At 40.1% G+C, this 57,671-nt stretch carries 52 protein-coding genes, 2 tRNA genes and 3 rRNA genes (1 of these 57 running past the window's edge); 33 read left to right on the forward strand and 24 right to left on the reverse strand.

Features of this window, described 5'->3' with window-relative positions; translation table 11 throughout:
- Entirely contained in the window at positions 1 to 1,431 is a 1,431-nt protein-coding gene (gene dnaA / locus H9N25_RS00005) for a chromosomal replication initiator protein DnaA (protein WP_121287815.1), read from the forward strand.
- A 130-nt stretch (positions 1,432 to 1,561) separates the two neighbouring features.
- On the opposite strand, the gene H9N25_RS00010 is transcribed toward dnaA, so the two are convergent.
- The 5 genes from H9N25_RS00010 to H9N25_RS00030 form a co-directional block, all read right to left on the reverse strand.
- The gene (locus H9N25_RS00010; RefSeq protein ID WP_190327510.1) at positions 1,562 to 2,110 is read right to left on the reverse strand and encodes an NUDIX hydrolase; all 549 of its coding nucleotides are present in this window, start codon (positions 2,108 to 2,110) and stop codon (positions 1,562 to 1,564) included.
- Positions 2,111 to 2,159: 49 nt separating this feature from the next.
- Entirely contained in the window at positions 2,160 to 2,549 is a 390-nt protein-coding gene (locus H9N25_RS00015; RefSeq protein ID WP_190327511.1) for a hypothetical protein, read from the reverse strand.
- 76 nt (positions 2,550 to 2,625) lie between these two features.
- Positions 2,626 to 3,399 (reverse strand): TPM domain-containing protein, encoded by a 774-nt coding sequence (locus tag H9N25_RS00020; RefSeq protein ID WP_167296591.1) that lies wholly within the window; start codon positions 3,397 to 3,399, stop codon positions 2,626 to 2,628.
- Positions 3,400 to 3,402: 3 nt separating this feature from the next.
- Positions 3,403 to 3,846: a TPM domain-containing protein gene (locus H9N25_RS00025; protein ID WP_184471215.1), complete on the reverse strand. Its 444-nt coding sequence runs from the start codon at positions 3,844 to 3,846 to the stop codon at positions 3,403 to 3,405.
- Positions 3,847 to 3,929: 83 nt separating this feature from the next.
- Complete coding sequence (locus tag H9N25_RS00030) at positions 3,930 to 4,511, reverse strand: LemA family protein (protein ID WP_029275651.1); 582 nt, start codon at positions 4,509 to 4,511, stop codon at positions 3,930 to 3,932.
- A gap of 546 nt (positions 4,512 to 5,057) precedes the next feature.
- Here H9N25_RS00030 and H9N25_RS00035 point away from each other — a divergent pair.
- From H9N25_RS00035 to H9N25_RS00045, 3 genes are read left to right on the forward strand one after another with little or no spacing between them, the layout of a single operon-like run.
- Positions 5,058 to 6,599, forward strand: a complete 1,542-nt coding sequence (locus H9N25_RS00035) for an NAD(P)/FAD-dependent oxidoreductase (protein ID WP_190327512.1) — start codon at positions 5,058 to 5,060, stop codon at positions 6,597 to 6,599.
- A gap of 33 nt (positions 6,600 to 6,632) precedes the next feature.
- Entirely contained in the window at positions 6,633 to 7,100 is a 468-nt protein-coding gene (locus tag H9N25_RS00040; protein WP_167296594.1) for a DinB family protein, read from the forward strand.
- 26 nt (positions 7,101 to 7,126) lie between these two features.
- Positions 7,127 to 7,486, forward strand: a complete 360-nt coding sequence (locus tag H9N25_RS00045) for a CoA-binding protein (protein ID WP_190327513.1) — start codon at positions 7,127 to 7,129, stop codon at positions 7,484 to 7,486.
- Here H9N25_RS00045 and H9N25_RS00050 read toward each other — a convergent pair.
- Together H9N25_RS00050 and H9N25_RS00055 are read right to left on the reverse strand one after the other, a co-directional pair.
- A complete protein-coding gene (locus tag H9N25_RS00050; protein ID WP_190327514.1) occupies positions 7,483 to 8,592 on the reverse strand; it encodes an acyloxyacyl hydrolase in 1,110 nt (369 codons plus the stop codon). The two genes, H9N25_RS00045 and H9N25_RS00050, sit on opposite strands and share 4 nt — an antisense overlap.
- The gene (locus tag H9N25_RS00055) at positions 8,592 to 9,548 is read right to left on the reverse strand and encodes a lipid A deacylase LpxR family protein (RefSeq protein WP_190327515.1); all 957 of its coding nucleotides are present in this window, start codon (positions 9,546 to 9,548) and stop codon (positions 8,592 to 8,594) included. Before H9N25_RS00055 ends, H9N25_RS00050 begins: the two co-directional genes overlap by 1 nt.
- 1,059 nt (positions 9,549 to 10,607) lie before the next feature.
- On the opposite strand from H9N25_RS00055, the gene H9N25_RS00060 reads away from it, so the two are divergent.
- The 6 genes from H9N25_RS00060 (at position 10,608) to H9N25_RS00085 (ending at position 18,214) form a co-directional block, all read left to right on the forward strand.
- Positions 10,608 to 12,128 (forward strand): 16S ribosomal RNA (locus tag H9N25_RS00060).
- 188 nt (positions 12,129 to 12,316) lie between these two features.
- Positions 12,317 to 12,390: transfer RNA gene (locus H9N25_RS00065), tRNA-Ile, on the forward strand.
- A gap of 82 nt (positions 12,391 to 12,472) precedes the next feature.
- Positions 12,473 to 12,546 (forward strand) — tRNA-Ala (locus H9N25_RS00070).
- Between the two features lie 403 nt (positions 12,547 to 12,949).
- Positions 12,950 to 15,821: ribosomal RNA gene (locus H9N25_RS00075) — 23S ribosomal RNA — on the forward strand.
- Between the two features lie 145 nt (positions 15,822 to 15,966).
- Positions 15,967 to 16,078, forward strand: a 5S ribosomal RNA gene (rrf, locus tag H9N25_RS00080).
- The 16S, 23S and 5S rRNA genes sit together here with 2 tRNA genes alongside, the layout of an rRNA operon.
- 366 nt (positions 16,079 to 16,444) lie before the next feature.
- The gene (locus tag H9N25_RS00085) at positions 16,445 to 18,214 is read left to right on the forward strand and encodes a S8 family peptidase (protein WP_190329053.1); all 1,770 of its coding nucleotides are present in this window, start codon (positions 16,445 to 16,447) and stop codon (positions 18,212 to 18,214) included.
- Between the two features lie 24 nt (positions 18,215 to 18,238).
- Here the strand turns inward: H9N25_RS00085 and H9N25_RS00090 are convergent, their stop codons facing one another.
- The 4 genes from H9N25_RS00090 to H9N25_RS00105 all read right to left on the reverse strand — a co-directional run bounded on the left by H9N25_RS00090 (position 18,239) and on the right by H9N25_RS00105 (position 22,464).
- Complete coding sequence (locus tag H9N25_RS00090; RefSeq protein WP_190327516.1) at positions 18,239 to 19,021, reverse strand: polysaccharide deacetylase family protein; 783 nt, start codon at positions 19,019 to 19,021, stop codon at positions 18,239 to 18,241.
- Position 19,022: 1 nt separating this feature from the next.
- Positions 19,023 to 19,955 (reverse strand): glycosyltransferase family 2 protein, encoded by a 933-nt coding sequence (locus H9N25_RS00095; RefSeq protein ID WP_190327517.1) that lies wholly within the window; start codon positions 19,953 to 19,955, stop codon positions 19,023 to 19,025.
- Positions 19,948 to 21,135, reverse strand: a complete 1,188-nt coding sequence (locus tag H9N25_RS00100; protein ID WP_190327518.1) for a glycosyltransferase family 87 protein — start codon at positions 21,133 to 21,135, stop codon at positions 19,948 to 19,950. The genes H9N25_RS00095 and H9N25_RS00100 overlap by 8 nt, the downstream gene beginning before the upstream one ends.
- A gap of 693 nt (positions 21,136 to 21,828) precedes the next feature.
- Positions 21,829 to 22,464 carry a Crp/Fnr family transcriptional regulator gene (locus H9N25_RS00105; RefSeq protein ID WP_190327519.1) on the reverse strand — a complete coding sequence of 212 codons (636 nt, stop codon included), beginning with the start codon at positions 22,462 to 22,464 and terminating at the stop codon, positions 21,829 to 21,831.
- Between the two features lie 558 nt (positions 22,465 to 23,022).
- Here H9N25_RS00105 and H9N25_RS00110 point away from each other — a divergent pair.
- The 14 genes from H9N25_RS00110 to H9N25_RS00175 all read left to right on the forward strand — a co-directional run bounded on the left by H9N25_RS00110 (position 23,023) and on the right by H9N25_RS00175 (position 38,277).
- Positions 23,023 to 23,100 carry a potassium-transporting ATPase subunit F gene (locus H9N25_RS00110; RefSeq protein WP_082035969.1) on the forward strand — a complete coding sequence of 26 codons (78 nt, stop codon included), beginning with the start codon at positions 23,023 to 23,025 and terminating at the stop codon, positions 23,098 to 23,100.
- Positions 23,101 to 23,138: 38 nt separating this feature from the next.
- On the forward strand, positions 23,139 to 24,857 hold the full coding sequence (gene kdpA, locus H9N25_RS00115; protein ID WP_190327520.1) for a potassium-transporting ATPase subunit KdpA: 1,719 nt from the start codon (positions 23,139 to 23,141) through the stop codon (positions 24,855 to 24,857).
- A gap of 91 nt (positions 24,858 to 24,948) precedes the next feature.
- Entirely contained in the window at positions 24,949 to 26,976 is a 2,028-nt protein-coding gene (gene kdpB, locus H9N25_RS00120; RefSeq protein ID WP_169501872.1) for a potassium-transporting ATPase subunit KdpB, read from the forward strand.
- Between the two features lie 102 nt (positions 26,977 to 27,078).
- Positions 27,079 to 27,642, forward strand: coding sequence for a K(+)-transporting ATPase subunit C (locus tag H9N25_RS00125; RefSeq protein WP_167292733.1), 564 nt, complete (start codon positions 27,079 to 27,081; stop codon positions 27,640 to 27,642).
- A 305-nt stretch (positions 27,643 to 27,947) separates the two neighbouring features.
- Complete coding sequence (locus H9N25_RS00130) at positions 27,948 to 29,018, forward strand: porin (protein WP_190327521.1); 1,071 nt, start codon at positions 27,948 to 27,950, stop codon at positions 29,016 to 29,018.
- A 168-nt stretch (positions 29,019 to 29,186) separates the two neighbouring features.
- Positions 29,187 to 29,435, forward strand: a complete 249-nt coding sequence (locus tag H9N25_RS00135) for a hypothetical protein (RefSeq protein ID WP_169501874.1) — start codon at positions 29,187 to 29,189, stop codon at positions 29,433 to 29,435.
- 5 nt (positions 29,436 to 29,440) lie between these two features.
- A complete protein-coding gene (locus tag H9N25_RS00140; RefSeq protein ID WP_167292739.1) occupies positions 29,441 to 30,571 on the forward strand; it encodes a sensor protein KdpD in 1,131 nt (376 codons plus the stop codon).
- 139 nt (positions 30,572 to 30,710) lie between these two features.
- The gene (locus H9N25_RS00145) at positions 30,711 to 31,505 is read left to right on the forward strand and encodes an SDR family NAD(P)-dependent oxidoreductase (RefSeq protein WP_190327522.1); all 795 of its coding nucleotides are present in this window, start codon (positions 30,711 to 30,713) and stop codon (positions 31,503 to 31,505) included.
- A 162-nt stretch (positions 31,506 to 31,667) separates the two neighbouring features.
- Positions 31,668 to 32,762: a hypothetical protein gene (locus tag H9N25_RS00150; RefSeq protein WP_223833515.1), complete on the forward strand. Its 1,095-nt coding sequence runs from the start codon at positions 31,668 to 31,670 to the stop codon at positions 32,760 to 32,762.
- Positions 32,763 to 32,906: 144 nt separating this feature from the next.
- Positions 32,907 to 33,491, forward strand: a complete 585-nt coding sequence (locus H9N25_RS00155) for an RNA polymerase sigma-70 factor (RefSeq protein ID WP_167295428.1) — start codon at positions 32,907 to 32,909, stop codon at positions 33,489 to 33,491.
- 10 nt (positions 33,492 to 33,501) lie between these two features.
- A complete protein-coding gene (locus H9N25_RS00160) occupies positions 33,502 to 34,461 on the forward strand; it encodes a FecR family protein (protein WP_190327523.1) in 960 nt (319 codons plus the stop codon).
- Positions 34,461 to 36,197, forward strand: a complete 1,737-nt coding sequence (locus H9N25_RS00165; protein ID WP_190327524.1) for an STN and carboxypeptidase regulatory-like domain-containing protein — start codon at positions 34,461 to 34,463, stop codon at positions 36,195 to 36,197. Before H9N25_RS00160 ends, H9N25_RS00165 begins: the two co-directional genes overlap by 1 nt.
- Positions 36,198 to 36,658: 461 nt before the next feature.
- Positions 36,659 to 37,264 carry a YdeI/OmpD-associated family protein gene (locus tag H9N25_RS00170; RefSeq protein WP_190327525.1) on the forward strand — a complete coding sequence of 202 codons (606 nt, stop codon included), beginning with the start codon at positions 36,659 to 36,661 and terminating at the stop codon, positions 37,262 to 37,264.
- A 50-nt stretch (positions 37,265 to 37,314) separates the two neighbouring features.
- Positions 37,315 to 38,277: a helix-turn-helix transcriptional regulator gene (locus H9N25_RS00175; RefSeq protein WP_190327526.1), complete on the forward strand. Its 963-nt coding sequence runs from the start codon at positions 37,315 to 37,317 to the stop codon at positions 38,275 to 38,277.
- A 16-nt stretch (positions 38,278 to 38,293) separates the two neighbouring features.
- Here H9N25_RS00175 and H9N25_RS00180 read toward each other — a convergent pair whose 3' ends face one another.
- Positions 38,294 to 38,752 (reverse strand): DinB family protein, encoded by a 459-nt coding sequence (locus H9N25_RS00180; RefSeq protein ID WP_223833516.1) that lies wholly within the window; start codon positions 38,750 to 38,752, stop codon positions 38,294 to 38,296.
- A gap of 189 nt (positions 38,753 to 38,941) precedes the next feature.
- Positions 38,942 to 39,334 (reverse strand): winged helix-turn-helix transcriptional regulator, encoded by a 393-nt coding sequence (locus H9N25_RS00185; RefSeq protein WP_190327528.1) that lies wholly within the window; start codon positions 39,332 to 39,334, stop codon positions 38,942 to 38,944.
- Positions 39,335 to 39,426: 92 nt separating this feature from the next.
- Between H9N25_RS00185 and H9N25_RS00190 the strand changes: the two genes are divergently transcribed.
- A complete protein-coding gene (locus H9N25_RS00190) occupies positions 39,427 to 40,167 on the forward strand; it encodes an SDR family NAD(P)-dependent oxidoreductase (protein ID WP_190327529.1) in 741 nt (246 codons plus the stop codon).
- A 74-nt stretch (positions 40,168 to 40,241) separates the two neighbouring features.
- On the opposite strand, the gene H9N25_RS00195 is transcribed toward H9N25_RS00190, so the two are convergent.
- Entirely contained in the window at positions 40,242 to 41,000 is a 759-nt protein-coding gene (locus tag H9N25_RS00195; RefSeq protein ID WP_190327530.1) for a response regulator transcription factor, read from the reverse strand.
- 87 nt (positions 41,001 to 41,087) lie between these two features.
- On the opposite strand from H9N25_RS00195, the gene H9N25_RS00200 reads away from it, so the two are divergent.
- Both H9N25_RS00200 and H9N25_RS00205 read left to right on the forward strand, forming a co-directional pair.
- On the forward strand, positions 41,088 to 41,333 hold the full coding sequence (locus H9N25_RS00200; RefSeq protein WP_190327531.1) for a hypothetical protein: 246 nt from the start codon (positions 41,088 to 41,090) through the stop codon (positions 41,331 to 41,333).
- Positions 41,334 to 41,338: 5 nt separating this feature from the next.
- On the forward strand, positions 41,339 to 42,070 hold the full coding sequence (locus H9N25_RS00205) for a DUF3667 domain-containing protein (RefSeq protein ID WP_190327532.1): 732 nt from the start codon (positions 41,339 to 41,341) through the stop codon (positions 42,068 to 42,070).
- Between the two features lie 240 nt (positions 42,071 to 42,310).
- Here H9N25_RS00205 and H9N25_RS00210 read toward each other — a convergent pair whose 3' ends face one another.
- The 6 genes from H9N25_RS00210 to H9N25_RS00235 all read right to left on the reverse strand — a co-directional run bounded on the left by H9N25_RS00210 (position 42,311) and on the right by H9N25_RS00235 (position 47,982).
- On the reverse strand, positions 42,311 to 43,855 hold the full coding sequence (locus H9N25_RS00210) for an FAD-dependent monooxygenase (RefSeq protein ID WP_190327533.1): 1,545 nt from the start codon (positions 43,853 to 43,855) through the stop codon (positions 42,311 to 42,313).
- A gap of 76 nt (positions 43,856 to 43,931) precedes the next feature.
- Positions 43,932 to 44,747 (reverse strand): helix-turn-helix domain-containing protein, encoded by an 816-nt coding sequence (locus H9N25_RS00215; protein WP_190327534.1) that lies wholly within the window; start codon positions 44,745 to 44,747, stop codon positions 43,932 to 43,934.
- Positions 44,748 to 44,822: 75 nt separating this feature from the next.
- On the reverse strand, positions 44,823 to 46,160 hold the full coding sequence (locus tag H9N25_RS00220; RefSeq protein ID WP_190327535.1) for a sensor histidine kinase: 1,338 nt from the start codon (positions 46,158 to 46,160) through the stop codon (positions 44,823 to 44,825).
- A gap of 1 nt (position 46,161) precedes the next feature.
- Complete coding sequence (locus H9N25_RS00225; protein ID WP_190327536.1) at positions 46,162 to 46,836, reverse strand: response regulator transcription factor; 675 nt, start codon at positions 46,834 to 46,836, stop codon at positions 46,162 to 46,164.
- Positions 46,837 to 46,841: 5 nt separating this feature from the next.
- Positions 46,842 to 47,693, reverse strand: a complete 852-nt coding sequence (locus H9N25_RS00230) for a hypothetical protein (protein WP_190327537.1) — start codon at positions 47,691 to 47,693, stop codon at positions 46,842 to 46,844.
- Between the two features lie 4 nt (positions 47,694 to 47,697).
- Positions 47,698 to 47,982 (reverse strand): hypothetical protein, encoded by a 285-nt coding sequence (locus H9N25_RS00235; RefSeq protein WP_190327538.1) that lies wholly within the window; start codon positions 47,980 to 47,982, stop codon positions 47,698 to 47,700.
- 194 nt (positions 47,983 to 48,176) lie between these two features.
- Here H9N25_RS00235 and H9N25_RS00240 point away from each other — a divergent pair, with 194 nt between their 5' ends.
- Positions 48,177 to 48,974 (forward strand): DUF4382 domain-containing protein, encoded by a 798-nt coding sequence (locus H9N25_RS00240; protein WP_190327539.1) that lies wholly within the window; start codon positions 48,177 to 48,179, stop codon positions 48,972 to 48,974.
- Positions 48,975 to 49,005: 31 nt separating this feature from the next.
- Positions 49,006 to 49,503: a hypothetical protein gene (locus tag H9N25_RS00245; RefSeq protein WP_190327540.1), complete on the forward strand. Its 498-nt coding sequence runs from the start codon at positions 49,006 to 49,008 to the stop codon at positions 49,501 to 49,503.
- Positions 49,504 to 49,554: 51 nt separating this feature from the next.
- On the opposite strand, the gene H9N25_RS00250 is transcribed toward H9N25_RS00245, so the two are convergent.
- Positions 49,555 to 49,725, reverse strand: coding sequence for a hypothetical protein (locus H9N25_RS00250; RefSeq protein WP_167292783.1), 171 nt, complete (start codon positions 49,723 to 49,725; stop codon positions 49,555 to 49,557).
- A 239-nt stretch (positions 49,726 to 49,964) separates the two neighbouring features.
- Between H9N25_RS00250 and H9N25_RS00255 the strand changes: the two genes are divergently transcribed.
- From H9N25_RS00255 to H9N25_RS00265, 3 genes are read left to right on the forward strand one after another with little or no spacing between them, the layout of a single operon-like run.
- Positions 49,965 to 51,707, forward strand: coding sequence for a sensor histidine kinase (locus H9N25_RS00255; protein WP_190327541.1), 1,743 nt, complete (start codon positions 49,965 to 49,967; stop codon positions 51,705 to 51,707).
- Complete coding sequence (locus tag H9N25_RS00260; RefSeq protein WP_190327542.1) at positions 51,704 to 52,462, forward strand: LytR/AlgR family response regulator transcription factor; 759 nt, start codon at positions 51,704 to 51,706, stop codon at positions 52,460 to 52,462. Before H9N25_RS00255 ends, H9N25_RS00260 begins: the two co-directional genes overlap by 4 nt.
- A gap of 12 nt (positions 52,463 to 52,474) precedes the next feature.
- Positions 52,475 to 53,995 (forward strand): TlpA family protein disulfide reductase, encoded by a 1,521-nt coding sequence (locus tag H9N25_RS00265; protein ID WP_190327543.1) that lies wholly within the window; start codon positions 52,475 to 52,477, stop codon positions 53,993 to 53,995.
- Positions 53,996 to 54,104: 109 nt separating this feature from the next.
- Here H9N25_RS00265 and H9N25_RS00270 read toward each other — a convergent pair whose 3' ends face one another.
- Entirely contained in the window at positions 54,105 to 54,404 is a 300-nt protein-coding gene (locus tag H9N25_RS00270) for a cupin domain-containing protein (RefSeq protein ID WP_223833517.1), read from the reverse strand.
- 146 nt (positions 54,405 to 54,550) lie between these two features.
- On the opposite strand from H9N25_RS00270, the gene H9N25_RS00275 reads away from it, so the two are divergent.
- Entirely contained in the window at positions 54,551 to 55,360 is an 810-nt protein-coding gene (locus H9N25_RS00275; RefSeq protein ID WP_190327544.1) for an FkbM family methyltransferase, read from the forward strand.
- Here the strand turns inward: H9N25_RS00275 and H9N25_RS00280 are convergent.
- Positions 55,357 to 56,760 (reverse strand): undecaprenyl-phosphate glucose phosphotransferase, encoded by a 1,404-nt coding sequence (locus H9N25_RS00280; protein WP_190327545.1) that lies wholly within the window; start codon positions 56,758 to 56,760, stop codon positions 55,357 to 55,359. The two genes, H9N25_RS00275 and H9N25_RS00280, sit on opposite strands and share 4 nt — an antisense overlap.
- A gap of 46 nt (positions 56,761 to 56,806) precedes the next feature.
- A protein-coding gene (locus tag H9N25_RS00285) for a glycosyltransferase family 4 protein (protein WP_190327546.1) crosses the window boundary here: on the reverse strand, positions 56,807 to 57,671 show its 3' portion. 332 nt of this gene lie beyond the right edge of the window; only the last 865 of its 1,197 coding nucleotides appear in the window; its start codon lies off the right edge, out of view — the gene reads right to left on this strand; it ends in the stop codon at positions 56,807 to 56,809.

Below are 57,671 nucleotides of genomic sequence, written 5' to 3' on the forward strand. Positions count from 1 at the left end.
ATGGAAAAAACTTGTACAGAAGTATGGAAGAACTGTCTTCAAATTATTAAGGATAACATTCCGAGCCAAAGTTTCAAAACTTGGTTCGAGCCAATAACAGCCCTTAAATTGGAAGGTAAGGTTTTAACTATACAGGTGCCAAGTTTGTTCTTTTACGAATGGCTTGAAGAACATTATGTAGGCTTGCTACGCAAGACTGTAAAAAAACAACTTGGAGAGGATGGCAGGTTGGAATATAACATCGTTGTAGATAAATCATCAAACAGCGGTAATCCTTATACTACCAATATGCCCTCAAATGGAAATGGAGCGGAGGCAAAGGTACAATCGATGCCGATTCCGGTTTCCATTAATAAGGATATTAAAAACCCTTTTATTATCCCTGGATTAAAAAAATTAAATGTTGATCCACAGTTAAACGCTAATTATACTTTCGAAAATTATATTGAGGGAGACTGCAACCGCTTGGCACGTTCTGCAGGTTACGCTGTAGCTGCTAAACCAGGAGGTACATCTTTTAATCCTTTAATGATTTACGGTGGAGTAGGTTTGGGTAAAACACACCTGGCGCAAGCAATCGGTAACGAGATTAAACGCAGCATGCCAGATAAGTTGGTGATCTATGTAAGCTGTGAGAAATTCTGCCAGCAGTTTGTAGATTCACTAAAAAACAACACCATTAACGATTTCGTTAACTTTTATCAGGCAATGGATGTGATCATTATGGATGATGTACACAACTTTGCAGGTAAGGAAAAAACACAGGATATTTTCTTCCATATCTTTAACCACCTACACCAATCGGGCAAACAGGTAATCTTAACATCTGATAAAGCACCGAAAGATTTAGCTGGTTTGGAAGAACGTTTGTTAAGCCGTTTTAAATGGGGTTTATCTGCAGATTTACAGATTCCTGATCTTGAAACGCGTATTGCCATCTTAAGAAAGAAAATGTATGCTGATGGTATTGAGTTACCAGGCGAGGTGGTAGAATATGTTGCACACAATATTGATAACAATGTGCGTGAACTGGAAGGTGCTATGGTTTCGTTGCTGGCACAAGCTACTTTGAATAAAAAAGAAATCGATTTAGCACTTGCTAAGCAAATGTTGAAGAACTTTATCAAAAATACTTCTAAAGAAATTTCAATGGAATATATCCAGAAATTGGTTTGTGAGTATTTCGAAGTTCCTGTAGATATGGTTAAATCGCAAACACGTAAACGCGAAATTGTTCAGGCACGTCAGATTTCGATGTACCTTTCTAAAAGCCATACTAAATCATCGCTAAAAACGATTGGCGCTTTCTTCGGTGGCCGCGATCACAGTACCGTAATTTATGCTTGCCAAACAGTAGAAGATTTAATTGATACCGATAAAAAGTTTAAAGCTTACGTACACGATATCCAAAAGAAATTAAAAATGAGCTGAACTTAAGTGCAAGGGCAGAAAGATAGAAGGGTTTAAATTAAAATCTTTCGTTCATGTTCAAAAGTTTATTCAATCACAATAAAGGCCCGATATTTTATCGGGCCTTTATTGTGATGTGTTTTTTAAATATTTAAAGCTTTTCCAGTTCGGCTAAGCCGTAATGTAAGGCCGCAACATGTAGCGCCTGAGCTATTTTATTGTCATTGATTAACTGTTTAACTTCATCAACGGTGTATTCCTCAACATTTAAAATTTCGTGTTCATCTAAATGCTGTTCATGAGTTTTAATGCCACCTGTTAAGAAATAAGTAAAGGTTCTATTGTTTGATGTTGCAGGATTAGGATAAAGCTCGGCAATAAGTTTGCAGGTTTTAAAACTGTAACCGGTTTCTTCTAAAAGTTCGCGTTTAACCGCAAACTCTGGCGCTTCATCTCCATCAATCACACCGCCCGGCACTTCAAGAGAAACAATATCGGCTGCATGGCGGTACTGGCGCACCATGATGATTTTCCCTTCTTCTGTTAATGCAATTGCATTAACCCAGTTTGGATACTCTAAAACATAGTAGTCGTCTTTTATAATGCCATCAGGAAGTTTAACCTCGTCTACCCTTAAGGTAGCCCACTTTTCTCTTACTAAATATTTAGAGGCAATTTTTTGCCACTTTTCTATAATCATTATTTTATTTATGTTAATTGAATTACTCCAAATTGAAAACCGCTAACTCTTAGCTGAGGTACTGTTGTATCGTTTTCTGACGGTGCAAGTTTACCAAATGCACAATCTTGTGCCGATCTGACAGAAATTGATAGACTAAATTCAGTTTTGGGGCAATCATTCGGTTTCTATCAGGGGTTGTCCCTAACTCGTAATATAAGAATTCGCTCAGTGAGTCGAGTTTTTCGGGAGGGATATTACCTTCAGTTAGCCAGTTTTCAAAAACTGCCAGATCTTCATTTTCCAGAATTTCTTTTGGTAATTGAAAGCCGCCTTCCATAGTTTCGTCAAAAAGCTGATTGGCCTCGGCTAACTTGCCCTCTAACTTTAAACCCATAATACGGGCCAAAACCTGTGCAAGTTTTTGTATTTCTGCCGTGATTAAATCTCTTCTGTACATATTGTTGTAATGGTTTAATCTGTTGGAAAGTTGTAACGTTCAAAAAGGAACAGATTCTAACTTATGGACTATGGACCTACCAGCTTCCGCTGCTACCACCTCCTCCGAAGCTTCCGCCGCCAAAACCACCAAATCCGCCTCCTCCACCAGAAGAACCACCTCCCCAGCCACCGCTGCTTCGGCCGCCGCCGCCGCTTCCAAAAAGCATAGCCCAAAACAGCGCATTAGATGCTCCACGTCCGCCAATTACTTCGCTCCCGCCTCCGCCACCTTTTCGCATAATGATAATAATCACGATTACGATAATGATAATAATCACAATGCTACCACCGCCTCCACCTTTCTTTGAAGAAGTTTTAGGACTATCGTTTTTATATTCGCCTCTTGTATACTTTATAATCGACGTCGTACCTTCATCCAAGCCAGCATAATAATTTCCTGCTCTAAAATTGGGTTTAATATCGTTGTCAATAATACGCTTGGCATAAATATCGGGTAATGCGCCTTCTAAGCCATAACCTGTTTGAATAGAGATTTTTCGATCGCCAACTGCCACAACGATCATAATACCATTGTTTTTGCCACTTTGGCCAACACCCCATTTTCTACCCAGTTCTACCGCATATTCATTAATATCGTAATCGCCGACTGATTTTAGTATTGCTATTGCAATCTGTGTAGAAGAAGAATCGTTAAAGGTTACCAGTTTATTTTCAAGCGCCTGTTTTTGCTCTGCAGACAATACATTGGCATAATCGTTAACTAAGGTGTTTGGCTTTTCAGGAAAATCCTGCGCAAAAGCGAAAGCAAATAATAAACTGAACAGTGATAATAAGAATATTTTCTTCATCTCTTATTTGTTCTCTAGGTTATCCATAAAAACAATATCGTTTGGCAACTCATTAATATCGCCTTTTTGCGGCGGGAAGAACAAGGCTAGCTTTTCTCCGGCCAACGCTACACCTGCAATAATACCATCGGCCAAATTGCCTTTTGCAAAATGTGCTGTCATCGCAATTTTAGTAGTTTCCCAAAAGTTTTCAGGTACTACCTGGTGAATCCCAACATCGCCAATAATGGCAAATTTATGATCGGCATGTGCCAAATAAATGAGCACGCCATTTCTTTTTGCTGTTTTATCCATATCCAGTTTAGCAAAATATTCGGTAGCTTTTTCATATGGATCGCCTGCGCAATGTTTGTCAATAGCAATTCTAATTTCTCCAGAAGTTGCTCTTTCTGCATCGGAGATCGCGTTTGCTATTTTTTCTTGTTCAATATCTGAAAATAACGACATGTGCTTATTTTGTATGAAGTAAAAAGGGTAATAAATGCTTAGTTAATAAACATTCACTACCCTTATATATTGTGTTGAGAATATTAAAATTCTACTTTAGGTGCGTCTTTTGCAGTGGCATCGGCCTCAAAATATCCTTTAGCTTTAAAGCCAAACATACCAGCTGTTAAATTCGTAGGGAAGGATCTGATTTTACCATTATATTCCTGTACCGCATCGTTAAAATCTTTACGGGCAACAGTAATCCTGTTTTCGGTACTTTCTAGCTGTGCTGATAAATCACTGAATTGCTGTGTAGCTCTTAGTTCAGGGTAATTTTCAGTAATCGATAATAATTTACCCAAAGCCTGGCTCAATTGTCCCTGTGCAGCCTGGTATTTCTGGATGTTTTCTGGTGTCAGTTCATCCGCTTTAACCGTCATCTGTGTTGCTTTTGCACGTGCTTCGGTTACGGCAGTTAACGTACCCTGCTCAAATTTAGCTGCCCCTTTTACTGTAGCTACCAGGTTCGGAATTAAATCTGCTCTTCTTTGATATTGGGTTTGTACGGTTCCCCATTTCGATTTAACGTTCTCATCCAGTTTAACCATGCTGTTATATCCGCATGAACTTAAAGTGCTCACTGCAATAACTGCAGCTAAAATTCCAAATATTAATCTTTTCATTTTTATGGTTTTTGTCTTTTTAATAGAATTGATTTATGGTCAATTTACGAATTAGATATCAAATTGCATGCCTTTGTTACAATTTCGGTATTTATGTGACAGGTTGACAAGCTTCACGCGGATTTCAATAAGATAGAAGCTGTGTATTTTGATTGGGTAATTGAGTAATAAACCGTTTAAACCATGTAAGGTTTTTTGTTTTGAAGCGCAGGGTTCTTCGTTTTTTTTAATGTTCGTCCCGCTCTCCGCTTTACTTCGTGTTCGCTCCGATCGGGGCTAGATACTCAGGCCTGTGGCACGGAAAACCGACATAGTAGCAGAAAACTAACAAAACTAAACCCGATCGAACGGATGCCCCCGATTTTTCTATCGGGGCAGGAGGTAGAGCGGGAAGGAAGCCTCCTATGGAATACTGCAATTGTTTTCCAAATCAATAAAACGCTTTATGAATACGTGGATGAATATCTTTCAACAGAATTAAATAGTATCAATTATTCTTTATTGTTACCTATCTTTGTACCATTCGGGATAAAAACCTGACATGATATGCAAAAAGACATCGAAATTACGCTGCTCCCGCACGAGGTAGAGCAAACAGAGGTGATTAACCAGAAACTGGCTGAAGCCCTAAAATTACCTGGATCGAGAATTAAAGGCTACGAAATCCTGAAAAGATCAATAGATGCCCGCTCGAGAAAAGTGATATTCAGACTTCAGGTGAAAGTTTTTGTAGATGAGGAAGCCGTTCCCGAAGTATACACCATTAATTATAAAAATGTAAGTGATGCAAAGCCGGTGATTATTATCGGGGCTGGCCCAGCAGGCTTGTTTGCAGCTTTGCAGTGTATAGAGAATGGATTAAAGCCCATTATTATAGAACGTGGTAAAGATGTAAAACAACGCCGGAGAGACTTGGCTGCCATAAACAAGCAGGGTTTAGTGAATACTGAATCTAATTATTGTTATGGTGAAGGTGGCGCAGGAACCTATTCGGATGGTAAATTGTATACCCGATCTAATAAAAGGGGCGATATTAACAAGGTGCTACAGGTATTTGTAAACCATGGGGCAGAAGCTGATATTGCCATTGATGCCCGTCCACATATAGGTACCAATAAACTTCCCCATATTATTACTTCCATAAAAGATACGATCCTGAATGCTGGGGGTGAAGTGAGGTTCGATAGTAGGATGACTGATCTTTTGATTGAATTCGGAAAAGTAAAAGGAATTGAAATAAATTTTGAAGAAAAGTTGTTTGCTGATGATATTATCTTGGCAACTGGCCATTCTGCAAGAGATGTGTACGAATTGTTGAACAGTAAAAATATCCTGATTGAGGCAAAACCATTTGCGTTAGGCGTACGGATTGAGCATCCTCAGGAAATTATTGATTCGGCTCAATACCACTGCGATATTAGATCAGAGTTTTTACCTCCAGCGTACTACAGCTTGGTTGAGCAGGTTGGTGCCCGTGGGGTATTTTCTTTTTGTATGTGCCCGGGCGGTATTATTGCGCCCTGTTCAACAGGAGAAAATGAAATCGTGGTAAATGGCTGGTCGCCATCTAAACGGAATAATCCTTATGCCAATTCGGGAACAGTAGTTCAGGTTACCTTAAATGATGTTGTGGGTTACGATCCGCTTAGGATGTTGCATTTCCAATCGGAGATTGAAAAAATGGCTTTTGAGGCGGGAGGTGGAAACCTGGTAGCTCCTGCACAACGTATGGTCGATTTTGTGAACAATAAATTATCGATCGATTTACCAAAGAACTCGTATCTGCCTGGTACCAAAAGTTCGATGCTGGATAATATTTTACCCGATTTTGTATCGGATAGTTTACGTGCGGCATTACCCTTATTTGGGAAAAAAATTAAAGGTTATTATACAAATGAAGCCATTTTGGTAGGGGTAGAAAGCAGAACTTCCTCTCCGGTTAGGATTCCGAGAGATAAAGAGACTTATCAGCACCCTCAGATAAAAGGTTTATATCCTTGTGCTGAAGGTGCAGGTTATGCCGGCGGAATTGTATCGGCAGCAATAGATGGCATTAACTGTGCAAATGCAATATTAAATATATCTTAACAAACTTTATATTTCGCTAATTGTTGTTTAGGTATGTTTAATATCACAAACGAAATAAAAAAGGCATTTAATGGCGATGCCTGGCATGGTAACCATGTAATGCAGACCTTAAATAACGTTAACCCTGAAAGTGCGTTTAGCCATTTTGTACCGGGCGCACACTCTATTGCCGAAATTGCCCTGCATTTAACGGCATGGACAGAAGAAGTTACCTCAAGACTGAGCGGGAAACCTGCTGCAGGACCTGCAATGGGCGATTGGCCAGTACCTGAAAGTAGAACGCCAAAGGCTTGGGAGCGTATTATTTTTAATTTTAAAATTGCAAATGAAGAGCTCATCCGCCTGTGCGAAGGCATAAAAAACAACCAATGGGATGATGAAGTAAAGGGTGAGCGGAATCCAGCTTTGGGAACAGGTGTAACCAATGCCGAGCTTTTAAGTGGTTTAGCGCAGCACCATGCTTACCATTCTGGCCAAATTGCTTTGCTTTCTAAGTTTTAGTAATTCATCTGCGTAATCAAATTATAATGAAGAAGACACTTATTATTGGTGCATCACCAAACCCATCAAGATATGCCTATAAAGCAGCTCATATGCTCACGCGCTTTAATCACGAAATTATTAACGTGGGCATAAAGAAAGGAGAGGTTGCAGGAGTAGAAATTGAAGAACCAGATCAGATACACTCTGATATAGACACCATAACTTTATATATTGGCCCAGCCTTACAGGCGCAATACCACGATTACATCCTTGCAACAAAGCCCAAGCGGGTAATTTTCAACCCAGGAACTGAAAATTATGAGCTGGAAAAATTATTGGATAAACACCATATCGAACCAGTTGAAGCCTGTACCTTGGTATTGCTAAGCACAGGGCAATATTAAAATTTATATACCACGCCCCAGTTTACAAAATCTGCCTGGGCAAAGTGCATATAGGTTTTGGCCTGTAAGCCAATGTGCGGCGTAATATTAAAAGTAGGCCCGAATGTCCAGTACCACGTCGCTTTATCCATCAATCTGTTGTAGTGGATGTATTTCCCAATCTGTGCCGCAACGGTTACACGCCATAAGTTGATATCGGCACCGATGCTTAAGCCGGTACGCCATCTGTCATAAGATGTTCCGTAATTCTGATAGGTTTCTCCATTACGATTTGGGTCATATACACTAAAATAATAAACCGCATCTGCTCCTGCCTTAAGCGACATCACATCATTCAGGTAAAAATTGTAACCTGCATATAAGCCGCTTTTGTATAAGCTTTTGTTCCTGTTCGCAAATACGCCCCTTGCGCCTAAACCCGCACTAAGCTCGATCGAATTACGTTGCAAAGTGGTGTAAGTGCTTTTCCGCTCAGCAGTTAATGTTTTCGGATTGTTTAGTTTAAGCCCGATGTAAATGTTTCCGGTATTCAAACCCCCATTGGGTACAGTTGCGCCTCCGTTTGATACATGTAAAAAACCAAAACCGACCAATAGATCGGTGTATTGGCTCATGGGCAGCTCCATTCCTAAGTCCGCCTTGATAGTTTCGTTGATCGGGCTTCCCAGAAATCTGTTTTTGGTATTATTAAAGTAATACTTGTTCGTATAACCCAAGCCAACTCCTGGCGTAAAATTAAACTTTGCTTTTCCTACTCTGAATAATTGAAAGTCCATTTGCGCCACCAGACCATATATCTGACCAAAAGCATTGGCCGAAGTATCTTTTGTACCTTTCAGTTTGCTCAGGTTTCTGAAAATAAAACCGATCCCGTAAGATTTAGCACCACTAAAACCAATCCATTTATCGCTGTTCTGGCTAATGTCTTTAAAATAAGCCGCGTCAAATCCTGTAATCTGATCCTGAAACAAGTGTCCCTGATCATTATTTATATGTGTGCCAAATATGGGCTTGAGAATAATGGAACGGTTTTCTGGTGCAATTTGAGCTTCAGCAAATGCCAGGCCCGTAATAACAAAAATAAAAGAGAGTAGTTGTTTTTTCATTAGCTTTTACTAAAACGGTAAGCAAGACTATAAAAGGCATAACGGTAGCCAGTGGCGCTGTTTTTAACTTCGTTCGAAGTAAAGGTGGCGGTATAATTGGCTGTCCAGCGTGCAATAGCAAAAGTTAAACCTACCTGCGTAGTAAAAACAATCGGTTTGGGCTTAAAGGTAATTGGCCCTTTATCGTTCAAAAATAATCCTCCCTGCAAACTCGAATCGAAAGCAACAGCATGTAACTGCGGGCTAACTGAAAGGAAAAGCTCGTATTTACGTTGCGCTTTATTTGTATGGTTATTGCTCACCAAGCTATTAAAGGCTGAGGAGCCGTCCATATCATTAAATCTGCCCAGGCGGAACATTGTGCCAAGATTTGCTTTTGTAATTACGTTGCCAACCGCTGCTGAAGTTATTCCCGTAATGTCGAATATCTTATTATTTGTGCTCAATAAAAGCCTGTTGTACTCTATGCCTAAGTTTAATGTTGGTTCGCTGTTTAAGCCGTACTCCCATCCTTCAATCTGGTTTTGGCCAACCAGTTTATGAAATGCTTTTTGAAACTCTTCGCCCAAAGCATCCTTTCCGGTAAGTCCAATCTGCGCAGAAACTTTAAGCATCTGTTTATTTGTGTAAAACCGACTATAATTTGCCTCACCATAAAGGTATGCCGTAAAAGGGCGGTCGTGCAGGGCGGGGTTTGGTGCAAAGCTGTAATAAGGGTTGTATATTTTTTGACCAAGCTCGAAACCGATAATTTCTTTGCTTCTTCCTGCTTTTAAGTGCGCTCCATTAAGGGCATGCCTATATTTAATAAAAGCACCGTTTGTATAATAACGATCGCTGGTAATATCAATGTAGGCATCATTCTCAGAGATAATAACAAGCTCGTTTTTATAATTTTGCGCATAACCAATCTCTGTCATGCCGATAAATAGCAGAGAAAAGTATAGTTTGAGCATCAACTTCATTTATTTGGATGATTTAATAAAGCCATAAAAGTATTAATTATTGTTTAAAAATCGATACGATAGGTGATGCTACATTATATAGCAGAGAGTATTGCTTATATACTATTACTATAGTGTTGTTTGTTTTTCAGGAAAATCAGGTTCAGTGCTACTATAGATAGGTTTGTTCCCGCTTTCCATTTCAAGTCCTCGCTGCGCTGCGGGCTTTCCATTGCAATCGGGTTTATGTTGCAGGGGCAGTGCAGGGCACACCGTCATGGTGCCCAAAAAAGATAAAAGCAGCCTTCAACTCTTAGTGTCCTTAACGGCTTAATAGTAAAAAACGCTAGGTTTACCCCTAAAAACCACGTTTAGATAACTGGGCTGCCTTATTGTTTTACATTGTTCCTAATTATTTCGGGTTGTAAACCAAAGACTTACGCTAATCCCTGTGCTATTCGGTAAAAAATCTTTGTAAGGAAGGATATTTTTTCTACTTTTGCATCCCGCTTCGGAGGAGAGGGCAGCAGACTGAAAAGCGTGCAATAGGGATAGGTAGAGCAGTATTTATTTCAAAATAAATATTGCGGGAGCGGAAAATATTGCTACCTTTGCAGCCCGGTCCGGAAAGACGGGGAGCTGAATAACATCAGCGTATTGAAATAGAGGGAAAGGAAAAAAAAGAAGGCTTAAAAAATAAAATTTATTTTATTTGGAAGTTTAAAAAAGATCCTTACCTTTGCACTCCCAACCGAAAGAGATGGGGAGAAGATCGGAACGGCGGATGCCGGAAAGATAGAAAAAAAGATTGAGATAAACAGAAACACGGTAGAGACGAAGAAGACTTTTCCGAACTGAAGTTTAACGATATATAAGCGATCGGCCGTGAGGTTTACAGATCGATAAGTTCTTAAAAGAGATGTCAATGTAGCGTAGCGAGGTAATGGAGTACCGATCAAAGTACATGATTACGTAGCTTTATTTTAAAGGTGGTGTCTAACAGACAACATAAAAAAAAGAAGACTATTTTTAACAATAGTTAAAACTGGTCAGCATCTTACAACACATTTTACAATGGAGAGTTTGATCCTGGCTCAGGATGAACGCTAGCGGCAGGCCTAATACATGCAAGTCGAACGAGATTGTCCAGCTTGCTGGGCATGAAAGTGGCGCACGGGTGCGTAACGCGTATGCAACCTACCTTTATCAGGGGATAGCCCGGAGAAATCCGGATTAATACCGCATAAAATCACAGCACTGCATAGTGCAATGATCAAACATTTATGGGATAAAGATGGGCATGCGTGTCATTAGCTAGTTGGCGGGGTAACGGCCCACCAAGGCGACGATGACTAGGGGATCTGAGAGGATGGCCCCCCACACTGGTACTGAGACACGGACCAGACTCCTACGGGAGGCAGCAGTAAGGAATATTGGTCAATGGAGGCAACTCTGAACCAGCCATGCCGCGTGCAGGAAGACTGCCCTATGGGTTGTAAACTGCTTTTATCCGGGAATAAACCTTTCTACGTGTAGGAAGCTGAATGTACCGGAAGAATAAGGATCGGCTAACTCCGTGCCAGCAGCCGCGGTAATACGGAGGATCCAAGCGTTATCCGGATTTATTGGGTTTAAAGGGTGCGTAGGCGGCCTGTTAAGTCAGGGGTGAAAGACGGTAGCTCAACTATCGCAGTGCCCTTGATACTGATGGGCTTGAATGGACTAGAGGTAGGCGGAATGAGACAAGTAGCGGTGAAATGCATAGATATGTCTCAGAACACCGATTGCGAAGGCAGCTTACTATGGTCTTATTGACGCTGAGGCACGAAAGCGTGGGGATCAAACAGGATTAGATACCCTGGTAGTCCACGCCCTAAACGATGAACACTCGCTGTTGGCGATACACAGTCAGCGGCTAAGCGAAAGCGTTAAGTGTTCCACCTGGGGAGTACGCCCGCAAGGGTGAAACTCAAAGGAATTGACGGGGGCCCGCACAAGCGGAGGAGCATGTGGTTTAATTCGATGATACGCGAGGAACCTTACCCGGGCTTGAAAGTTAGTGACGGTACTAGAGATAGTACCTTGAGCAATCACACGAAACTAGGTGCTGCATGGCTGTCGTCAGCTCGTGCCGTGAGGTGTTGGGTTAAGTCCCGCAACGAGCGCAACCCCTATGTTTAGTTGCCAGCATGTAATGGTGGGGACTCTAAACAGACTGCCTGTGCAAACAGAGAGGAAGGAGGGGACGACGTCAAGTCATCATGGCCCTTACGTCCGGGGCTACACACGTGCTACAATGGACGGTACAGAGGGCAGCTAGCCGGCAACGGTATGCGAATCTCATAAAGCCGTTCACAGTTCGGATTGGGGTCTGCAACTCGACCCCATGAAGTTGGATTCGCTAGTAATCGCGTATCAGCAATGACGCGGTGAATACGTTCCCGGGCCTTGTACACACCGCCCGTCAAGCCATGGAAGCTGGGGGTACCTAAAGTATGTAACCGCAAGGAGCGTCCTAGGGTAAAACCGGTAACTGGGGCTAAGTCGTAACAAGGTAGCCGTACCGGAAGGTGCGGCTGGAATACCTCCTTTCTGGAGTAGCACCGCCTACTCGCCACGCAACATGATATTTCAAAAAAAAAGAAAAACAAGAAACACCCAGAAGACAACGGTGGGCTACTGTAAGGGTAAGCTTAACGGAACTTGAAATGGGGTAAGCCAAAGGAAGCAGTAGCGGTAAGATACTATATACTGCGAACAGCTGCCTGCCTTAAAACCATAGTCCCGTAGCTCAGCCTGGTTAGAGCACTACACTGATAATGTAGGGTCTCCAGTTCAAATCTGGACGGGACTACACATTAAGTTGGGAGTTTGGAGAAAATAGTTGGGAGTTAGGTTACTCCAAACTGATAACTGCAAACTCAAGACTAACTTTTGGGGGATTAGCTCAGCTGGCTAGAGCGCCTGCCTTGCACGCAGGAGGTCAACGGTTCGACTCCGTTATTCTCCACATTTGAGCATAAAGCTTAAAGACCAAAGCGGAAAGCTTTCAAAAAACACAGAAATTACCGGGATCGGTAATATACATTGACATAAAGATTAAGAAAGAAACGCCATGGGCACAGATGCACTGAACAGCACATCTGAAACGGTTCGAGACCGCAGTTTTTACTAATAAGGAATAAGCTTAGGCTTAAGGATGGGCACATGACACCCGGACTTTTATACCCTAAGGGTTATACCTTAATAAAGTTCTTTGACATATTGGAAGAAGTTAAAAAAGAAGAGCAAACAACAATAGGCGACTGTTGTGTTTGTGCTCACTTGAAGGAAGAGCAATCAACCAACAAGTATGAGACATCATGACAAGAGCAAAAAAAGCATACCTTGCGGCGCAAAAGGCGCAAGCGTAGAAGAAAGTAAAAAAGAGTACACGGGGGATGCCTTGGCTCTCAGAGGCGATGAAGGACGTGATAAGCTGCGATAAGCTTCGGGTATTTGCAAATAGGAACTGATCCGAAGATTTCCGAATGGGGCAACCCGGCATGTTGAAGACATGTCACATATAATGAGCAAACCTGCCGAACTGAAACATCTAAGTAAGCAGAGGAAGAGAAAATAACAATGATTTCCTGAGTAGTGGCGAGCGAAAGGGAAAGAGCCCAAACCTACCTTGTTACGGCAAAGTGGGGGTTGTAGGACTGCAACGTGGCATTAGCAAACAGAAGTGGAACGGGATGGGAAGCCCGGCGATACATGGTGATAGCCCAGTACACGTATAGAATGCTAGCCTAGCAGTATCCTGAGTACCGCGAGGTCGGAGACGCCTTGTGGGAATCAGCCGGCACCATCCGGTAAGGCTAAATACTCCTGAGAGACCGATAGTGAACCAGTACCGTGAGGGAAAGGTGAAAAGAACCCCGAACAGGGGAGTGAAATAGAACCTGAAACCGTGTACTTACAAGCGGTCGGAGCATCCAAGTGGTGTGACGGCGTGCCTTTTGCATAATGAGCCTACGAGTTACTCTTCTCTGGCAAGGTTAAGTGCTTCAGGCACGGATCCGAAGCGAAAGCGAGTCTGAATAGGGCGTATAGTCAGAGGAGGTAGACGCGAAACCTTGTGATCTACCCATGGACAGGTTGAAGGTGCGGTAACACGTACTGGAGGACCGAACCGATAAACGTTGAAAAGTTTCCGGATGATCTGTGGGTAGGGGTGAAAGGCTAATCAAACTGGGAAATAGCTCGTACTCCCCGAAATGTTTTTAGGAACAGCGTCGGTATTGAGTTATATAGAGGTAGAGCTACTGATTGGGTGCGGGGGAGTCAAATCCTACCAAATCCAGACAAACTCCGAATGCTATATAATATAACCGGCAGTGAGGCGCGGGGTGCTAAGGTCACGCGCCGAGAGGGAAAGAACCCAGACCATCAGCTAAGGTCCCCAAGTTACAGTTAAGTTGAACTAACGAGGTCCGATTGCACAGACAGCTAGGATGTTGGCTTGGAAGCAGCCATTCATTTAAAGAGTGCGTAACAGCTCACTAGTCGAGCGATCGGGCATGGATAATAAACGGGCATAAAATTGTACACCGAAGCTATGGGATTGAAATATATCGGTAGGGGAGCATTCTATATACAGTGAAGGTATCTGGTAATGGGTGCTGGAGTGTATAGAAAAGCAAATGTAGGCATAAGTAACGATAAGGCGGGCGAGAAACCCGCCCACCGAAAGGATAAGGTTTCCTGATCAACGCTAATCGGATCAGGGTCAGTCGGGACCTAAGGAGAACCCGAAGGGGAAATTCGATGGACAACTGGTTAATATTCCAGTACTTTTTATAACTGCGATGTGGGGACGGAGTAGTGACACTGCCGCGATCTGACGGAATAGATCGTTAAAGGCCGTAGGTATATCGATGGTAGGCAAATCCGCCAACGATGCTGAAAGCTGATAGTACGACGAGCCTTCGGGTGAGTTGATAGCGCAGGTAATCAGACTTCCAAGAAAAACCGCTAAGCTTCAGGTTATAAAAACCCGTACCGCAAACCGACACAGGTATCCGGGAAGAGGATTCTAAGGTGCTCGAGTGAATCATGGCTAAGGAACTCGGCAAAATGGCCCTGTAACTTCGGGAGAAGGGGCGCTTGCAGTAATGTAAGCCGCAGTGAAAAGGCCCAGGCGACTGTTTAACAAAACACATGGCTTTGCAAAATCGAAAGATGAGGTATAAGGCCTGACACCTGCCCGGTGCTGGAAGGTTAAGAGGGGATGTCATCGTAAGAGAAGCATTGAATCGAAGCCCCAGTAAACGGCGGCCGTAACTATAACGGTCCTAAGGTAGCGAAATTCCTTGTCGGGTAAGTTCCGACCTGCACGAATGGTGTAACGATCTGGGCGCTGTCTCAGCCATGAGCTCGGTGAAATTGTGGTCCCGGTGAAGACGCCGGGTACCGCAACGGGACGGAAAGACCCCATGCACCTTCACTACAATTTAACATTGACATTGGATACAGGATGTGTAGGATAGGTGGGAGGCTTTGAAGCGGCGTCGCTAGGCGTCGTGGAGCCAACGTTGAAATACCACCCTTTCTGTATTCGGTGTCTAATCCCGCCAAGCGGGAGACATTGTTTGATGGGTAGTTTGACTGGGGTGGTCGCCTCCAAAAAGGTAACGGAGGCTTTCAAAGGTAAGCTCAGTACGCTTGGTAACCGTACGCGGAGTGCAATAGCATAAGCTTGCTTGACTGTGAGACATACAGGTCGATCAGGGTCGAAAGACGGATATAGTGATCCGGTGGTTCTGCATGGAAGGGCCATCGCTCAAAGGATAAAAGGTACGCTGGGATAACAGGCTGATCTCCCCCAAGAGCTCATATCGACGGGGAGGTTTGGCACCTCGATGTCGGCTCGTCACATCCTGGGGCTGGAGAAGGTCCCAAGGGTTCGGCTGTTCGCCGATTAAAGTGGCACGCGAGCTGGGTTCAGAACGTCGCGAGACAGTTCGGTCCCTATCTGTTGTGGGCGTAGGAATTTTGAGTGGGGCTGACCTTAGTACGAGAGGACCGGGTTGGACCAGCCTCTAGTGAATCTGTTGTTCCGCCAGGGGCATTGCAGAGTAGCTACGCTGGGAATAGATAAGCGCTGAAAGCATCTAAGTGCGAAACTAGCCACGAGATGAGAATTCCATATAGGACCGTAGCAGACTACTACGTTGATAGGCTACAGATGTAAAGCTGGTGACAGCACAGTCGAGTAGTACTAATCATCCGAAGCTTTCAAAGCTAAACAGACTGTTGTTTGTTCTTCAAAACTTAACTTCTTTCAATAATATGTCATTTAAGCGGAAAGCTAAAAGACTAAAGACTAAAGCGTGATAGAAACAGCTTTAAGCTTTGAGCTTTATCCTTTCAGCTCAAATAAAAATATTTAGGTGCCTATATCGGTGGTGTCCACCTCTTCCCATTCCGAACAGAGAAGTTAAGCCCACCAGAGCCGATGGTACTGCGGTAACACGTGGGAGAGTAGGTCGGTGCCAAATCTTAAAAGAAACCCTTCAGCAGAAATGCGGAAGGGTTTTCTTCGTTTAAGGCCTTTCTGTAGCCGCACCTGTCCCCGTTTCAGTATTGAGCAGCGGAGAAAAGTCAAGGAATTGTTCCCGCAGGTTACGCGGATCTCCGCAGAACCTTGATCCATCTTCCCTTTACACTTCCGCCCTGGGTGCAATAGCCCTGATGGGAGTGGGCACGGAGCCGATCCTTCATTGGCGGAGTAGAACGGACAGCAGGACGGGACCCAAACTAAAGGCTACTGCCACTGCGCTCCTAAAACTCTTGTTAAAAGATGTGAAATCTTTCATTCAGAAAGTAATAAAACCGTATTATTGCAGTATTACGTACATATTATGATGATAAATGTGAATCTCAAGAAATTAACTTTTCTTGCTTTTATTTTGTGTGTAAATTTTGGCGTTTTTGCTCAAAGTAAAAACGTACAACTCCCAGTAAATTGGTTTAACCTCGATTTAATAGAGAATGGATATTTTGGCATCAGCACGGAGAAAGCCTATCGCGAACTTTTAAAAGATAAAAAACCTAAAGAAAACATTATTGTAGCAGTAATTGATGGTGGAGTAGATATTAATCACCCCGATTTACAAGGTGTTTTATGGACAAATAAAAAGGAAATCCCAGGAAATGGAATAGACGATGACGGTAATGGTTATATTGATGATATTCATGGCTGGAACTTTATTGGTTCTAAAAAAGGCAATCTAGAGTTCGATAATTTGGAATTGGTTCGTTTGTTAAGAATTTATACACCAAAATATCAATCAACAACTAATTTAACTCCTTTAGACAGTACGCAAAAGGAAGAATTTAAACTATATAAGAAAATGGTTGGCGATTTCGGTAAGAAATATGAAGATGCCAGCAACACCTTTTCAGTTCTGATTGCTATTAACAAAGTTTTAGATTCTGTGGCCAAGATTAATAAAAAAGAAATCCCAACGATGGAGGACATTGATCGATATAAAGCTGATGATGAAACTGAAGAGCAGGTAAAAACAATCATCAGAAAAGGAGCTAAAGAAGATGGCAGTTTCGAGAAGTTTTATAAGAATATAAAGGAAGGATATAAGCAGTACGATGCGATGTTAAAGTATAACTTAAATCCTAAATACGATAGGCGTGCCGAACTGGTTGGCGATGATTATGGCAATTCTTATCAAAAAGATTATGGGAACAACGATGTAAAAGGTCCGGATGCTTTTCATGGTACACACGTTTCAGGAATTATTGGCGCCGACCGTACCAATTCGATAGGTATTTTGGGCGTAGCCAATAATGTGAGCATTATGGCCATTAGGGTGGTACCCACAGGTGATGAACGTGATAAAGATGTGGCAAATGGTATCAGATACGCAGTAGATAATGGTGCCAAGGTGATTAATATGAGTTTTGGTAAAAGTTATAAGTGGGATAAAAAAGCGGTAGACTCGGCGGTAAAATATGCAGAATTTAAAGGTGTATTATTGGTGCATGCCGCTGGAAACGACAACCAGAATAATGATATCGACGAGAATTACCCTAATAAGTTTTTTGATGGTAAAGCGGCTGAAGCTTATAAAGAAGCCCATAAAAAACCAAGCAAGCCTGATTTTACACTGCCTAAGCCTATGACACAAAATAACGGAATGGGGATGAGGCCATCTTATGATCGATCTACATTGGTAAAGCCTGTATCTATTGACTCAGCAAAGTTTAACCTGCCCCATGCCAATAATTGGATCGAAGTAGGCGCAAGTGCTTATAAAGATGATGATAATCTGAAAGCCGATTTCTCTAATTATGGTAAATATAGTGTTGATGTTTTTGCGCCCGGATTTTTAATCAACTCAACCGTTCCTGATAACAAATATGAAGAGGCTGATGGGACAAGTATGGCCTCTCCTGTAGTAGCAGGCTTGGCTGCATTAATTTTAAGCTATTACCCAAATTTAAAACCAGCGCAGGTAAGAGAGATTATCATAAAATCGGTTTCGAAAGTTACACACAAGGTAAAATATAAAAATGAAAGGGGTGAAAATACCCGTGTGCCTTTTAGCGAAATATGTGTGAGCGGAGGTATTGTTAATGCATACAATGCCTTAAAATTGGCCGAAAGTTATAAATAGTCTTCAGTTTACAATTAAAAGTTATCAGTTTGGAGAAATAGTACGGATAAATTCCTGAAAGGTCCCGAATGGATAATTTTTGCCCTTCATCCACGAAATGAGAATTTCCATACGATCGATCATTTTTCTACCTGTATTCTTCCTTACATAACCTGGGAAACCAAAGCGTTCGAAATCATTTAAATCGGTAAATTCCCAAGGGTGGAAATAGATATTCAGGTATTTATCTTTTTTATAAGTCCAGCTGGCTAATATTCTGTAAATGCTTAAAGGCAGATTGTGAAAAGACAACCAAAATAGGGGGAACCTAATTAAGGGGCTTACTGAAGCTGGAATCTGCAACACATTATTTTTAATGAAGTGTGTTCTGGAAATATTAAAATTATTATATCGCCCAGGCAAATAGGTTGGGTTAATGGAAGTATTATAAGTATATCCGGCCCTTTCAATTTCCTTTTCGTCAACAGGCATCATTCTCGCCATGCGGTAACCTGTAATTTCTTTGCCAGAAAGTTCTTCGAGCTTTAGCTTTGACTGAAGCAAATGCTCGGGCTTAAAATCAGAATGATAATAACCATGCGAGGCAAGTTCGTGCCCCGTATCGGTAATCCTTTTAATCAGATCGGGAATATTTTCGGCAAAAGTAACAGTACAAAAAAACGTTGCCTTTACCTCGTATTTATCCAAAATATCTAAAATGGCAATGGTACCAGCCCTCGAAATAGCAATCTGATCTTCGAAAGAAATATCTTTTCCATATTCAAAAGGCATATCAAACTCTTCGATATCAAAACTTAACAGTACCATTTTATTTTTGCTGAATATTGGTTGAACGGATAATGTAATTTGGTCGGTTTTTAGACTGCATAAACATTTTACCTACATAAATGCCTATAATGCCCAAGATAATGAGTTGTAACCCTCCAAAAAAAACAATGGTCATAATTACTGATGCCCAACCAGAAACTTCTACATGGTTTACAAAGGCGTAAATAATGTAAGGGATGTACAGTACAGAGGCAAAAGACAAAGTGAAACCAAGATAAACTGCCGAATACAACGGTTTTATACTGAAAGAGGTAACGCCGTGCAAGGCCAGCCTCAGCATTTTTTTAAATGTATATTTGCTGTTTCCCGAAAAACGTGCTGCCGGGTTGTAGCGAATGGCAAACTGCTTAAAGCCAAGCCACTTTACCAAACCACGCAAAAAGGGCTCATTTTCATGAAAATTCCTGAAAACACTAACAACTTTTTGATCAAGTAAACGGAAATCGGCAGCGCCAGCTTCGAGGTCGATATCCGATAGCCAGTTTAAGGTTTTATAAAATAAGTTTGATGAGCTTCTTTTTCCTTTTGATAAATTCTTATCCTCTTCCCTGATGGTGTACACCACTTCGAAACCTTCCTGCCATTTTTGTAACATTTCCGGAATCAGCTCTGGAGGATGTTGCATATCACAATCCATAGAAATTACACAATCGCCAAAAGCGTGGTCCATACCCGCTTTAACCGCCAGTTGGTGGCCAAAATTTTTAGAGAACTCGAGGAAAAATATATTTTCTGCTGTTGAAGCATAATCCTTTATTTTTTCGAGCGTATGATCGGAACTTCCATCATCAACCAGGATAATTTCATAACCATAATCGATGGTCGAAAAAACTTTTTTAATACTTTCGGCTATTACAAAAATATTATCGGCTTCGTTGTAAGCAGGGATTACTATAGAAACTAATTTACTCATTATCGGCAATCAGATAAGACTCAAAATCTTCTTTCATCATTTGATAAATTATAGTTAGCCAAATGATAACGCAAGGTAGGGCTTTAAGCGAATATAGACGAATAAATTCTTTAACCGGTCTGGGAAAAATATCGGTTGGCGATAGGCTGGTTAATACAAATGCAAAAACAAACAACGCTATTATCCACCCTTTTTTTGGGTTTTGCTGCACCATAAACCAAATGGCAACACCTGCAAAAGCTATAATATAGGTTGGCGATTCGGAACCGCTGCTAAATATCACCGTAAAAATAAGTGTTGATGCCAGTAACATTAACCTAAAGCCGAGGTATTTATATTGCCTAATCCGTAGATAAGGTAACCCAAATAATATAACACCAACCAATAAAAAGGGGGTATTCGGAATGTTTATATTACCTGTTGTCCGCCTTACTATGCCCATCAAAGAAATATCTTGAAAGGAGGTTAATGATGCATTTAAATCATTTTTATGCGCAAGGGAATAATACCAATCGCTGTATGATTGGATTACAAAGGCCGGCGACGAAATAGCCATTGGCAAGGCAAATAGTACCGCAAAGGCAATAAAACAACCAACGATGAATTTTAATTTATTCTTGCTAAAAAAGAAAAATGCCAGTCCAACAATTCCATATAATTTAACCAAAGTACCAAAAGCAATAAAAAAGGCAGACTGTATTTCTTTCTTTTTAAGGAGATAAGAAAAACTGAGTAAAATAATTCCAGTTAAGGCAATATTAAACTGAAAACTAAAGAGTGCAGTTAAAGCTTCGTGTGCACAGATCCATGCAATGATAGTACGTTTGTTTAACGATATAGGAAGACTATAAATTCCCCAAAGCAAAATCAATACATTGGCCACATTCCAAAGCACTGCGCCCAAACCATCGGGTAGCAATGCAAAAGGAGCGATAAGGACGGAAAATAAAGGCCCGTAATGGTTGCTGTCTAAATATTCTGGATAGTTATTGTATAAATTTTGCAGATCTACCGTGTGCCAATATACGTATTTGAAAATCAGGTAGTTGTTGTAAGTATGATGGTGGTACTGTTTATAACCTGCAACAATAGCTAAGAGAAGATAAATGGCAATTACGCACTCCTTTTTTAATAGAAATGAGAATAGTTTGTTAAGATTAGCGTTTTTTGAATTGTTCATTATGATTTAGCGCCGCAATATAACTATTTTAACAGTCTGCATAATCATCTATTCTTTTAACGATTCTCTTAGAAAAATACAAAAGCGCATGCTTTAGCTTTTAACTTGTCTAACTTTTTGGGCTTCAGTTCCAGTTTTTATCGTGGCTTTAAAGTCTAATTTCAATCATTTATTATCTCTTATCTGTACTCCAGCGGTTAAAGTAGTTCAGTATTGCTTGATTTGTTTGCGAACTGTTACATCTGCGCAATGTTGTGGGCAAAATTGCATTATTTTAAGGCAGAACAGCTGTTTTTAAGAAATCTATTGTCGAATTACATCCTTATTGCCAGAAATAATCAGATTTTTTTGTAGTCTTGCCAAAAATTATAGATTCTGACAGAAATATAATTTGCACCGATGTAGGTTCGCAGTTAATTTTTAACACAGTGCGAGTTTTTTTAAATTAGCGTTATTTAATAAATGAGGCCTTTTTGCATTATAAAAATACTTCGTTAACCAAGAAAACCTGCTTTGAAAGTATTATATTAGTATATGCAAAATAAGGAATTGGGAGAGGCACGAGATTTAATGCTCAAAATAGCTGTTGGCGATCAACAGGCCTTTCGATTGATCTTTGATGCTTATAAAAATAAAGTTTTTTCGTATGCCAACAGGTACCAAACTAAATTAAAGGGTTTTATCCACTACTTTTTATATTGATGCCAGAGCTCCACGATTTTCGGCTTTATGCAGCTCTTTGCTTCTAATCCTACTTAAAGTTTCTAATCTCATTCCTAAATAACTTGCCAAATAGCGGAGCGGTATTTTGTTTAAGTCTACTTTTCTGCTCGCTGCCAGCTTTTGGTACCGCCGCAATGCATTGGGTATTCTGGCCAGTATCGATCTTTCTGATGCAGCATAATAGTGTAGCGCCAGCAGTTTTCGCCCGATAATATTGGCCTCTTCGAAATGAGAATATGCATAGTCGATTAGCGTATAAGGAATACGGATCAGCTCGCAATCTTCTAACGCCTGTAAATATTCTATAGAGTGATTGGATTGTAAATCAGGGTGGCGAATGGCCCCTACAATATTATTTCCAAAGCAAAACCAGGTGGTAATATCTTTGGCGTCGTCTTTTATGAAGCCACGAACAATGCCACTTTTTACAAAGTAAAGTGATGCATTACTATCAACAGGGGAAACAATATGTTTATTCTTTCTGATTGTAACTAATGAGCAATGTTTTTCGTATTGTGCAATAAGGTTATCGGATAGCTCATGGTATTGTTCCATATACTGGATAAGTGGCCGTACAAAAGAACTGTTGTTGTTAGAATTGAGCATAACATGATAAAGTTTTAGTTTCAAAAGTGATCTTTTTTGATAAAGAATCATCTAACAATTATAATATACAAAATAATCTGGAAGTTGTATTTAAATTATTAAAAGATTCTTCATTGCATGCAGAATGATAAGTATTATCTCTAGTTATCATCCTGGTCGCTTAGAGATCTTTCGTTGACCATCATTTTAAAGCTATCGTCTCGCTAAGACTTTAGTTCTTGCCATGGAAACTTGAAACACATAATTACATGATGAGGGCTTAACGAGACGCTAAGACCAAAGTTTAGTCGGGGTAATGAGTGGATTAATTTTTCCCAAATGAAAAAAACCTTTCCAAAATGGAAAGGTTTTTTTTTGCTTCATTTTTATTTATGTAAAATTATTTGTTTAACTTGTTGTTTATCAGGTATTTGTTTGTGTGATGTCTTTTGTGGTATAAGAGTTGGCAATTGGCCTGTAAAATCATTACAATCATGACAATATTACTTTTTTTAATTCTCGTTCTGCTCTGCTGGGCTACTTACAAATCAATCGACTGGTTCGAAAAAATCTAACATTATGATCGCATTATTTATTATCGCCATCGCCGTATTTATCTATATGATCTACGTGCTGATCAAACCCGAAAAATTTTAATCTTTTCTCCTTACGGAACGCAATTAACAAATCAAAAAATGAACACCGAATTAATAGGCATTATCGCCACCTTCCTGCTCACCCTGGTCATCGCAATACCATTGGGTAAATACCTGGCTAAGGTTTTTGCGGGAGAAAAAGTCTGGACAGATTTTTTAAAACCTTTGGAAACTGGTATTTACAAGCTTTCCGGAATCAATATTAAAGAGCAGATGAACTGGAAACAGCAGTTAAAAGCACTGCTTACCATTAATATACTATGGTTATTTTATGGTTTTTTTGTACTTATTTTTCAGAATAAGCTTCCATTCAATCCAGATGGAAATCCTGGGATGACACCAGATCTTGCTTTTAACACCGTTATCAGTTTTGTTGCCAACTGTAATTTGCAACATTATTCCGGTGAAAGTGGCGTAAGTTATCTTACCCAGCAATATGTGCTTATGTTTCTTCAGTTTGTGAGTGCAGCTACAGGTATTGCAGCTGCGGTAGTCCTTTTTAAAGCTTTTAGAGATAAAACAACAACTGAACTTGGTAATTTCTGGGAATTTTTTGTAAAATCTATCACCCGTTTATTGTTGCCATTATCTTTTGTGATGGCCTTGATCTTGACTTTTAACGGTACGCCTGCAAGTTATGAGGGAAAAGATAAATTTATCTCCCTACAAGGAGACACGGTTAATGTTTCGAGGGGACCAGCAGCCCAAATGATTGCTATTAAACATTTGGGCACAAATGGCGGAGGTTATTTTGGTGCCAATTCAGCACACCCTTTTGAAAACCCAAGCTACTTTACCAATATGGTTGAAATGATTGCACAAACCATTATTCCTTTAGCGATGATCATTGCCTTTGGTTATTTCATCCGCAGAAAAAAACTAGCCTGGACCATTTTTGGGGTAATGACCATTGGTTTGTTCATGCTACTACTACCCACTTTAAGTTCAGAATTAGGTGGAAATCCGGCCCTGGCCAAAATGGGTATCGCTCAAACTACCGGAGCTATGGAAGGCAAAGAAGTGCGTTTTGGTCCGGCAGCTACCGCTTATTGGAGTACATTGACCACCGTAATTTCTACCGGATCGGTAAACGGTATGCACGATAGTACCATGCCTTTAACTGGATTATGGCAATTGTTGGCCATGATGATCAATTCATTCTACGGGGGCTGTGGTGTTGGTTTATTGAATTATTTCATTTACCTGATTGTTGCCGTATTTATTTCAGGCTTGATGGTTGGTAGAACGCCGGAGTTTCTTGGGCATAAAGTAGAAGCCAGAGAGATTAAAATTGCGGCCATTATCACTTTGTTGAGTCCATTTTTGATCCTGGCAGGAACTGCAATTGCAAGTTACATCTTCACTAATCATGGCAATGCTGCATGGGCTGTTCAGCCTAAGAGCTGGCTTAATAACCCTGGTTTCCATGGGTTTTCAGAAATGTTGTACGAAATGACTTCATCAAATGCCAACAATGGCTCAGGCTTTGAAGGATTAGGCGATAACAATATCTTTTGGAATCTATCTACGGGGATTGTAATTTTCTTAGGCCGTTTCTTGCCGATTATTGGCCCGGTTGCCATCGCTGGATTATTAGGCGCTAAAAAATTTATACCTGAATCAGCCGGTACGCTTAAAACGGATACCAAAACCTTTGCACTAATGACTTTTGCGGTGATCATCGTGTTAAATGCACTTTCTTATTTCCCCGCCCTAGCTTTAGGCCCGTTGGCAGAATATTTTACTATGCTTAAATAATAAGAATTGTCACCAATAAACTTAGGATGACAAACCATACCATAATCTGTGAAATCGATTAAATCTGAGAAATCACATAATAAATAAAAAAATGAAACCCAATAATAAATTGTTCGAACCTGCCTTGGTGCAGACCGCACTAAAAGAATCTTTCATCAAGCTTGATCCAAGGGTAATGGTACGAAACCCGGTGATGTTTACCGTAGAAATCGGAACGCTGGTAATGGCTTATGTTACCATATACTCTTTCAGCCATAACGGGCAGGGATCGCCTTTATACAATTTCTTTATCTTTTTAGTTTTATTGCTTACCGTACTGTTTGCAAACTTTGCCGAAGCCATTGCCGAAGCAAGGGGTAAAGCACAAGCCGATAGCCTTCGTAAAACAAGAGAAGAAACACCAGCTAAAGTGCTTTTAGCAAACGGAACCATCGAGATCCGTTCATCAAACCAGTTAAAAAAAGGTGATGTGTTTATTTGTGAAACTGGCGATACCATTCCTACTGATGGAGAGATTATTGAAGGTATTGCGACTATCGACGAATCGGCCATTACAGGTGAGTCTGCCCCTGTAATCCGTGAATCAGGAGGTGATAAATCTTCGGTAACCGGAGGTACAAAAGTTTTATCAGATGAGATTAAAGTTCAGGTGAGTACTGCTCCCGGAGAAAGTTTTTTAGATAAAATGATTGCTTTGGTTGAAGGTGCATCACGTCAGAAAACACCAAATGAAATTGCTTTAACCATTTTATTGGCCAGTTTTACTTTGGTATTCATCATTGTATGCGTAACCTTGAAACCTTTTGCCGATTATGCCAATACACCGATAACCATTGCGGCATTGATTTCCCTTTTTGTCTGTCTGATTCCAACAACCATCGGCGGACTTTTATCTGCCATTGGTATAGCCGGAATGGACAGGGCATTAAGAGCCAATGTAATTACCAAATCGGGTAAAGCGGTAGAAACTGCAGGCGATATTGATGTGTTGCTATTAGACAAGACCGGAACCATCACCATTGGTAACCGTAAAGCCACCAATTTTTATCCAACTACAGGGCTAAACATTAAAGCTTTTACCGATGCCTGCGTACTAAGCTCGTTGGCAGATGAAACCCCAGAAGGAAAATCGATTGTTGAACTGGCTGCTGAGCAGGGTATCAAATCTTCCGGAACACCAGAAGGATCTACATTCATCAAATTTACCGCCGAAACCCGCTCAAGTGGCTTAGATACAGCCGACGGGAGAAGGATTAGAAAGGGTGCTTTCGATTCGATCAGGAATATAGTTGAAAAAGCTGGAAATATTTTCCCTTCCGACATTGAAAATCATGTGAAAACTATTGCTACCAATGGAGGAACGCCACTTGTGGTGTCTGAAAATGAAAAAGCTCTTGGCGTAATTGAGTTACAGGATATTATTAAACCTGGCATCAGCGAACGTTTCGAACGCTTGAGGAAAATGGGTGTGAAAACAGTAATGGTTACTGGTGATAATCCATTGACTGCTAAATACATCGCAGAAAAAGCTGGTGTTGATGATTTTATTGCAGAGGCTAAACCTGAAGATAAAATGAACTACATCAAAGATGAGCAAACAATGGGTAAACTGGTAGCAATGATGGGCGATGGTACCAATGATGCCCCAGCTTTGGCCCAGGCCGACGTGGGTGTAGCTATGAACAGTGGAACACAGGCTGCAAAAGAGGCAGGTAATATGGTTGATTTGGATAACGACCCAACCAAATTGATCGAGATTGTGGAAATTGGTAAACAATTGCTGATTACCCGTGGTACACTCACTACTTTTTCCATCGCAAATGATGTGGCCAAGTATTTTGCCATTGTTCCGGCTTTGTTTATTGCGTCTATACCAGCTTTGCAAAGCTTGAACATTATGGGCTTGCATTCGCCAGAATCAGCTATTATGTCGGCTGTTATTTTTAATGCCATTATTATTCCAATCCTGATTCCGCTAGCATTAAAAGGGGTTGCCTATAAACCTATCGGTGCAACTGCTTTATTACGTAGAAACCTATTTATATATGGTATTGGTGGTGTAGTAGCCCCGTTTATAGGCATTAAAATAATCGATTTATTGGTCGGTTTATTTGTATAAAATTTTCGTCATTCCCGCGTAGGCGGGAATCGTAATGCAGGCGCTTTAAGATTCCCAATCAAGTTGGGAATGACGAATCGAATAAGAATTTAAAAAAATATTATGAAAAAGTACATTATTCAATCTATCCGCTTAACCCTAGTCCTATTGGTACTGTTATGCGTAGTATATCCTATCAGTGTAGCCCTTATCGGTAAAATGTCTAAAGGGCACGGTGGAGGAGAAAAAATCACCAAAAACGGTAAAACCGTAGGGTATGCATTATTGGGTCAGTCGTTTACCAAACCTCAATATTTCTGGGGAAGACCATCAGCTGTGGCCTACAATGCAGCAGGTTCTGCAGGTTCTAACAAGGGACCATCTAATCCCGATTATTTAAAAGAAGTGCAGTCGCGTATCGATACCTTATTGAAATATAATCCGGGCATTAAAAAATCAGATATCCCTGCCGATATGGTTACCGCATCAGGAAGCGGACTTGATCCAAATATTTCGGAACAAGGTGCCGCCATTCAGATCCAGAGAGTTGCCGCTGCCCGTAAAATCGATGTTAAAAAAGTGAAAGAACTTGTAGCTATGAATACCCTGAAACCATTTATGGGTGTTTTTGGTCCTTCATCGGTAAATGTGCTAAAATTAAATCTTGCCCTTGATGAGCTTAATTAACAGAATCGTCATTGCGAGAAAGCTTTTTCAGCCGACGAAGAAATCTTTATCGCACTGGTCGCTAGCATGAAAGATTGCTTCGTCGTTCCTCTTCGCAATGACGACATTTCTTAGGTATCTGTTATCCTGAACTTATCGAAAGACAAAAAGTTGTTCTTTTTAATGATTAAAAGGTCTTCTACAAACTCAGATTGACAACAATTTAAGTAAACAATTTCCCAAACAATAACAATGGTAACGTTTTAAGGTCTGGTGTCAACAAGCCAGGGCCTTAGGCTTTGCCCAATACGAAACAATCAGATAAAATGAAAAAAATACTGTTACTTGCTGCTACACTTACAACAGGATTCTTTGCTAAAGCACAAGAAGAACCAAAAATTAAAGTAAGCGGTTATCTTGAAGCCTATTACGGATACGATTTTAATAAATCTGCAGACCATAACCGCCCAGGCTTTATTTATTCCCACAACCGCGCAAACGAAGTAAACCTGAACCTTGGTTTTATCAAGGCAGCTTACGATAGTGGAAATATCCGCGCCAACTTAGCGGTAATGGCCGGAACTTATGCCAATGCCAATCTTACTGCTGAGCCAGGAGTTTTGAAAAATATCTTTGAGGCCAATGCAGGTGTGAAATTATCCAAAACAGAAAATCTTTGGATTGATGCCGGAATCTTTTCTTCGCACATCGGTTTCGAAAGTGCGGTTTCGAAAGATTGTTGGGTGCTTACCCGAAATATTTCTTCAGAAAATACACCTTACTATGAATCGGGCGCGAAAATTACTTATGGTACCAAAGATGGTAAATTTACGGCTACCGCATTGTACTTAAACGGATGGCAGCGCATTACCCGCCAGAATGGAAATAATAAACCTGCAGGCGGACTTCAGCTAACCTGGAAACCAACAGACAAGATCACGGTAAACTACAGTAATTATCTTGGAACTGAAGGCGCTGATTCGGTTAGGGTAAACAGGTTTTACCACAACGTTTACGGTATCTTTCAGGTTACTGATAAATTTGGTGTAACCCTTGGATTTGACTATGGAACTCAACAGAAACAAAAAGGCAGTGATGATAAAAACGAGGTGATCTCACCTGTGGCAATACTTCAATATAAATTTGCACCTAAATGGGCTGTTGCCGGAAGATTTGAATATTATGAAGATAAAAACGGGGTTTTTATTGCAACAGGCACGCCACAAGGTTTTAAAACCAAAGGTTATTCCTTAAATCTTGATTATTCGCCAATAGCCAATGCCGTTGTACGGCTAGAAGGAAAAGCCTATGATAGTAAAGATAAAATTTTTGCAAGAGAGGGGGCAGCGGTTAACGCCAATGCTAGCCTAACAGCAAGTATTGCGGTATCGTTTTAATACGCGGTTCGTCATTCCCAACTTAATTGGTAATGACGATTACTCATTAAGATTTGTCACCCTTGAGCTTGTCGAAGAACTAGCCAAAATGTATGGTAAAGCATTTCGACAGGCTCTCCGTAGGAGTCCTTTGGACAACGTGACTAGAATAATTTTAATATTAAAAGAATGCATCCTTATATAGAAATATTGTTCAGTCTGTTTTTAGCAACCTCTGGAATGCTGATGATCAGAAAACTCAGTTCATTAAAAAGGAGAAGAACATCCAACGTAAAGAACAGTTACGCAACAGAAAAACAGATCAAACTGATTTCCAAAAAGATTTCACTTAAATTTACGATGGTTTTATTCGCCCTTATTATGATTGTTGCCATCACCATATTAATAGAAAAAGGAATAATGACTGTTACCTGGTAAAGATCATGGAAGAAGAACAAAAGGAAGAATCGGTTAAACACTTTTTAGATCTGGTTAAAAAATCCAGGCGTGGAAAGCTCAAAATCTATATCGGCATGAGTGCTGGTGTGGGTAAAACTTATCGTATGCTTCAGGAATCGCATGCACTGCTGCGAAATGGCGTAGATATTTGCATCGGTTATGTTGAAACCCACAAAAGAGCAGAAACAGAGGCCCTCGTTGCCGGCCTTCCTGTCATTCCAAGGCGCAAAATTTTCTATCGGGGTAAGGAAATCGAAGAGATGGATCTTAAAGGAATTATAAACCGCCATCCGGAGATTGTTATTGTCGATGAACTTGCCCATACCAATGCTGAAGGCAGCAAAAACACTAAACGCTGGCAGGATGTTTTCGATCTGCTTGAGGCAGGGATCAGCGTAATCTCGGCCGTAAATATCCAGCACCTGGAAAGCATTAATGAAGAAATTGAGCAGATTACGGGTATAGCTGTTACCGAACGCATCCCAGATAAGATACTGGAAATTGCCGACGAGATCGTAAACATCGACCTTACGGCTGACGAATTGGTTACCCGCCTTAAAGAGGGTAAAATTTACGATCAATCTAAAATCGAAAGGGCATTGGGCAATTTTTTTCAGTCAGATAAAATTCTTCAGCTGCGCGAGCTGGCCTTAAAAGAGGTGGTACACCAGGTAGAACGGAAAATCCAGACCGAAATTCCCAAATCGATTAAACTTAGACCCGAACGCTTTTTGGCCTGTATTTCTTCTAATGCCGAAACTGCAGGAGTGGTAATCCGGAAAACAGCAAGACTGGCTTCGTATTACCGATCACCTTGGATCGTGCTGTATGTGCAGAGCGATAGTGAAAGCATGGAACGCATTAAACTGGATAAGCAACGCCATCTGATTAACCATTTTAAACTGGCTACCGAGCTTGGGGCCGAAGTGATCAAAGTGAAAAGTAATGCGATAACCAAAACCATCATTGATATTGCAAACGAAAAAGAAATTACGACCATTTGTATTGGCAAACCCCATCTTAATATTTTTCAGGTTATTATGCGTACTGCGGTTTTTAATGGTTTATTGAAAAATTTAGCAATGAAAGACATCGATCTGGTGATTCTATCTTAAATAAAAATGACTGATCACATCATTCTCGAATAATCAAAACCATATCCCTTTATATTGGGTTGAAATAATAACGTGATATGGAAAAAGGATACTAAACGTTTGATTAATTTTATCGTAAACATTATTTAAAAATCAAAGAATGGATTTACAGTTAAAGAATAAAACAGCTTTTATAAGCGGTTCTACCGCTGGTATAGGATTCGCAATTGCCGAAAGTTTATTAAAAGAAGGTGTAAAAGTAATTATCAATGGCCGGTCGCAAAGCAGCGTAGACGATGCCGTGAAATCGTTGCAAGGTATTGCCGGGAACGAATTTATTTCGGGCATTGCCGCTGATTTTTCGAAGGCAGATGAGGTAAGTAATTTGATTGATAAACTACCAGAGATAGATATACTGATCAATAACGCAGGCATTTTTGAACCTAAAGCTTTTGAAGAGATCAGTGATGAAGATTGGTTTAGGTTTTTCGAAGTCAACGTAATGAGCGGAATCAGGTTATCACGACAGCTATTCCCTAAGATGTTAAAGAAAAATTGGGGTAGGATTATTTTTATCTCCAGCGAATCGGCTGTGTTTATCCCGGATGAAATGATCCACTATGGTATGACTAAAACGGCACAACTGGCGGTTAGCCGTGGCTTGGCAGAATTAACTCAAGGTACCGAGGTAACTGTCAATTCAATTTTGCCCGGCCCTACAAAATCAAAAGGGGTTGGCGGTTTTATTGAAGATTTAGCCAAAAATGGAAATATTACCATTGCTGAGGTAGAGGCCGATTTCTTTAAGAACATGCGGCCTACTTCATTATTGCAACGCTTTCTTGATGTGAGTGAAATTGCAAATGCAGTTACTTTTTATGTAAGTCCGTTAGCCTCGGGAACCAATGGGGCTGCCATTAGGGTAGAAGGCGGTTTAGTGAGATCGATATTGTAGTATGTTATAGCTGATTTGGGAGCCTATAGGTACGCTAATGAACTTTTAATTTTTAGACGCTAAAAAAGACTTCTAATAATAATGATGTGCAAAAAATATATTTTTTTGCTGCACATAGGGGTAAGTGTTGTATTTGTTGTCTCATTTTAAAATTAGACAGAAATGATTACAACTTCAACAAAAATTAAAAATAGTTTTGCAACAAACTTCAACTTCAAAAAAGCATCTGGTGTTAAAGCATTGGGTTTAGCGATATTATTAAGCACAGGTTTAAATAGTTTTGCACAGGAAGGTAAAAAGGGGAAAGTAAATATTGGTTTGGTATATCCGGTAAGCACAAACGGAACCCACGCAGCGCTAGATACAAATGTATTTTCTTTAAATGCTTTGGTTGGTGTTTCGGCAGCAGAAAAAGGGCTCTCATTCGCAGGCCTTTCCAATATTGTGCGTAAAAATACAAGCGGTACACAGTTCGCAGGTTTTTCCAATCACATTGGTGGCAAAGCAAGCGGGGCGCAGTTTGCAGGTTTTATCAATACTTACGGTGGTGGAAATGGAGTTGCTATTGCTGGTTTCGCAAATATCTCAAAAGAAAACAGCGGTGTACAGGTAGCCGGTTTTATGAACTGGACTTCGAAAAACGTTTCGATAGTACAGGTTGGAGGTTTTATGAACAAAGCTGCTGATGTAAAAGGATCGCAAATTGCAGGTTTTATCAATGTAGCAAAGAAAGTAAAAGGCGTTCAGCTTGCCGGTTTTATTAACGTGGCCGATAGCAGCGATTATCCGATTGGGATTATCAATATTGTTAAAAACGGTGAGAAAAGTATTGCTTTAACCACCAACCAGAATTTAACTACCATGGCTACATTCAGATCGGGCGGGAAAGTATTATACGGTATTATTGGGGCTGGTTATAACTTCAAAAATAAAGATGAGGTTTATGCTTTCGAAGCAGGTTTAGGTGCTCACTTTTTTCAATCAGAACATTTTAGGTTAAATGCAGAACTTACCGCGGGTTCATTGCAAAACTTTAAACGGGGCAATTATTTCAAATCTACCTTCCAGTTACTGCCATCACTTAGGATAGGCCAAAATTTAGAAATTTTTGCAGGGCCATCGTTCAATTTTGTGTCAACCAATACCGAAGAGGGAAAAAACTTACAGAAACACTATGTAAAAAGCTGGGACAGAAAAGACAATACCTTACATGCCCTGTTTTTAGGTTATACAGGTGGTTTGGCCATTAGTTTTTAGATAGGTGAATGATTGAATGACTGAGTTTTGGATGATTGAATTTTAAGTGATCGATTTTAATATTCTCTCATTCAATCCTTCTCCCTCAATCACTAATTCTCTCATTAAATTATTAAAAATATATATTTGACTACAATTAAACCCGTGGAATTAACAGCAGTAGCTTCCGAAATTAGCCATCAATACCATGATGATACCGCATTTGAACATTTGTTCAAAACGCATTACAATGCGCTGCATGCTTATGCTCAGGTGATTTTAAAGGATGAAGATGTTGCTGAGGAAATTGTACAGGGAATGTTCTTGAAGTTTTGGGAAAAAAGGGAAAACCTTAAAATACAATCTATAAAAGCATACCTCTACAAATGTGTTTACAACGATAGTTTAAACTATATTAAACAGGAAAAAACCAAAAGCAAATACCAGGAATTTACGGTACACACCATGAATACAGAACATGAACCTGCCGCTGCAAAAGTTGAGTTTTCAGAGCTACAGCAGCATTTAAGAGATGCCCTGAATCATTTACCCGAGCAATGCCGCACCATTTTCCAAATGAGCAGGTTCGAAGAATTGAAATACCGCGAAATTGCCGATCATTTAGGTCTATCAATCAAAACGGTAGAAAATCAAATGGGAAAGGCTTTAAGGATTTTAAGACTAAAACTTGCCGATTTCCTGGTGTTTATTTTACTCGGATTATGGTATTACAACGATTTTTTTAATTAGAAGAAAGCACATGACTGATGAATTATTGATAAAGGTTCTTCTAAAAGAAAGTACTATAGAAGAAAACGAAAAGGTAGAAAACTGGCTAAATGCTGCTGAGGCCAATAAAAAACATTTCTTGCAGTTAGAAACCATCTGGAACGTAAGCAACACCCTAAAAAACGAAAATAAAAGGGATGAAGAACAGGCATGGGCAAGTTTTAAGACAAGAAGAGCAGATTTAAAACCAGCGGTCAACAATATTAAGCCATTAAATCTTGGTAAGATTTGGCTAAGGATAGCTGCGGTATTGTTTATTGCGGTGGGCGGTTGGGTGGCATATAGTTTATACAGCCGCGGAAATTATACTGAACTCGCGGCTACCAACCAGGTGCGCACCGAAACCTTGCCCGATGGATCGGCCCTTACCTTAAACAAGAATTCTAAAATAAGTTATGCTGCTAACTTTAAAAACAACAGAAAACTGAAATTGGAACAAGGTGATGTATTTTTTGATGTAGCTAAAGATAAAATCCATCCTTTTGTTATCGACATTGAAAAAATCAGTGTAGAAGTGGTAGGTACCTCGTTCAACATTAAGCATATAAAAAAGGATACCGAAATTAACGTAGAAACCGGGATTGTGAAGGTTCGCCTGGCCAACAATGAAATTAAGCTTTATAAGGGCGAAAAGATCTATATCGACGGAAATACCAGCAAACTGGTAAAAGAACAAAGCACCGATCAACTTTATAATTACTACCGTAGCAACATGTTCCAGGCCAATAATATTGCTTTATCCAAACTGGTGATTACCTTGAACGAGGCTTATGGAAGCAACATCACTTTAGATGAAAAGATTAAGGGCTTAACCATTAATACCACTTTAAAAATGGGATCGATAAACCAGAATCTTGAAATTATCTGCCAAACCTTAAATTTACAGTTATCCCGTAACGGCAACAGCATTTTGTTGTCTGCTAAAAAATAATGAAGACAAAACTGATTATCTTATTGCTCTTTATTTCGGGCTATTGTAGCGCACAGGTTACCACCGTTGATTATAGAAGGAATTTATCAAAAGGAGTAAGTTTAAATGTTAAGCAGGAACGGATTGGCAATGTTTTGCAGATGATAAGCAAAGCTGGCGGATTCTATTTTTCTTACAACGGAGTATTATTCCGACAGGATAGCCTGGTTAGCCTGAATGTGAAAAATGTTCCGGTGCGCGAGGTTTTAGATCAGCTATTTGATGGTAAGGTAGATTATAAAGAAAATGCCGAATACATTATTCTTCGTTATGCCGTAAATCATTTAACAATAGAAGCAGAGCACATTGCTAATGGCGACAATGAATATGCAATAAGCGGTTATGTAGTTGATACCAGAACCGGAAATAAAGTTAAACAGGCCAGTGTTTACGAAAAAAAACTGCTTCAGGCTGCGCTTACAGATAACAATGGTCATTTTACCTTGCGTTTTAGGGGCGAGCACAGTGGCGTAATTTTAACGGCAAGTAAAGAAACCTATCGCGATACAGCCCTGGTTTTTTTGGCTGACATCAATATAAAGCCCGGGAAATACGAAGATCCAGATAAGGAGAAGGGCGCATTTTTTACCAACACTTTTGGAGGACGAGGGATATGGCGTTTTTTGCTCTCCTCAAAGCAACGTATCCAGAATCTGAATATTCCTAATTTTTTGGCACAGACACCTTTTCAGGCATCGTTTACCCCTGGCTTAAGCTCGCATGGCAGCATGAGTTCGAGTGTAGTAAACAAGGTATCTTTAAATATACTTGGTGGTTATACTGCCGGAACAAATGGCTTTGAAATAGCGGGGGCGTTTAATTTAACCAAAGGCGATATTAAAAAGATTCAGGTAGCAGGTTTATTCAATGTAGTGGGCGGATCAGTAAAAGGCACTCAATTTTCGGGTGCCTACAACGATGTAAATAGGAATGTAGATGGTTTACAGGTGTCCGGTTTGTTGAACAGGGTAGAAAATAAGGTAAGGGGAGTACAATTGGCGGGGGTTGGTAACCTCTCGGGCAAAGATGTTAAAGGAGCGCAGGTAGCCGGACTGATTAATGTGAGCAAAAATACCACAGGAGTTCAGCTGGCAGGTGTATTGAATAAAACATCGGGCCGTTTAAAGGGTATGCAGCTTGCCGGATTGGTTAACCATGCTCAAAATATGGACGGTTTTCAACTTGGCGTGGTAAATCTGGCCGATTCATCATCAGGCATCAGTATTGGGTTGATCAACCTATCCAATAATGGCTACCGCAAAATAATGGTCTATAGCAATGAGGTAATCAATACCAACATCGCCTTTAAAACCGGAAATGCCAAATTATACACCTTATTAATTGCAGGTAAAAATTTTTCTGATACTGCCCATGCATTTACTTTTGGATTAGGCCTTGGTCATGATTTTATATTAAACAAACGCTTCTCCATCGCCGCCGAAGGAACGATCCAATCTATATATCTCGGCAATTTTGAAGAAGCAAACAACCTGTACAGGATACAGAGCTACTTACAGGTTAACGCTTTATCCCGTCTTACTTTTTTTGCCGGACCTGCTTACTCATATTATGTAAGGAGAGGAGTAGTTCCTAGTGAAAATTATAAAAAGGAATTAGCTCCTGCCTGGCAGCACAGCTTTAAAAACGGTGCCCAGGGTTGGTTAGGCTGGAACTTTGGTTTTATGTTTTCTCTATAGATCGTTTATTTTACCGATTTATGGCTTCAATTAATTAAATGGCTATATTTGATTACCAATTCTATGCTTATGTTATTATTCGCTGTTCCATTATATTTTATTGCGTTTTTTGGCTGGATCGCTTATACTGCCTTGATTAAGAAAAATTTGAAACAAAATATGCCAATGTTTTATTTTGGAGGTGTATTTAGCTTGATCTGGATTATGATTATAACGATTGTCTATATTTAAATACACCAATCATTATAAAAAGGATTGGACTCCTGCTTTCGTCATTATTTTAGAGAAATCTATTATCCAGATAAAGATGGAGAGCTGTCGCCTCAAACTGAATGAAAATTGTTTTCAAAGGTTTTTATAAAAGATAAAATCACCACTGCCATAAGGTTGTCACTATACCCTGCTAAATTTGCTACATAGTTTGAATAATTTATGTACAATCTGTTCGGGAAAATTATTTTATGGATTGCGAAATAGTGGAAAACAAAGTAAAGAATATAGAAACTTTTTGCCCCACCAACATCAAAGAATGGCGGGATTGGTTAGCCACCCATAATGAGTTTAGATCATCTGTTTGGCTTGTTTATGGCAAAAAGGGCTCTGGTTTGCCAAGCCTTACCTGGAGTGAAGCTGTAGATGAAGCTCTTTGTTTTGGCTGGATAGACAGTATAAAAAAGCCCATCGATAGTGAGCGGTTTATGCAGTTTTTTTGTAAACGGAAACCCAATAGCGTTTGGTCGAAAATCAATAAAGAAAAGGTAAAGCATCTGTTGGCACAAGACCTTATCGTAAAAGCAGGTTTAGAAACCATTAAAAGGGCAAAACAAAATGGGGCATGGATAGCTTTAGATACAGTAGAAACACTTAAAATACCTAAAGATTTAGCCTTAGCATTTAAAAACAGTAAAGACGCAAAGATTTTTTTTCTTGGCCTAAGTAAATCGGCTAAGAAAGCCATTCTGCAATGGATTGTAATGGCAAAAAAAGCAGAAACCCGGCAAAACAGAATTCTTGAACTCGTAAAATCTTCATCAGAAAACGTATTGCCAAAGCAATTTCTCCGCTAATGGGCAAGCCATCTAAATGAACTGTTTAGTTAAATACCTACATTTTTAAAATGGATATTACCAAAAGATTTGACCGGATACTACAGATATTTTTTTTATTGCAATCTAAATCTGTAGTCACTGCAGCAGAATTACAAAAGCGGTTCGAAATCAGTTTAAGGACAATTTACAGGGACTTAAAAGCCCTTGAGATTGCCGGTATTCCGATCGTAAATGAATCGGGATCTGGCTATTCGATTATGGAAGGTTTTAGGCTTCAGCCATCGAGGTTTAGCCAGGAAGAAATTCTCAGTTTAATGGTTGCAGAAAAAGTGATGCAGAAACATGAAACCGAGTTTATTAAAAAACATTTTGAGGTGGCACTTATCAAAATAAAAAGTTCTTTTCAGGTGAATCAAAAAAGAGATTTCCTGCATTTAGAAGATACAATACACCTTAAAAACGATTTTAAATCTAATGATTACCTGCCTAACATTATCGATGTTTTACTCAACAGTACCTTAAGGAAAAAAATAACCCATATCGATTACCTCAAAGGCGGTGATATTCATACGGTCGGAAGATCAGTAGAACCCATCGGTGTATTTTACGAACACAGCCTTTGGTATCTTTTAGCCTATTGCCATTTAAGGAAAGATTACCGCAATTTTAGGTTAGACAGGATTAAAAAAGTTTTAGTGCTTGAAGAGAACTTCACCATTACTCATCCACCAATTAACGAATTCAGAGATAAAGGCCTATCCGAAAATATAATGAAAATCGAAATCAGGGTAGACCGGAAGTATGCACATTTTCTATATTGGGAACGACAGATTTTCGGATTTACAGGCGAAGAAATTTCAGATGATTTTGTGATCATGTATTTCGACTGTTCCCTTTCTGTTGTTTCTTTTGTCCGCTGGTTTCTTAAATTTGTTGATGTTGCTGAAATTATAGAACCGGCTCATTTAAACAACGAGCTGATTGAAATAATGGAATCTGGTTTGAAGAGAATAAAAAACAAAAGCGCTTAATAAAGCGCTTTTGTTTTTAATAACGGTCCCAGAAAAATGGAGGCTCAATGCCTAATGCCCTTAAATATACAAAGCCTTGCCCGCGGTGGTGTATTTCGTTATCAATGAAATACAAAAGGTGGCTAATGATCGAAAACTCGTATTGCCCGAATAGTTTAATTGTTTCGTGAAGTTGATCTTCAGAGATCTGGTTAAAGTATTCTACAATTTTTGGTGTATCCTCATCCCATTTTGTTAGTAGCTCTTCTTTGCTATTAAGCGGAAGATCATGACTAAAAGGAGCTGTTTCTCTGGTGACCATTTCTTTTAAACCAGGAACATTAATCGATAACAACTCTTTAATTAATGAAGAAAAAGGCCTCATTCCACCGACCGAAAATTCGAATAATTCTTTCTCGGGAAATTTTTCAATGGTTTTTCTGGTTAGTTTTCTGTGGCCTAACCAATGCTGTAGTAATTCGCTTTTAGTAATCATAGTTGTTGACATCTTGTTATATTAATTTAATAGAACAAAACTAAGACTGGCCTATGACAGCTGTTTGTCAGTCGAAAAACAGCATATTGTTTTTTGTTAAAATTTCTGTTTATTCTTTAGAATCTGATAAGCAGGACTAATCTTTAAAAATCATAAAATTTGCAGTTTTTAAAGAGGCCACAAGTTCATTTACTTGTCTTGTAATACGGTAGCAGATAAATCTTGTGTTTGGTTGATATGCTTCCGGTACATATTGCCCCAGTCAGACATCGCATCCAGCATCGGTTTCATGGTACGGCCCAAATCGGTTAGGCGATATTCTACCCTTGGCGGTACCTCTGGAAAAACAACGCGGGTAATAATCTGGTCTTTCTCCAGTTCTCTTAACTGCGCTACCAACATCCGCTCTGATATACCGATAATGTCTTTTTTAAGCTCGCCATAGCGCATGGTGCCATAAGAAAGGCGACACAATATGGCGGGTTTCCACCTTCCGCCGATTACCGCCAGCGATGAGGACATGCCACAGCTGTCGATCATCATTTTTTCGTTCAAAGCGTTGGTTGATGTTTCTTTCCTCATTTCTTACTTTTTTGTTAGTACCTAACAATTCGTTGCTTACCTGCAAATGTAAAGTATCTCTTTTACTTTAGCATAAAATTTAAAAAATACAGATGAAAAAATTAACAGATAAAATTGCCCTGGTTACTGGAGGAAGTCGGGGCATAGGTGCGGCGATTGTAAAAAGATTAGCTGCCGAAGGTGCAAAAGTAGTATTTACTTATGCCTATTCACCAGAAAAAGCTTCGGCTGTAGTGGCCGAGGTTGAAGCTGCGGGTGGGCTCGCTGTGGCATTAAAAGCAAGTAGTACAGTACCAGCTGAAGTAACTGGCGCAGTGGCTAAAACAATTGCCGATTTTGGCCACATAGATATCCTGATCAATAATGCCGGTATTTACATTGGAAAAGCCTTTGAAGAGCATACCCTTGAGGATTATAATGAAATTATGGCCGTTAATGTCCAGGCAGTTTTTGTGGCGGCTTTGGCTGCGGTAAAAGGCATGCCTGAAGGTGGTAGGATCATTACCATCGGCAGTAACATGGGCGATAATGCGGTTGGTCCAGAAACCACTTTGTATACCATGAGTAAATCGGCACTTCAGGGTTTTACACGTGGTTTGGCACGCGATCTTGGTGCCCGTAAAATTACAGTAAACCTGATTCAGCCCGGACCAATCAATACCGATATGAATCCCGCAGATGCACCATTGGCTGATTTCTTAAGAACCCGTATGGCATTGCCAGATTATGGTACTGTAGAAGATATTGCATCATTTGTAAGCTTTATTGCAAGTGAAGAAGCCAGGTACATCACCGGGTCGTTTTTAACAATCGATGGCGGATTGAATGCTTAAGGCGATTGCTGATAAAATCAGGTTTTGGTCGGGAGGGCAATTCCCGATCAAAATATTGTGAAAAATAGGTGAGACTAAATCATCTTACTATTAACTGCACGTGAAAGTGCCTCTACCATATTACTCACCTCCAATCGTTCAAAAATCCGTCGCCTATAATACTTTACGGTATCAGGTGCAACAAATATTTTTTCGGCAATTTGGTTAATGGTTAAGCCTTGTGCATGCAGCTGCAATATTTCGATTTCCCTCTTGCTGAGTTTTGGTTTCTCTGATTTATGCCAGATTTTACTTTCGATATTTAACGCCCACAGCTCATCGGTACCCTGTTTGTAAATATAGATATTGCCGGCCTGCTGATGGTGCGAGATGGAAACAATGCACATCGCTTTCCACATTTTACCTTCGCCAGTTAAAAACAAGGGCGTAAGTTTATGGTTAATCAGCGTGGGTTTACCTTCCTGGTTAATCAGATGAAAATCGTAAGTAATGCTATAGTGTTTTTTTTCTCCATCAGGTAGTTTGGCGAAAAAATCGAACCCGGCTTCGTTAATCAGACTCAATAATGCAAGATCCTTTTCAGGTACATTTTTAAAATAAAATTCATAGCCTAAATCCAAAACTTCGTTAGGCGAATAACCACATAAAAATAAAGGGTTTTCTGAAACATACTCAAACGCCATTTTTTCGTAATCGATCACATATACGCTTTCGTAGGTTAAGCGCGCAAAAGCTTTTATAGCTTCCATGTAATCTTGCTGAAGAAGGTCTTCAGTTGATATTTTTTCAACCTTATTCTTGGTAAGCAAAGTGGAGGTAATGCTGTCTTTCATTTAGGGGATGGCTTAATAGCAAATTTACACTAAAGTGTAGTCTCTGAAAATATTTTTGTGCCCACTTTTACAGAAAAGATTTGAACGATGAAAAAATGGTCTGAATTAAGCTTGGCAGAATTAAACAAAACCAGAGCGAAGTTAAAGGGAGCCTTAATTGGATTTATCGTATTTGGAGTGCTTATTTCTTTAACCTTGTTTTTGCTCAAGGCAAAACTAGTGTTATTCATCCCGGCAATGGTGTTGCCCATTACCTGGTTGCCGATCTACAGCTCCTTAAAATCGGTAAACGATGAGATCAGATTACGTAATGCACCAAATGTTAACCAATAAACTTTATGCATACTGATCTAATAAGTTGCAGAAACTGCAGTCATGTTGTAAATGATGATTTTTGTGGACGTTGTGGTCAGCCAGTCCATGTTAAAAGGGTAGATGCGCATTACATCCTACATGAAATCCAACATGTTTTACATTTCGAAAAAGGAATACTCTTTACGGTAAAAGAACTGCTGATCAGGCCTGGTCAGAATATCAGATCATTCATTACTGAGAACCGCAGCCGATTGGTAAAGCCCGTTATATTTATCATCGTTAGCTCGTTAATTTATACGTTAATTAGTCATTTCTTTCATATTGAAGAAGGTTACGTTGAATTTACCGAGGTAAAAAAAACAAGCATCGGTTTAATTTTCGATTGGGTACAGGGGCATTATGGTTATGCCAATATTTTAATGGGTGTTTGCATTTCCTTGTGGTTAAAACTATTTTTTAAAAAATACAGCTACAACTTCTTCGAAATATTAATCCTGCTGTGCTTTGTGATGGGGATTGGCATGTTAATCATTTCTGTTTTTGCCATTGTCGAGGGGCTTACCAAAATCAGTTTGATGGAGGTTTCGAGCATTATAGTGGCAGTCTATAGTACATGGGCTATAGCACAGTTTTTTAACGGGAGAAAAGTGGCAAGCTACTTAAAAGCAATTATTGCTTATGGCCTGGGGATGTTAATGTTTGGCCTTTTGGCAGTGTTTTTAGGAGTTTCGATTGATCTACTGATTAAACATTAAACTTTCGTAAAATCGCTCCAATTTCTAATCATCTAAAACTAACCAATGTTTATTTATCTTCTCGAAGGATCGTCATTGCGAGAAGGCTTTTTCAGCTGACGAAGCAATCTTTACAGCGAGGATCACCTATATGAAAGATTGCTTCGTCGTTCCTCCTCGCAATGACGAATTTCTATAGGAATCTGTCAACGGTAGCGTGGCAAACTTTTAAAGAAACTTGTTTTATGATATAATCTCTTTTTATGTTAACCAAAACCAAGTCGCCATTGCTTTTTGCAATTCGCTAGTCTCTATCAAATCATCTGTAGCCCAGGCTACAATTCCATCAGGCTGGATCAATACTGCACATAGACCCAATTGATTTTTCGCAGTTTTCGAAATATAATCAATCTGATTGTATTCGCTGGCTAACTCTCTGATTGCGGTATTGTGGTTAAAATCAAGCAGTATGCCCTGGCCATTGTGCATCAGTTGGCCAATTTTTGTCTCATCTTCAAACTCAAAGTTAGGAACACTGCAGCCAACCAGCGGATGTTTGCCATCGAGATTAATTTGGGTAGAAACACCCCACACTCTTCCTGCAAAATAGGTAGCACCATCAGTGGTATTGATAAGATCGGTAATAATGGCATGCAAAGCGCGGGCATTGGGTTCGGGTTTCATAATCGCTGCCTGAGCGCGAGACCAATCGAGCACCTGTGCACCAATTGGATGTCGCTCTGTGCCATAACTATCCAATAAACCTTCAGGAGCTTTCCTGTTGATGGTTGCCGCGAGTTTCCAGCCCAGGTTCATGGCATCGCCCAAACCCAGGTTAAGTCCCTGGCCGCCTAAAGGTGCATGAATGTGCGCAGCATCGCCAGCTAAAAGTACACGTCCGTTGCGGTAACTTGTCGCTTGCCTTGCGCGGTCCGTCCAGGTGCTAGCAATATGTAGCGTACTGATGGTAACATTGGTATTTGAAACACGGCGCAGTACCTCTTGCAAATGTTCGCGTGTAACTGGCTTTGCCGAACCATGAAATGCACCACCATCAAAATCCTGTATGGCCAGATAACCTGGCTGCGATTGCATGTACATGCCTGTTGGCGTTACGTTTCGTCCTGGTTTAAGCAGTTCCGGATTGAGGATGTCTACCTTAGCCGTGTAACCAGTAAATTCAGGCTCTGTTCCGGCAAATTCGAAGCCGCCCGTTTTGCGTACTACACTTCGGCTTCCATCGCAACCTACAAGCCATTTACTTTCGAAAGATTGCCCACCCGCCTGTACAGTTACACCTTCGTTATTTTGATGGAAGCTCGTAATGGCAAAACCTCGTTTAATTTCAACGCCCAAGATTGCTGCACGCCGGGAAAGTACCGTTTCCAGCTCCTCCATTTCGGTAATTAAACTGGTAGGTGTAGAACTTGGTAGGCGATATTTCCATTGGGCAGTATCAATATCACCGTCGCGAAATGGAATGCCAGCGAAATGTCCTGCCTGGCGACGTGGCCCTTGCACGGCATTTTGGTGAGGGTTTTTAAGGTGTTTATGAATTTCAAGTTCTTGCAGCAGGCCACGGCGATAAAGTGCTTCAATTGTTGGTGCCGACAAGCCACGGATACCGAAAGGAAGCTGTTTTAAAGGCGAGTGAGCTTCCACTGCTTTTTCGAGTATCAGTACCGAACATTTGGCTAAAGCCAATTCGCAGGCCAGGAACAGGCCTACAGGGCCGGCACCAGAAATAATAACATCGTAAATTGTATGGGTGTGGTTGTTTTTTTTATTTTTAAGTGTTGTGTTCATATCGTATGATTAAAACACAAAATTCAGCAATGTACTTAAGTTAGGCTTGTATAAACGCGACAATCCTCCGTTGGGTTCAGGAGGAGAGATTAAGAAGGTCGTTGCTTAACGCTTGTTTGCCTTTTTTGGCCTTTCGGGCAAATGCCGCAGGAGTAGTGCCGCTGTAACGTTTAAATTCCCTGCTGAGGTGCGGTTGATCGGTATAACCAAACTCATGCGCCAAACTGGTCAGGTTGGCATTCGGATCAAGCCACAATTGGTTACGTACCTGCTCAAAACGCATTAGGCCCGATACATCTTTAACTGTATGGCCTGAAGATCGTTTAAAGTTTCTTTCCAATGTACGCACCGTTACATGGGCTGCTGCCGCTACCTCACTCACAGGTATGGTACCCTTTGCTTCCTGCATGGCAATCCCGGCTTTGAACAACATACTGTTAGCAGCAACCTGCGCTCTTGCCTGTAAGAAATATTGCTTTACCGCTGCTACTGCTTCATCTATTTTCCCATCAAGAATAAATGCATTTAGTTTGGGTTGAAGCTGAGCCATGGGGTGCTCAAATAGATGTAATCCATGCTTGTCGGATGGGAGACCGAGCAAATCGAATACAGTCCACGGAAAGCACCTGATCCCAATGATCTCAAAACGGTTTTTCGTGTAAAAAATAGCAGGCTGATTAAGTAATCCCATCATAAAAGGTGAGGGTAGTGGACGCAATTCTCCACCTGAAGAAATGCTACAGCCGCTGCCAAAGTGAAAAATGATCTCCGCGTAACCATCAGGTACAACTTCAAAGCTCGATAGTTCTGCTCCAGATACTCTCCTGTTGTACCAAAAGCACTTTATCGTATCCTGTAGTTCTTCAGGAGGTTCGAATTCTTGATGATGCATTTTGAATGGCGGCATATTCGGGAGGATTGGATTTAAAAAAAGGCACTTCTTATGAAAAATTTATAGCTTCCGGCACTAGGTTATAGATTTGCTAATGCGTTGTTCTATTTCGAAAATAACTTTAAAACTTGCTCCCTCACCCAGTATTGAGTTTACCTGAACTTTTAAGTTAAGGTAATTCGCTATGCTTTTTACAATGGCAAGTCCTAACCCATAGCCCGCATTTTCGGCATGACCGGTTTTTTTAAAACGATCAAATACATGCGGTATATCTTCTGCTTTAATACCTTGGCCACTATCGCTAACCAGAATAGAATAATAACCTTTTTCAAGATGATCAGAAATCTGTATGCTTCCATTTTCTTTGTTAAACTTAATGGCATTGTTAATTAGGTTATAAAAGAGCTGAAACAAAAGGTCATGATTGATATGGCTTAAACGTTTGTTATGGCTAAGCTCGATGTCGATTTGAATGTTTTTCTCTTCGAGCCTATGGCCTATTTCTTCCACCATTTCATTGAAAAGTGTTTGGGGTTCTATCTCCTCCTGTTTGGAGAACTGTTCATTTTCTATTCTCGAAATGAGTAGGAGCGAACGCGATATTTTCTTTAACCGCTCCAGTGTTTTCATCATGTCAACAACATGTTCCTGTACCGCTTCGGATGCCGATTCCTCAGTAAGCAGATTTTCCATCTTGTTTTGTAATATACTAATGGGCGTCATAAACTCATGCGAGGCGTTGGCCGTAAATTCCCGCTCTTTTTCAAAAGCCTCATTAATCTGGTCCATTAACGAAATGAGCGAATGATCGAGGTATTTAAAGTCTTGTGTACTGGTGTTAATATGGCCATGTTTCTTTTTAAAAGGAAACCGGCTATTAGTTAATCTTAATTTGATAATCTGACCGAGTGGTTTGATTAACTGCCGCGTAAAAATCAGGTCAATGATAATACTTAGGGCAATAAGGATAATGAGCACATATAAGGCAAAGCGTTGGAGCGCATCATTATAAAGGTTAATGCTGGCGGTGGTTTTGCCGATTTCTAAAAGGTAGTTTTTTTTGTTTTTTTGAAAAGTAAAACTCAGTACTCGATAAGCGATGGTATCCTGCTCCACAATACGTTTGGTATCGCGTATGGTATCTAATTTTAGTGTTTGTGCTACCGTTTCGAGTGCAATGTATTCATCTTTCAGCATGGTGTAGCTACCATAACTGTTATCCCCTTCGAAGTAATAATCTATTCCCTTTTTATTGATGTTTTGGAGTACTTTTTTCTGCTGGTTTCTAAGCGAAAAATTGGTGTAGTTAGAAGCAATCTGCCTGATTAAAAAAGGGAGCAACAGGATAAACAGACCTACAATGGCGAGTTTAGATCCCGTAATAAATAAAGTGAGTTTAGTAGATAGTTTCAAATTACTTCTTAATTCTATAACCAACGCCTCTAACGGTTTCTAGCCATTCGGTAGAGGCATAACCATTTAATTTCTTCCTGATATTTTTAATGTGTGCATCAATGTAGTTTGAGTCGTAATCATCATCAACAAAGTTGCCCCAAATATGTTCGCTCAATTGCATCCGGGTAAGCACCCTGTTTTTATGTAGTAAAAGGTAGCTTAAAAGATCAAATTCTTTGCGCGAAAGTTCAATCTGCTCCTCCTCAAAAAATACAAAGCGTTTTTGCAGATCGATGCTAAAATTTCCGAGGGGAATTAACTCTTCGGCCACTTTAAATTTTCGCCTGGCAATGGCCTGCATCCGCGATTGAAGCTCGGGTAAAAAAAAAGGCTTCGCTAAATAATCATCTGCGCCCATGTCTAAGCCGGCCACGCGGTCTTCTAATTTACCTCTGGCGGTAAGAATAATATAGGCTGCATCTGGATTGCTTTTCTTCGCCTTGCTGAGCAGTTCAAAACCATCGCCATCTGGCAGACCTAAATCAATCAGCACATAATCATATTGATTTAACTCTAGCTTATTAAAGCCCTGTTTAAAGCTATGGGCCAGGTCGCATAAGAAGAAAGCTTTTTTAAGAAACTTTTCCATTTCAAAGGCAAGCGTTTTTTCATCTTCTATGATCAGTACCTTCATGTTGATTAAAATTGGTAGTAAACTGCTAAACCAAAGAAAGATTGTTGGTGTTTTACATTTTCTTCTTTTCTGTTTCCAAGTATGGAGAATTGATAACTGGCTTCGGCAAGGAAATTTCCATTACTCCAGTTTAAAGGTAACTTAAAATTGTAAGACAATAGCTTAAACTGATTGACTGTGTTTTCCACTACCTCGCTGGTGTTTCCATTAACTATTCCGGGCGCGGTATCACTTTTTCCCTTTCCATTTCCATTCGAATTTTGCCTTTTGTTTTTTTCGATGATATAGGTTTCATAAAAGTGGGTGGTACCCGCTGTAATCTCGATAGCTGGTGTAATTGAAATGAGATTCTTTTCGTTGAACACCGTTCCCAGTTCAATTTCTTTTGAATTTCCAAAACTGATAAATCCATCGGTTTGCTTTCCAAAGGCCAAATCTAAGCTAAGATCTGTTTTAAACCAAGGCCAGTGGTAGGCGGCCGATGCATTGATGTTATTGTTATTGGATGCCTGGAGCAAAGGAGAATTAGCAGGGAAAAAAGAATGGGTATAGGCTAGTCCGGCAGTAAATTTTTCATTAAACTCATAATCGTAACCTATGCCTAAATCTGTTTCCGAAATGGTTGAGCCATAGTTTAAGAGCTTATAACCACCGCCCGAAAAATATAAACCGCTTGGAAACCGTAAGGTGGCGTTAAAGAGTACATACGGGTATTTTTCAGGGGTAACCTGTCCGTAATAATTAATGTTACTATTGTACATGGCCGCAAGTGTAAGCGTAGCTTTTGTCGAATCTTGCTGCGCTTTTACATTCGATATGACCAAAAACGAGAAGAAAATTAAGAGACGGGTGCGCATATATTTATGGCCTTTTAATCTTAGGTTTAATAATCTTGATGGGTTTTACCTTTACATTGGGCTTTACCGCCATGGGTTTTAGCTGTTTTTTGGCTTTTGGTACTTCTTTGATTTGAAGTGGCTCAGGTTTTTGATTTTCTAGTTGTTTATCTTTTTTTTCTTTATCCTGTTTTTTAATCAGTTCTTCTTGAAGATTTGAAACAGTTAAAGCGGTAGAATCTTGTTGCACGGCAAAAACACCCGATAACGGGGCAATTGCCAGGCAAAAAATAACGGCGAATCGGATCATTTTATAAATATAAAAAAAGTTTACCCCCTAAGAGGTAAACCCTACCTAAAAACCACCATACATGGTGCGCTCACATTTCAAAAGTAGATGGGCAACATGAAATTAAGATGAAAAAAATAAATTTTAAATTTCATGTTGGTTTCATCTTCGGCCATCAACTTTGAAGCGTAAAACTTTAAATAAAATCTACAGTTATGAAAACAAATTTTGTAAATACCATTTTAGCCGTCTTCGTCGTAATCGGGATGACTGCCTTTTATGGATGTAAAAAAAATGAATCAAGCCAGGGAACAACTAAAGTTCAGATTAAAATGACCGATGCTCCAGGTAACTTCGATAAGATCAATTTAAGTGTAAAAGAGATTGTACTGGTATCGGGCGATAAACCTTATGTATTTGCAGCCAGCGCGGGTATATTCGATATTCTTGATTTTAGGATCGGCACCAGTAATCCTGATATTTTGGTTGCTTCAGGTGAAATGCCTTCAGGTGAAATTACCGAAATCAGACTGGTACTTAACGAAACCGGAAATACCATTGTGGTAAATGGTGTTCAGCAGGAACTTAAAACGCCAAGTGCACAAACATCTGGCTGGAAGGTGAAATTAACCGCTAATCCAGAATTGGTTGAAGGCGCTGCTTATACATTACTATTAGACTTTGATGCGGCGAAATCTATCGTAAGCACCGGAAACGGAAAATATTTATTAAAACCAGTGGTACGTGGAATTGCATCGGCCACTACTGGATTAATCTCTGGAACTGTTTTGCCTTTAGCAAGCCATCCTGAAGTATTGGTTATTGCAGGTACAGATACTGTGGGTACCGTTGCAGATCCTTTAACAGGTAAATTTACAGTTGGTGGCTTATCTTCTGGTACCTACTCGGTTAAATTTGCACCGGTTGTTGGTTATAGAGATAGTACCATTACTGCTGTTAAAGTGGCTTTAGGTCAAAATACATCGCTGGGCACGGTTACTTTAAAACAGTAAAACCCCATTATTCATATCTAAATTTAAAACGATGAAAAAGCTATTCTTGCTGTTGTTACTTATGGTAAGCGGCGGCCTTACTTTTAAAGCTCAGGCCCAGGTAAGTGTAAACATAAACATTGGGGCACAACCAGCATGGGGCCCGGTTGGTTACGATTATGTAGATTATTATTATCTGCCCGATATTGAGAGTTATTATTATGTACCTAAGAAACAGTTTATTTATATGGGTGCAGGAGGCTGGGTTTTTACCACCTCTCTTCCGCCAAGATATAGCGGGTACGACTTATATAACGGCTACAAGGTCGTAATTAACGCACGTCAACCTTACCGTTATTTCGAAACCCACAAAGTAAAATATGCGAAATTTAAAGGCAAACATGGGCAATCGGCAATAGGGAAAAGCAAAGGGCAGAAATATTCGCCGGCGAAAGGCAATGGTAATTTTTATAAAGAAAAGCCTTCAAAAGCACAACATTTTAACAAAGGAAACGGAAAAGGCCATGGAAATGGCAAAGGAAAACATTAGTTGTTTGTGTAATAAAGAAAGAAACCCTCCAAATTTGGAGGGTTTTCTTTTTTAATTTCTTTTTTGTTGTCCTGGAGCAAAAGGTCTGGCCGATTTTGAACCTGTTCCTTTCTTGGCTTGCCCTGGTGGAACTTTCCCACTGTTACCGGCAGTTCTGATGCTATAACAAGCACTGGTAAGTAACATTGCCGATAACGCTACAATTAGATATATCTGTTTCATAGTAATACAGTAAGCGATAACTGTGCCAATTGCTGCTATCTCATTAACATCTCGCTAAATGCAAAAATAAAACCGGTCTTTTTGGGCTTACGCTTTATAATTATCTATACCTATCAAAGAACGCGCGCTATAGATGGCGAAATTTACCTGATTCAAAATAGAACCTGCCAGATTCAAATCAGCGTATACAAGCAATGATTTAAAGCCTTTACTTTGAACTTAATAATTCAAACAAGCAGATGCGCAGCGCAGTCATATTTATCCTTTTCTATTTTTGCCAGATCTTTTGCTTTGCACAAAAGCTGGAGATGAACCTGGATAGCATTCACCCTGTTATCAAATACGATAAACATGGTGATTCTATTCGTAAATATTTCTCCAATACCTTCTATAGTCACAATTCAAGATTTACAGAACAAAATAACCTGTTAATCTCGGCCTTTTATTCCAACAAACTGGCAGTAAACTACAGGCATGTGCTGGAGAAAATACCACAATTAAAAACCTATTCCATTAAACAATCGGGGGTGTATGCTCAGGCTAGAGATAGTTATGCCGGTGTATTTGCTGTGCCCATATTTGATTCAACCGGGATTATCATCACCGTAAATGGCATTAATGCTCAAAATGCAGCTAAATACCAATTCAGGGTGCTGGAAAATAATAAAAAGGTGGTATTGCCATGGACAAGACCTAAAATATTTACCAACACGTATTGGATGACCAAAATTGCCAACTCTGCTAAAATAGATGATGTTACGGCTTATCTTGGACAGTTTAAAGGTGCTTATGGCAATGCCTTAACCTTCCAGGTGCGACAAACCGATCAGCCAGACAGTATCAAAACTTCGTTATCTGCCTACTGGGTAAAGTGGCAACCCAGGGTAGTTGGTGTATTCACATTTTCACAGCTCCCTGAGTTTCTAAGCATTTTTAAAGAACAATGGAAAGACCTAAGGATAAATGAAAAACCGGTGGACTGGACTAAGGATTCGACGCTCTTAAAACTGAAAAAGGAATTCCGTTACAATGAAAATAACCTGATCTTCTGTTTAGATGATTTCATCAAGTCTAAAAACATCATCGAATACAACCTTGTAAAAGGTGCCGATAGTACCGGCTGGGCAGTAAACGACTTTGATTTTAACCTGGTTTGGCTCAAGAACCTTTCGCCGGGTAAATACGATCTGCTTATCCGCTACAGCGTACAACGTACACACGTGTGCAAATACACGTTTACCATCCGCCCTGCCTGGTACCAAACCTTATGGGCCAAAATAGGCCTGTGTATGCTTGGTCTGCTGGCTATCGGTTTCATTGTACTCTTAAGGCGATCCGCCAAACAGACTGAAAAGCTGAAAGCTCAAGATACCTTAAAACAGTTGGTGCAAACCGAGCTCAAGTCTATCCGCTCGCAATTTAATCCGCATTTTGTGTTTAATGCACTGAGTTCCATACAAGGCCTGATCACCAAAAACGACTCAGAAAATGCTACCAAATACCTGATCGAATTCAGCAACCTGATGCGCGAATCGTTAAAAGCCACCAACAACGAATTTGTTAGTATATCAAGCGAAATAAAAATCCTGGAGAATTATTTAAATCTCGAAAAGCTACGCTTCGGCTTCAGTTATGAGATAAAGGCCAGCAGCCAGATAGATACCAATGCAATAGAAATTCCGAGTCTCTTTTTACAACCACTGGTAGAGAATGCAGTAAAACACGGGATATCTTCATTACAAGAGCAAGGAAGGCTTAGTGTCTTGTTTGATAAGATAGTCAATGATATGTCTGTTCAGGTGAGCGACAATGGTAGGGGATTCGATCAAAGCCACCAATCAAACGGATTTGGATTACAGCTCACTAAAGAAAGGATCAAGCTATTGAATCAAACACTTAATGCACAGCAGATTGAATTTTCTGTAAACCGAATACAAAATGAAACACAAGTTACCATCTACTTCAAAAACTGGTTAATATGATAAGAGCTGTAATAATAGACGACGAAAAAAACAATATCGAAAACATGGTAAGTTTGCTCAGGAAACATGAATTGCCTGTTGCCATTATAGGTTCGGCCACCAATGCCGATGATGCCATTTCGACCATTGTAGCTACTAATCCAGATTTATTGTTCCTGGATATACAAATGCCTGAGAAGAATGGATTTGATGTGCTGAAAGCATTGCCTCACTACCAGTTCGAGGTAATATTTGTAACCGCCTTCGATCAATACGGTATTCAGGCAGTGAAATTTTCTGCTATAGATTACCTGCTTAAACCAGTGAACCCCGAAGAACTAAAAACATCAATTCTAAAGGTTGAAGCCAAGCTGAACCAGCGTAAACAAAACTTTCAATTGGAAAACTTAATGGAGCTCATTAAGAATAAGGATGCCAAAAAAGACCACAAGCTGGCTCTGGCCTCAACTAAAGAAATCAGGTTTGTACATACCGATGAAATTATCCGCTGTGAATCGTCAAATACCTACACACAGTTCTATCTCGCTGACGGCAAAAACATCATGGTATCAAAGCCCATCTTCGAATACGAGGAAATGCTTGGCAATTACGACTTTATCCGCTGTCACCAGTCTCATTTAGTGAATTCCAAATTCATAAAAAGCTTAGTTAAAGAAGATAGTGGTTATCTGTTACTGAACGATGATACACGTATCCCCATTTCAAGAGGCAAAAAAGAAAATGTACTTAAAGCATTAAACACCATAAAAAAATAAAACCAAATTTAAATGAAACGGATCTTATATTTCTTATTACTGCTCAGCTGCACCCAGGTGTATGCACAAAGCAGCGGCCCTCTTCAAATGGAGGATGAAAAAATGAGCAGCTATCTTGCCAACCGCAAGCCAGCAACATTAACCATTCAGGTCAAAAATCTTCCTGATAGTATTAAAAAGGTTAAAATCGAATTAACGATGGTGCAGTTGGGTGTTGGTTTTCAGCTTAATAAATTTGTAGAAACAGATGCCACAGGACTATCAAAAGTTGTGCTCGATCAGAATTTACCTTATCAGCAAATCTGGTTAACCGTAGGGCCCTATCTCTACGCCGGAATTTATGTTAACTCAGGGTTAACCGTAGTGCTCGATGCAAAAAAACTAGAGAAGCGGGCATTTATGATTGCCGATGGTATTGAGTACCTGGGCGATGACGGAAAGCTGAATACCGTCATGAATAAAAACGTCCTTTTTAAACGGAAAGAAAAAGGAGATTTGGATAAAAGCCTCCAGAATTTAAGAAAGTTGAAAGAACAACATAGCGAAGAATCCTTCTTGTTGAAAATTGATTCAATAAAAAATGCATTACTAAAGATAGATGAAGAATTTATTGCCAATCATCCCGACTATGCATGGGCGATCAAAAACGAAACTTTATCAGGCTTTTACGGAAATATATGCGTAACCTATTGGGGCGACCTGATGCCAGTTAAACTTTTTAGCGAAGTTAGCAGCCATAAACCTTATTTTGTAAGTAATGATGGCTCCACTTTTTATCGGTACCTGCAAAGTTATTCTACGAATGGAAAACTGCCAAAAGGAAAAGGCTTGCCAGGTGCACTTGCATTGATGGATAGTTTGTACACTCCTCAGAAATCGGATTTACTGAAAATATTTCTTTTAGACACTTATAAAGACCTGTTTTCTACCGCTTATCCTACAATTATCAGTAGCATAACAACGCCATGGTGCAAAGGTATATCAACAAAAGAGTTGGCCAAAGCTAACCTTAATGAAAAAAAGGTAGAAAACTTGTTTGCCACATCAAAAAAACCAGATGACGCAAACATTGGCAAACCTTTAGCGAAACTACCTTTTGAGGCCGATCTTTACGAAGTAGATGAAAAAATAAAAGCCGAAGATTTACTGAGTAACCTAAAATCAAAATTCCCCAAAAAGGCACTGATCATCGATATCTGGGCTACCTGGTGTGGACCTTGTATAGCAGATCTGCCTTCGAGCAAAAGCTTACATGAAAAAAATAGAGATTTACCAGTGGCCTATATTTATTTGTGTACCACGGGCGGTTCTAATATAGATCTATGGAAAAAGAATATCGTCCAGATGGAGATCCCAGGTACCCACGTTTTCATCAATGAAAAAGTATTGGCCCAGTTAAGAACGATCCTCAATGCAGAAGGTGGATTTCCAACTTATGTAGCTGTCGACATGAATGGCAAAGCCAATTCAAAGGTGATTAGCCACATGGGAGCTTTGAATAGAGAAAGCCTCAAAAAAGTAGCGGGGCTTTAAACGATATCTTTCATTACATGTCAGTAGGGGTTTCAAGAGTTCTACAGGCAATATATTGTAGCAAGGAGTAGCTAGAGATTATCCTCTATAGGCTTGTAAAGTGAGGCTACTATCCCAGAAAATCCTTGGGGTAGGTTTGCTGATTGTATTTCAAGTCCATCTCTTTTAAAAACGCTTTCCGCTCTTCTGTTAGCTCAGGAATGGGTAGCGTTTGCCCAGGAAGAACAGGAGTGCCTATTTCATGAAATAGATTTTCCAGTCCGGCGGGTACTACTGTGCAAAGCAATCGTGCAGGTTTTTCGGAAGTATCTTTAAAGCAATGAACGGCTCCACCAAGAGGAATATTCACAAAGCCATCTTTTGAAACGGTTTGTTTACACTGCTTGTGCGAAATTTTTCTTCCTGCCATTGCTTTAACTGTCTGATTCAGGAATCAACCCACCACTTCAAATTAATCGAATTTAATGTGCTGTGAATAAAGTGAATACATTTACAGTACAAAATATGAGTACATTAGTGTTTATAATATTGTAGCCTGATGATAACATTTGAAGTATGAATGCCCTGGGAAAATCTGTTAAAAGAGTATATGTACTCTTGTTTGCACGGCGGATTTTTTATCCCGCGAATCTTTTTTTGTATAAGCTGAGTCTGTTCGGATTGGGTCTTAGGAATTATGAGAACGACACCGTGTCTGGCGAGAAAGCATTTATTAAGTTTTTGAAGGCGCTCAGAAAGTTTGATTCAGGGGCGATTCTAGACATTGGTGCCAATATAGGTAACTATTCGGTGATGCTGAGAAAGAATGGGGTTACCCAGCCAATCTTTGCTTTTGAGCCACACCCGGTGGCATTCAGTAAACTAAGTGAGGTCGCAGTGGCGTACAATTTCACAGCGGTGCCAGAGGGAGCAGGGGAAGCACATAGTATGGCTGCTATTTACGACTATCAGGGCGATGGCGGATCAGAACATGCCAGCATGTATAAAGGCGTAATAGAACATCTTCATAAGGGGAAAGCCGAGGAAGTAGCTATTGCCCTTACCACCATTGATGAATTTGTAGCGAAACATGATATTTCGAAGATCGCATTATTAAAGATCGATACAGAAGGTCATGAGCTGAGTGTGCTAAAAGGAGCCAGGCAAACCATCGCTGGCGGAATGGTGGAAGTTATACAGTTGGAATTCAATGAGATGAATATCATCTCCAGAACCTTTTTCAAGGATATTGTGGATGTGTTACCTGGATACGATTTTTATCGGATGTTGCCTGATGGGCTGAAAGCGCTGGGACCGTATAACAGCACGAACTATGAAATATTTTCTTTTCAGAATATTGTCGCGCTAAAGCAGCTTCATAACTAATAAGCGTTTTTATCTCCTTTGATCATATTCATCAGTGTCTGGAAAATGATCTGGCAATCTAGCCATATACTATAATTTTCAATATACCACAGATCAAAGTCAACACGTTTCTGCATCTGACCTTCGACCTTGGTTTCACCCCTGTAGCCGTTCACTTGCGCCCAGCCAGTAATTCCTGGCTTCACTACATGCCTTAGCATATAATTCTGTATGGTGTTTTTTGATTCCTGGTGTAATGGAATGGGATGGGGACGTGGCCCTACCAGTGCCATATCTCCTATTAAAACATTGAAAAATTGAGGAAGCTCGTCGAGATTTGTTTTCCGAAGGAACTTTCCTATCGGGGTAACCCTTGAATCGTTCAATGTGGCCTGAAGATATTGTCCGTTTGTGTTTATGGTAGCGCTGTTGCGTATCATCGAGCGGAATTTATAGCAGATTATTTTTTTGTTGTTTAAGCCCTGCCGCTCCTGTTTAAAAAAGACGGGACCAGGGGAAGAAAGTTTGATGAGCAGGCCAATGAAGGGAAATAGCCACCAGAAAACAGTAATGAAAAGTATGGTGGTGAGGCAAAGTTCAAAAATGCGTTTGAACCTTTGTTTGGCCGGATCATCCAGCGGAGAGGTACGGATCGTTAAAAGTGGAAATGTGCCGAATAAATTCATGCTAGCCGTTGAAGTGCAGAAGCGGTGGCAATCTGCTATAATCCTTACCCGCTTGGCTTCTTTTTCACTGGCGATAATAATTTTTTCCATTTCTGTATTCTGCGTTTCAGGTAAGGCTACAATAACATCGTCAATTTCATGATCTTCCAGGATTCTGGGGAGATCAGATATTTTACCCAGATACTGCCCGTTGAGATGGGGATTGGTTTGTTCATCTATAAATCCAACACACCTGTATCCGAAATGGTCGTTGGATGTAATGGTGTTATAGAATTTCATTCCGGTATCGCCTGTACCTATTATCAGGACATTTTTTATATTATAACCATTTGATCTCAGCCGCAGCAGTGATTGTTTTACAATGAATTTAATCACTGTAATGCCTATAAAGATTAAAAGAGCATGCAGTAAAGTAAAGGTTCTAGGATAAGGGTAGTATTTAAAACAATAGAAGAACAGGAATGTGAAGAAACAGGTATGAAGTAAGGTAGTTTTAAGAATAGCTATAAATTCGTAAGCGAACGACCTTGTTCTAAATTCCTCGTATAAATGGACCGACATCCCAATAATGGTCCATGAGGTGATACTTATACTAAACAGTAATAGGTTGAATAACGAAAAGAACACACTTCTCAAGCCAAAAATATAATGATAAATGCACAGAAATGCCAGTAGCAATATAAGATGATCTATCAGGAGTCTTACTAAGAAATTAATAGGAGAGCCAGTTTTCATTTTATGCGCGATTAGAGGATTATGAACAGGAACAGCTTATTCTTAATTAGTTTGGGATGGTGTTGAACACTTCCATAAATTGGTTTTCAATATGTGTGATGTCGAAATTTTTTTCTGCATATACACGGCCATTACGCCCCATTCTCCTTCGTAACACGGGGTCGGCTACCAGTTTCTCAATCAGTTGGAAAAAGCCTTGCAAATTATCCGGTGTAATACAATAGCCTACCTTATTATCTACTACAATAGCGGCGCTCAGGTTATCTGGGGGCATTGCGAGTACTATCGGTTTTTCTGCACACAGGTAAGCGAGTACTTTCGAAGGCACTGAGTAGGCGCTAGCATCATTTTCTAGTATAGCCAGCAGGATGTCTGCGGTGCCGAATACTAGGCTCATGTCTTGAAAATCCTGAAAGGGAAGTAACAGGAGATTGTCCAGCTGCTTTTTCTCTTTTTCTTTTTGCAGAAAATCTGCCCCTAAACCTTCGGAGATAATAATAAAAAGCACTTCTTTATGTTTGCGGAAATATTCGGCCGCGGCAGATAGTATGGATGGATTATGCTTTAATCCAAGTGTACCCGAATAAACTACACAGGTTTTATCAGCCACCTGGTGCCGGTTAGCCCATTCATTGTTCTTGCCTTTAAGTGTTATTTCAGGAAGAGGTGCCCAGTTGGGGATGTAGGTTACTCGTTTCGGATCAATCTTCCATTTTTGAAAGAGGTCATTAAAGGCCGGTGTAATACTGATCACATGTGTGCTTTTTCTCAGCAGTCCAGCTTCCAGTTTTTTGAAGTAGTACCATAGTGGGAAGCTCATAAAACCCAGTCGCTGTTTTGCAATCTGCTGAATGGCAATAGAATATATGTCCTGGCACCAGTATACAAATTTGATTCCCTTCCTGATGCAG

The organism is Pedobacter riviphilus (assembly GCF_014692875.1).
Taxonomy (GTDB): domain Bacteria; phylum Bacteroidota; class Bacteroidia; order Sphingobacteriales; family Sphingobacteriaceae; genus Pedobacter; species Pedobacter riviphilus.

Excerpts from the sequence above, each read along its gene's own strand:
- dnaA (WP_121287815.1), top strand. The coding sequence starts at position 1 with ATGGAAAAAACTTGTACAGAAGTATGGAAGAACTGTCTTCAAATTATT.
- H9N25_RS00010 (WP_190327510.1), bottom strand. The coding sequence starts at position 2,110 with ATGATTATAGAAAAGTGGCAAAAAATTGCCTCTAAATATTTAGTAAGA.
- H9N25_RS00015 (WP_190327511.1), bottom strand. The coding sequence starts at position 2,549 with ATGTACAGAAGAGATTTAATCACGGCAGAAATACAAAAACTTGCACAG.
- H9N25_RS00020 (WP_167296591.1), bottom strand. The coding sequence starts at position 3,399 with ATGAAGAAAATATTCTTATTATCACTGTTCAGTTTATTATTTGCTTTC.
- H9N25_RS00025 (WP_184471215.1), bottom strand. The coding sequence starts at position 3,846 with ATGTCGTTATTTTCAGATATTGAACAAGAAAAAATAGCAAACGCGATC.
- H9N25_RS00030 (WP_029275651.1), bottom strand. The coding sequence starts at position 4,511 with ATGAAAAGATTAATATTTGGAATTTTAGCTGCAGTTATTGCAGTGAGC.
- H9N25_RS00035 (WP_190327512.1), top strand. The coding sequence starts at position 5,058 with ATGCAAAAAGACATCGAAATTACGCTGCTCCCGCACGAGGTAGAGCAA.
- H9N25_RS00040 (WP_167296594.1), top strand. The coding sequence starts at position 6,633 with ATGTTTAATATCACAAACGAAATAAAAAAGGCATTTAATGGCGATGCC.
- H9N25_RS00045 (WP_190327513.1), top strand. The coding sequence starts at position 7,127 with ATGAAGAAGACACTTATTATTGGTGCATCACCAAACCCATCAAGATAT.
- H9N25_RS00050 (WP_190327514.1), bottom strand. The coding sequence starts at position 8,592 with ATGAAAAAACAACTACTCTCTTTTATTTTTGTTATTACGGGCCTGGCA.
- H9N25_RS00055 (WP_190327515.1), bottom strand. The coding sequence starts at position 9,548 with ATGCTCAAACTATACTTTTCTCTGCTATTTATCGGCATGACAGAGATT.
- H9N25_RS00085 (WP_190329053.1), top strand. The coding sequence starts at position 16,445 with ATGATAAATGTGAATCTCAAGAAATTAACTTTTCTTGCTTTTATTTTG.
- H9N25_RS00090 (WP_190327516.1), bottom strand. The coding sequence starts at position 19,021 with ATGGTACTGTTAAGTTTTGATATCGAAGAGTTTGATATGCCTTTTGAA.
- H9N25_RS00095 (WP_190327517.1), bottom strand. The coding sequence starts at position 19,955 with ATGAGTAAATTAGTTTCTATAGTAATCCCTGCTTACAACGAAGCCGAT.
- H9N25_RS00100 (WP_190327518.1), bottom strand. The coding sequence starts at position 21,135 with ATGAACAATTCAAAAAACGCTAATCTTAACAAACTATTCTCATTTCTA.
- H9N25_RS00105 (WP_190327519.1), bottom strand. The coding sequence starts at position 22,464 with ATGCTCAATTCTAACAACAACAGTTCTTTTGTACGGCCACTTATCCAG.
- H9N25_RS00110 (WP_082035969.1), top strand. The coding sequence starts at position 23,023 with ATGATCGCATTATTTATTATCGCCATCGCCGTATTTATCTATATGATC.
- kdpA (WP_190327520.1), top strand. The coding sequence starts at position 23,139 with ATGAACACCGAATTAATAGGCATTATCGCCACCTTCCTGCTCACCCTG.
- kdpB (WP_169501872.1), top strand. The coding sequence starts at position 24,949 with ATGAAACCCAATAATAAATTGTTCGAACCTGCCTTGGTGCAGACCGCA.
- H9N25_RS00125 (WP_167292733.1), top strand. The coding sequence starts at position 27,079 with ATGAAAAAGTACATTATTCAATCTATCCGCTTAACCCTAGTCCTATTG.
- H9N25_RS00130 (WP_190327521.1), top strand. The coding sequence starts at position 27,948 with ATGAAAAAAATACTGTTACTTGCTGCTACACTTACAACAGGATTCTTT.
- H9N25_RS00135 (WP_169501874.1), top strand. The coding sequence starts at position 29,187 with ATGCATCCTTATATAGAAATATTGTTCAGTCTGTTTTTAGCAACCTCT.
- H9N25_RS00140 (WP_167292739.1), top strand. The coding sequence starts at position 29,441 with ATGGAAGAAGAACAAAAGGAAGAATCGGTTAAACACTTTTTAGATCTG.
- H9N25_RS00145 (WP_190327522.1), top strand. The coding sequence starts at position 30,711 with ATGGATTTACAGTTAAAGAATAAAACAGCTTTTATAAGCGGTTCTACC.
- H9N25_RS00150 (WP_223833515.1), top strand. The coding sequence starts at position 31,668 with ATGATTACAACTTCAACAAAAATTAAAAATAGTTTTGCAACAAACTTC.
- H9N25_RS00160 (WP_190327523.1), top strand. The coding sequence starts at position 33,502 with ATGACTGATGAATTATTGATAAAGGTTCTTCTAAAAGAAAGTACTATA.
- H9N25_RS00165 (WP_190327524.1), top strand. The coding sequence starts at position 34,461 with ATGAAGACAAAACTGATTATCTTATTGCTCTTTATTTCGGGCTATTGT.
- H9N25_RS00170 (WP_190327525.1), top strand. The coding sequence starts at position 36,659 with ATGGATTGCGAAATAGTGGAAAACAAAGTAAAGAATATAGAAACTTTT.
- H9N25_RS00175 (WP_190327526.1), top strand. The coding sequence starts at position 37,315 with ATGGATATTACCAAAAGATTTGACCGGATACTACAGATATTTTTTTTA.
- H9N25_RS00180 (WP_223833516.1), bottom strand. The coding sequence starts at position 38,752 with ATGATTACTAAAAGCGAATTACTACAGCATTGGTTAGGCCACAGAAAA.
- H9N25_RS00185 (WP_190327528.1), bottom strand. The coding sequence starts at position 39,334 with ATGAGGAAAGAAACATCAACCAACGCTTTGAACGAAAAAATGATGATC.
- H9N25_RS00190 (WP_190327529.1), top strand. The coding sequence starts at position 39,427 with ATGAAAAAATTAACAGATAAAATTGCCCTGGTTACTGGAGGAAGTCGG.
- H9N25_RS00195 (WP_190327530.1), bottom strand. The coding sequence starts at position 41,000 with ATGAAAGACAGCATTACCTCCACTTTGCTTACCAAGAATAAGGTTGAA.
- H9N25_RS00200 (WP_190327531.1), top strand. The coding sequence starts at position 41,088 with ATGAAAAAATGGTCTGAATTAAGCTTGGCAGAATTAAACAAAACCAGA.
- H9N25_RS00205 (WP_190327532.1), top strand. The coding sequence starts at position 41,339 with ATGCATACTGATCTAATAAGTTGCAGAAACTGCAGTCATGTTGTAAAT.
- H9N25_RS00210 (WP_190327533.1), bottom strand. The coding sequence starts at position 43,855 with ATGAACACAACACTTAAAAATAAAAAAAACAACCACACCCATACAATT.
- H9N25_RS00215 (WP_190327534.1), bottom strand. The coding sequence starts at position 44,747 with ATGCATCATCAAGAATTCGAACCTCCTGAAGAACTACAGGATACGATA.
- H9N25_RS00225 (WP_190327536.1), bottom strand. The coding sequence starts at position 46,836 with ATGAAGGTACTGATCATAGAAGATGAAAAAACGCTTGCCTTTGAAATG.
- H9N25_RS00230 (WP_190327537.1), bottom strand. The coding sequence starts at position 47,693 with ATGCGCACCCGTCTCTTAATTTTCTTCTCGTTTTTGGTCATATCGAAT.
- H9N25_RS00235 (WP_190327538.1), bottom strand. The coding sequence starts at position 47,982 with ATGATCCGATTCGCCGTTATTTTTTGCCTGGCAATTGCCCCGTTATCG.
- H9N25_RS00240 (WP_190327539.1), top strand. The coding sequence starts at position 48,177 with ATGAAAACAAATTTTGTAAATACCATTTTAGCCGTCTTCGTCGTAATC.
- H9N25_RS00245 (WP_190327540.1), top strand. The coding sequence starts at position 49,006 with ATGAAAAAGCTATTCTTGCTGTTGTTACTTATGGTAAGCGGCGGCCTT.
- H9N25_RS00250 (WP_167292783.1), bottom strand. The coding sequence starts at position 49,725 with ATGAAACAGATATATCTAATTGTAGCGTTATCGGCAATGTTACTTACC.
- H9N25_RS00255 (WP_190327541.1), top strand. The coding sequence starts at position 49,965 with ATGCGCAGCGCAGTCATATTTATCCTTTTCTATTTTTGCCAGATCTTT.
- H9N25_RS00260 (WP_190327542.1), top strand. The coding sequence starts at position 51,704 with ATGATAAGAGCTGTAATAATAGACGACGAAAAAAACAATATCGAAAAC.
- H9N25_RS00265 (WP_190327543.1), top strand. The coding sequence starts at position 52,475 with ATGAAACGGATCTTATATTTCTTATTACTGCTCAGCTGCACCCAGGTG.
- H9N25_RS00270 (WP_223833517.1), bottom strand. The coding sequence starts at position 54,404 with ATGGCAGGAAGAAAAATTTCGCACAAGCAGTGTAAACAAACCGTTTCA.
- H9N25_RS00275 (WP_190327544.1), top strand. The coding sequence starts at position 54,551 with ATGAATGCCCTGGGAAAATCTGTTAAAAGAGTATATGTACTCTTGTTT.
- H9N25_RS00280 (WP_190327545.1), bottom strand. The coding sequence starts at position 56,760 with ATGAAAACTGGCTCTCCTATTAATTTCTTAGTAAGACTCCTGATAGAT.